General features: G+C 55.3%; 52 protein-coding genes and 1 tRNA gene (2 of these 53 only partly in view). 24 read left to right on the forward strand and 29 right to left on the reverse strand.

Features of this window, described 5'->3' with window-relative positions:
• Nucleotides 1–1,288, reverse strand: partial view of a GMC family oxidoreductase gene (locus H7F20_RS03545; RefSeq protein WP_185784751.1) — the 5' portion only. The gene continues 419 nt to the left of window position 1, outside the view; the window shows 1,288 of its 1,707 coding nt (coding positions 1–1,288); the start codon lies at nt 1,286–1,288; the stop codon falls past the left edge of the window.
• 219 nt (nt 1,289–1,507) lie between these two features.
• Between H7F20_RS03545 and H7F20_RS03550 the strand changes: the two genes are divergently transcribed.
• From H7F20_RS03550 to nadD, 6 genes are read left to right on the forward strand one after another with little or no spacing between them, the layout of a single operon-like run.
• Nucleotides 1,508–2,560 (forward strand): sugar phosphate isomerase/epimerase, encoded by a 1,053-nt coding sequence (locus H7F20_RS03550; protein WP_185784752.1) that lies wholly within the window; start codon nt 1,508–1,510, stop codon nt 2,558–2,560.
• A gap of 25 nt (nt 2,561–2,585) precedes the next feature.
• Nucleotides 2,586–3,341, forward strand: a complete 756-nt coding sequence (locus tag H7F20_RS03555) for a DUF1080 domain-containing protein (protein WP_185784753.1) — start codon at nt 2,586–2,588, stop codon at nt 3,339–3,341.
• A 1-nt stretch (nt 3,342) separates the two neighbouring features.
• Complete coding sequence (locus H7F20_RS03560; RefSeq protein WP_185784754.1) at nt 3,343–4,158, forward strand: DUF1080 domain-containing protein; 816 nt, start codon at nt 3,343–3,345, stop codon at nt 4,156–4,158.
• 34 nt (nt 4,159–4,192) lie between these two features.
• Complete coding sequence (locus tag H7F20_RS03565) at nt 4,193–5,050, forward strand: YicC/YloC family endoribonuclease (protein WP_185784755.1); 858 nt, start codon at nt 4,193–4,195, stop codon at nt 5,048–5,050.
• Nucleotides 5,050–5,655 carry a guanylate kinase gene (gmk, locus tag H7F20_RS03570; RefSeq protein WP_185784756.1) on the forward strand — a complete coding sequence of 202 codons (606 nt, stop codon included), beginning with the start codon at nt 5,050–5,052 and terminating at the stop codon, nt 5,653–5,655. The genes H7F20_RS03565 and gmk overlap by 1 nt, the downstream gene beginning before the upstream one ends.
• A gap of 19 nt (nt 5,656–5,674) precedes the next feature.
• On the forward strand, nt 5,675–6,259 hold the full coding sequence (nadD, locus tag H7F20_RS03575; RefSeq protein ID WP_185784757.1) for a nicotinate (nicotinamide) nucleotide adenylyltransferase: 585 nt from the start codon (nt 5,675–5,677) through the stop codon (nt 6,257–6,259).
• Here nadD and H7F20_RS03580 read toward each other — a convergent pair.
• The 4 genes from H7F20_RS03580 to H7F20_RS03595 form a co-directional block, all read right to left on the reverse strand.
• On the reverse strand, nt 6,250–6,675 hold the full coding sequence (locus H7F20_RS03580; RefSeq protein ID WP_185784758.1) for a hypothetical protein: 426 nt from the start codon (nt 6,673–6,675) through the stop codon (nt 6,250–6,252). The genes nadD and H7F20_RS03580 overlap by 10 nt on opposite strands.
• Before the next feature lie 83 nt (nt 6,676–6,758).
• The gene (locus tag H7F20_RS03585) at nt 6,759–7,490 is read right to left on the reverse strand and encodes a DUF6503 family protein (protein WP_185784759.1); all 732 of its coding nucleotides are present in this window, start codon (nt 7,488–7,490) and stop codon (nt 6,759–6,761) included.
• Nucleotides 7,491–7,549: 59 nt separating this feature from the next.
• Nucleotides 7,550–9,853, reverse strand: a complete 2,304-nt coding sequence (locus H7F20_RS03590) for an inorganic phosphate transporter (protein WP_185784760.1) — start codon at nt 9,851–9,853, stop codon at nt 7,550–7,552.
• A gap of 73 nt (nt 9,854–9,926) precedes the next feature.
• Nucleotides 9,927–11,135 (reverse strand): porin, encoded by a 1,209-nt coding sequence (locus tag H7F20_RS03595; RefSeq protein ID WP_370588469.1) that lies wholly within the window; start codon nt 11,133–11,135, stop codon nt 9,927–9,929.
• 364 nt (nt 11,136–11,499) lie between these two features.
• Between H7F20_RS03595 and H7F20_RS03600 the strand changes: the two genes are divergently transcribed.
• Entirely contained in the window at nt 11,500–11,853 is a 354-nt protein-coding gene (locus H7F20_RS03600) for a toxin-antitoxin system YwqK family antitoxin (protein ID WP_185784761.1), read from the forward strand.
• A gap of 97 nt (nt 11,854–11,950) precedes the next feature.
• On the opposite strand, the gene H7F20_RS03605 is transcribed toward H7F20_RS03600, so the two are convergent.
• Both H7F20_RS03605 and H7F20_RS03610 read right to left on the reverse strand, forming a co-directional pair.
• The gene (locus H7F20_RS03605; protein ID WP_185784762.1) at nt 11,951–13,159 is read right to left on the reverse strand and encodes a multidrug transporter; all 1,209 of its coding nucleotides are present in this window, start codon (nt 13,157–13,159) and stop codon (nt 11,951–11,953) included.
• 22 nt (nt 13,160–13,181) lie between these two features.
• Entirely contained in the window at nt 13,182–16,007 is a 2,826-nt protein-coding gene (locus H7F20_RS03610; RefSeq protein ID WP_255443970.1) for a TonB-dependent receptor, read from the reverse strand.
• A gap of 187 nt (nt 16,008–16,194) precedes the next feature.
• Between H7F20_RS03610 and dgt the strand changes: the two genes are divergently transcribed.
• Nucleotides 16,195–17,541: a dGTP triphosphohydrolase gene (gene dgt / locus H7F20_RS03615; protein ID WP_185785818.1), complete on the forward strand. Its 1,347-nt coding sequence runs from the start codon at nt 16,195–16,197 to the stop codon at nt 17,539–17,541.
• An 81-nt stretch (nt 17,542–17,622) separates the two neighbouring features.
• Here the strand turns inward: dgt and H7F20_RS03620 are convergent, their stop codons facing one another.
• Nucleotides 17,623–18,720 carry a DUF3078 domain-containing protein gene (locus H7F20_RS03620; protein WP_185784764.1) on the reverse strand — a complete coding sequence of 366 codons (1,098 nt, stop codon included), beginning with the start codon at nt 18,718–18,720 and terminating at the stop codon, nt 17,623–17,625.
• A complete protein-coding gene (locus tag H7F20_RS03625) occupies nt 18,713–20,485 on the reverse strand; it encodes a 1-deoxy-D-xylulose-5-phosphate synthase (RefSeq protein ID WP_185785819.1) in 1,773 nt (590 codons plus the stop codon). Before H7F20_RS03625 ends, H7F20_RS03620 begins: the two co-directional genes overlap by 8 nt.
• A 76-nt stretch (nt 20,486–20,561) precedes the next feature.
• On the opposite strand from H7F20_RS03625, the gene H7F20_RS03630 reads away from it, so the two are divergent.
• The gene (locus tag H7F20_RS03630; protein WP_185784765.1) at nt 20,562–21,011 is read left to right on the forward strand and encodes a nucleoside deaminase; all 450 of its coding nucleotides are present in this window, start codon (nt 20,562–20,564) and stop codon (nt 21,009–21,011) included.
• A gap of 74 nt (nt 21,012–21,085) precedes the next feature.
• On the opposite strand, the gene H7F20_RS03635 is transcribed toward H7F20_RS03630, so the two are convergent.
• The 11 genes from H7F20_RS03635 to H7F20_RS03685 form a co-directional block, all read right to left on the reverse strand.
• Nucleotides 21,086–21,280, reverse strand: coding sequence for a cold-shock protein (locus H7F20_RS03635; RefSeq protein ID WP_015753109.1), 195 nt, complete (start codon nt 21,278–21,280; stop codon nt 21,086–21,088).
• Nucleotides 21,281–21,370: 90 nt separating this feature from the next.
• Complete coding sequence (locus H7F20_RS03640) at nt 21,371–21,634, reverse strand: hypothetical protein (protein ID WP_185784766.1); 264 nt, start codon at nt 21,632–21,634, stop codon at nt 21,371–21,373.
• Entirely contained in the window at nt 21,634–23,418 is a 1,785-nt protein-coding gene (locus tag H7F20_RS03645) for a chloride channel protein (RefSeq protein WP_185784767.1), read from the reverse strand. Before H7F20_RS03645 ends, H7F20_RS03640 begins: the two co-directional genes overlap by 1 nt.
• A gap of 60 nt (nt 23,419–23,478) precedes the next feature.
• Nucleotides 23,479–25,230, reverse strand: a complete 1,752-nt coding sequence (gene aspS / locus H7F20_RS03650) for an aspartate--tRNA ligase (protein WP_185784768.1) — start codon at nt 25,228–25,230, stop codon at nt 23,479–23,481.
• A 99-nt stretch (nt 25,231–25,329) separates the two neighbouring features.
• Nucleotides 25,330–28,836: an efflux RND transporter permease subunit gene (locus H7F20_RS03655; protein WP_185784769.1), complete on the reverse strand. Its 3,507-nt coding sequence runs from the start codon at nt 28,834–28,836 to the stop codon at nt 25,330–25,332.
• Nucleotides 28,833–30,008, reverse strand: coding sequence for an efflux RND transporter periplasmic adaptor subunit (locus tag H7F20_RS03660; protein ID WP_185784770.1), 1,176 nt, complete (start codon nt 30,006–30,008; stop codon nt 28,833–28,835). The genes H7F20_RS03655 and H7F20_RS03660 overlap by 4 nt, the downstream gene beginning before the upstream one ends.
• Nucleotides 30,009–30,052: 44 nt before the next feature.
• Nucleotides 30,053–31,393, reverse strand: a complete 1,341-nt coding sequence (locus tag H7F20_RS03665; protein ID WP_185784771.1) for a TolC family protein — start codon at nt 31,391–31,393, stop codon at nt 30,053–30,055.
• A complete protein-coding gene (locus tag H7F20_RS03670) occupies nt 31,394–31,999 on the reverse strand; it encodes a TetR/AcrR family transcriptional regulator (RefSeq protein ID WP_185784772.1) in 606 nt (201 codons plus the stop codon).
• Nucleotides 32,000–32,157: 158 nt separating this feature from the next.
• Nucleotides 32,158–32,334 (reverse strand): hypothetical protein, encoded by a 177-nt coding sequence (locus H7F20_RS03675; protein WP_185784773.1) that lies wholly within the window; start codon nt 32,332–32,334, stop codon nt 32,158–32,160.
• On the reverse strand, nt 32,297–32,734 hold the full coding sequence (locus H7F20_RS03680; RefSeq protein WP_185784774.1) for a hypothetical protein: 438 nt from the start codon (nt 32,732–32,734) through the stop codon (nt 32,297–32,299). The genes H7F20_RS03675 and H7F20_RS03680 overlap by 38 nt, the downstream gene beginning before the upstream one ends.
• 11 nt (nt 32,735–32,745) lie before the next feature.
• Nucleotides 32,746–33,282 (reverse strand): RNA polymerase sigma factor, encoded by a 537-nt coding sequence (locus tag H7F20_RS03685; RefSeq protein ID WP_185784775.1) that lies wholly within the window; start codon nt 33,280–33,282, stop codon nt 32,746–32,748.
• A gap of 145 nt (nt 33,283–33,427) precedes the next feature.
• On the opposite strand from H7F20_RS03685, the gene H7F20_RS03690 reads away from it, so the two are divergent.
• Entirely contained in the window at nt 33,428–34,405 is a 978-nt protein-coding gene (locus tag H7F20_RS03690) for a polyprenyl synthetase family protein (protein WP_185784776.1), read from the forward strand.
• On the opposite strand, the gene H7F20_RS03695 is transcribed toward H7F20_RS03690, so the two are convergent.
• Entirely contained in the window at nt 34,402–35,559 is a 1,158-nt protein-coding gene (locus H7F20_RS03695; protein WP_185784777.1) for a lycopene cyclase family protein, read from the reverse strand. The genes H7F20_RS03690 and H7F20_RS03695 overlap by 4 nt on opposite strands.
• A 54-nt stretch (nt 35,560–35,613) precedes the next feature.
• Nucleotides 35,614–37,896 (reverse strand): TonB-dependent receptor, encoded by a 2,283-nt coding sequence (locus H7F20_RS03700; RefSeq protein ID WP_185784778.1) that lies wholly within the window; start codon nt 37,894–37,896, stop codon nt 35,614–35,616.
• Between the two features lie 105 nt (nt 37,897–38,001).
• Here H7F20_RS03700 and H7F20_RS03705 point away from each other — a divergent pair, with 105 nt between their 5' ends.
• Both H7F20_RS03705 and H7F20_RS03710 read left to right on the forward strand, forming a co-directional pair.
• Nucleotides 38,002–38,664: a metal-dependent transcriptional regulator gene (locus H7F20_RS03705; protein WP_185784779.1), complete on the forward strand. Its 663-nt coding sequence runs from the start codon at nt 38,002–38,004 to the stop codon at nt 38,662–38,664.
• A complete protein-coding gene (locus H7F20_RS03710; RefSeq protein ID WP_185784780.1) occupies nt 38,661–39,482 on the forward strand; it encodes a ZIP family metal transporter in 822 nt (273 codons plus the stop codon). The genes H7F20_RS03705 and H7F20_RS03710 overlap by 4 nt, the downstream gene beginning before the upstream one ends.
• A 44-nt stretch (nt 39,483–39,526) precedes the next feature.
• Here H7F20_RS03710 and H7F20_RS03715 read toward each other — a convergent pair whose 3' ends face one another.
• Nucleotides 39,527–40,039, reverse strand: a complete 513-nt coding sequence (locus H7F20_RS03715) for a DinB family protein (RefSeq protein ID WP_185784781.1) — start codon at nt 40,037–40,039, stop codon at nt 39,527–39,529.
• Nucleotides 40,040–40,258: 219 nt separating this feature from the next.
• Here H7F20_RS03715 and H7F20_RS03720 point away from each other — a divergent pair, with 219 nt between their 5' ends.
• Together H7F20_RS03720 and H7F20_RS03725 are read left to right on the forward strand one after the other, a co-directional pair.
• Nucleotides 40,259–40,696, forward strand: coding sequence for a hypothetical protein (locus tag H7F20_RS03720; RefSeq protein WP_185784782.1), 438 nt, complete (start codon nt 40,259–40,261; stop codon nt 40,694–40,696).
• A gap of 41 nt (nt 40,697–40,737) precedes the next feature.
• On the forward strand, nt 40,738–41,151 hold the full coding sequence (locus H7F20_RS03725; RefSeq protein WP_185784783.1) for a DUF2141 domain-containing protein: 414 nt from the start codon (nt 40,738–40,740) through the stop codon (nt 41,149–41,151).
• A gap of 25 nt (nt 41,152–41,176) precedes the next feature.
• On the opposite strand, the gene H7F20_RS03730 is transcribed toward H7F20_RS03725, so the two are convergent.
• The 5 genes from H7F20_RS03730 to H7F20_RS03750 all read right to left on the reverse strand — a co-directional run bounded on the left by H7F20_RS03730 (nt 41,177) and on the right by H7F20_RS03750 (nt 44,970).
• Nucleotides 41,177–41,590, reverse strand: coding sequence for a TonB-dependent receptor plug domain-containing protein (locus H7F20_RS03730; protein ID WP_185784784.1), 414 nt, complete (start codon nt 41,588–41,590; stop codon nt 41,177–41,179).
• A 10-nt stretch (nt 41,591–41,600) separates the two neighbouring features.
• Nucleotides 41,601–41,738, reverse strand: coding sequence for a FeoB-associated Cys-rich membrane protein (locus H7F20_RS03735; protein WP_255443971.1), 138 nt, complete (start codon nt 41,736–41,738; stop codon nt 41,601–41,603).
• Entirely contained in the window at nt 41,735–43,972 is a 2,238-nt protein-coding gene (gene feoB / locus H7F20_RS03740) for a ferrous iron transport protein B (RefSeq protein ID WP_185784785.1), read from the reverse strand. Before feoB ends, H7F20_RS03735 begins: the two co-directional genes overlap by 4 nt.
• Entirely contained in the window at nt 43,965–44,204 is a 240-nt protein-coding gene (locus H7F20_RS03745; protein ID WP_185784786.1) for a FeoA family protein, read from the reverse strand. The genes feoB and H7F20_RS03745 overlap by 8 nt, the downstream gene beginning before the upstream one ends.
• A gap of 85 nt (nt 44,205–44,289) precedes the next feature.
• Nucleotides 44,290–44,970, reverse strand: a complete 681-nt coding sequence (locus tag H7F20_RS03750) for an SCO family protein (protein WP_185784787.1) — start codon at nt 44,968–44,970, stop codon at nt 44,290–44,292.
• A gap of 164 nt (nt 44,971–45,134) precedes the next feature.
• Between H7F20_RS03750 and rseP the strand changes: the two genes are divergently transcribed.
• The 5 genes from rseP to H7F20_RS03775 all read left to right on the forward strand — a co-directional run bounded on the left by rseP (nt 45,135) and on the right by H7F20_RS03775 (nt 51,083).
• Complete coding sequence (rseP, locus tag H7F20_RS03755; RefSeq protein ID WP_185784788.1) at nt 45,135–46,478, forward strand: RIP metalloprotease RseP; 1,344 nt, start codon at nt 45,135–45,137, stop codon at nt 46,476–46,478.
• Nucleotides 46,479–46,717: 239 nt separating this feature from the next.
• Nucleotides 46,718–47,566, forward strand: coding sequence for a DUF4382 domain-containing protein (locus H7F20_RS03760; RefSeq protein ID WP_185784789.1), 849 nt, complete (start codon nt 46,718–46,720; stop codon nt 47,564–47,566).
• A gap of 72 nt (nt 47,567–47,638) precedes the next feature.
• Nucleotides 47,639–47,712, forward strand: a tRNA-Asn gene (locus tag H7F20_RS03765).
• Between the two features lie 481 nt (nt 47,713–48,193).
• Complete coding sequence (locus tag H7F20_RS03770; RefSeq protein ID WP_185784790.1) at nt 48,194–48,919, forward strand: hypothetical protein; 726 nt, start codon at nt 48,194–48,196, stop codon at nt 48,917–48,919.
• Between the two features lie 205 nt (nt 48,920–49,124).
• Entirely contained in the window at nt 49,125–51,083 is a 1,959-nt protein-coding gene (locus tag H7F20_RS03775) for a pyrroloquinoline quinone-dependent dehydrogenase (protein ID WP_185784791.1), read from the forward strand.
• Between the two features lie 97 nt (nt 51,084–51,180).
• Here the strand turns inward: H7F20_RS03775 and H7F20_RS03780 are convergent, their stop codons facing one another.
• Nucleotides 51,181–52,749 (reverse strand): L-serine ammonia-lyase, iron-sulfur-dependent, subunit alpha, encoded by a 1,569-nt coding sequence (locus tag H7F20_RS03780; protein ID WP_185784792.1) that lies wholly within the window; start codon nt 52,747–52,749, stop codon nt 51,181–51,183.
• Between the two features lie 230 nt (nt 52,750–52,979).
• Here H7F20_RS03780 and H7F20_RS03785 point away from each other — a divergent pair, with 230 nt between their 5' ends.
• The 5 genes from H7F20_RS03785 to H7F20_RS03805 form a co-directional block, all read left to right on the forward strand.
• Nucleotides 52,980–53,336: a hypothetical protein gene (locus H7F20_RS03785; RefSeq protein ID WP_185784793.1), complete on the forward strand. Its 357-nt coding sequence runs from the start codon at nt 52,980–52,982 to the stop codon at nt 53,334–53,336.
• 149 nt (nt 53,337–53,485) lie between these two features.
• Entirely contained in the window at nt 53,486–54,982 is a 1,497-nt protein-coding gene (locus H7F20_RS03790) for an APC family permease (protein ID WP_185784794.1), read from the forward strand.
• 3 nt (nt 54,983–54,985) lie between these two features.
• On the forward strand, nt 54,986–56,437 hold the full coding sequence (locus tag H7F20_RS03795) for an aldo/keto reductase (protein WP_185784795.1): 1,452 nt from the start codon (nt 54,986–54,988) through the stop codon (nt 56,435–56,437).
• Between the two features lie 209 nt (nt 56,438–56,646).
• Nucleotides 56,647–57,024: a PAS domain-containing protein gene (locus H7F20_RS03800; protein ID WP_255443975.1), complete on the forward strand. Its 378-nt coding sequence runs from the start codon at nt 56,647–56,649 to the stop codon at nt 57,022–57,024.
• Nucleotides 57,021–57,259: the 5' portion of an MBL fold metallo-hydrolase gene (locus H7F20_RS03805; protein ID WP_185784797.1), read on the forward strand. Its footprint extends 595 nt past the window's final position; 239 of the gene's 834 nt are visible here — the first part of the coding sequence; it begins with the start codon at nt 57,021–57,023; its stop codon lies off the right edge, out of view. The genes H7F20_RS03800 and H7F20_RS03805 overlap by 4 nt, the downstream gene beginning before the upstream one ends.

Consider the following 57,259-nt stretch of genomic DNA (forward strand, 5'->3'; position numbering starts at 1 on the left):
GCATTTCCCCAAATCCGGTAGCACCGATGGTCCATGTCCCCGGCTTCCCAATCACCTCTTTCAAACCGGCCCCGTAGCCCATCTCGGCCACGGATTCCGTCCAGTCACCCCGGCTGGCCGACCCCTGGTAACCAAAGCCCCGGATATAGGCTTTCTTTTCCGAATCCCTGCCCATGTTCACAAAGCGCGGGATATAGAAACCATTGGGGCGCCGGCCCTTGTAATACTTGTCCAGGTGCCCCTCCACTTTGGCATTGGCCCCCAACTGGTAGTGGTGGTCCATGATATTCCGGCCAAGCTGGTCGTAATTGTTGCCAATCCCTTCCGGGAAGCGTGCGCTTTTGGATTGGAGCAGGATGCCCACCGATGCCATGGCCGAGGCACAGAGGAAGATGACTTTAGCGTTGAAGGTGAGTTTTTCGTGTGTTTCCGCATCGATGACCCGGACGCCGGTGGCCCGGCCTGTGGCTTCATCCACGATGATTTCATGGACGATGGCCAGGGGCATCAGGGTCATGTTCCCGGTGCGTTCCGCTGCGGGAAGCGTGCTGGAATTGCTGCTGAAATAGCCCCCGAACGGACACCCCCTCCAGCAGCGGTTCCGGTACTGGCAGGCGTTGCGGCCTTCAGGGACATTATTGGGGTCCGTGACGTGGGCGGCCCGCCCCACGGTGAGCAGGCGGCCGTCCGTGAAGGACCCGGCAATTGCCTTCTTGAGGTCTTCTTCCGGGCAGTTCAGCCCCATGGGCGGCTGGAAGACGCCGTCCGGCAGGTGGGGCAGGCCCAGGGCCTCTCCGCTGACACCGATATAGGACTCCACCTTGTCGTACCAGGGGGCAATGTCCTTATAGCGAACCGGCCAGTCTACCGCAATCCCGTCCCTTTTGTTGGCCTCAAAATCCAGGTCGCTCCAGCGGTAACTCTGCCGGCCCCAGGTGAGCGACCGGCCCCCCACCTGGTAGCCGCGGATCCAGTCGAACCGTTTGGTTTCCTGGTAGGGGTGCTCCAGGTCGTTGACAAAGAAATGCGCCACATCGGGCCGTGGTGCCCATCCCACCCGGAGTTGTTTGTGGTACTGCCGTTGCCGTTCCCGGTCCATCTCGTTGCGGTAGGGCAGGTCCCAGTCGTCCAGGTTGGCAGTGGGGTAGTCCTCGATGTGTTTTACCATTTTGCCGCGCTCCAGCACCAGGGTCCTGAGCCCCTTTTCGCAAAGTTCCTTGGCAGCCCATCCACCGGTGATACCGGTGCCTACGACAATTGCATCGTATTCTCCTGAGGGTTTGATCACGATTCCACGGTTTATTCTCGGGTATTTTCTATATTTATGTCGGCCGCATGGCGACCACCCGAATTACAATTCATTAAATATAGGGTATAATTCACAAACTGCTGCGGGAATACGGCGCCGGGAGGACCGGTGGCAGGGCCCCTGTCCAGGTGCTTTTCCGTGCAGTTATCCCCCCGTAGTTCGGGACCGATTTTAAACTACCATAAAAACCAGACAGAGATGAAAACAATTAAAGGGCCGGCCGTTTTTCTGGCTCAGTTCGTGGACAACAAAGCACCTTTTAACAGCCTGGACGGAATGTGCAAATGGGCCTCCGACCTCGGGTACAAGGGAATACAGATACCGACCTGGGAGCACTTCCTGATCGACCTCGACAAGGCCGCGGAAAGCCAGGATTACTGCGATGAACTCAAGGGAAAGGTGCAATCCTACGGCCTGGAGATTACCGAACTGTCCACCCACCTGCAGGGACAGCTCGTTGCCGTACACCCCGCTTATGACCTGATGTTCGACAATTTTGCGCCGGACAAGGTAAAGAACAACCCAAAGGCGCGCACGGAGTGGGCCGTCGACGTGGTGAAGAAGGCCGCGACAGCGAGCCGGCGGCTGGGGATCAAGGCACATGCGACTTTTTCAGGCGCCCTGTTGTGGCATACCTTCCACCCCTGGCCCCAGCGCCCCCCGGGACTGGTGGAAATGGGGTTTGAAGAACTGGCCAAACGCTGGAAGCCGATCCTGGACCACTTTGACAAGGAAGGCGTGGACGTCTGCTATGAGATCCACCCCGGTGAAGACCTCCACGACGGGGACACCTTTGAGCGCTTCCTGGAAGCGACCGGGAACCACCCCCGGGTCAACATCCTCTACGACCCCAGCCATTTTGTGCTGCAGCAACTGGATTACATCGAATACATCGACCATTACCACGAGTTCATCAAGTCCTTCCACGTCAAGGATTCCGAATTCAACCCCACCGGCAAGAAAGGGGCCTTCGGGGGCTACAACGACTGGGGCAACCGTGCGGGCCGCTACCGATCCCTGGGCGACGGGCAGATAGACTTCAAGACCATCTTTTCCAAACTGACCCAGTACGGTTGCGACGTTTGGGCAGTCATGGAATGGGAATGCTGCATCAAGAGCCCGGAACAGGGTGCCCGGGAGGGGGCCGAATTCATCCGGGACCACATCATTGAGGCCACCGAAAAGACCTTTGATGATTTTGCCGGCGGGGATATCGACAAGGACATGCTCCGGAAAATTTTGGGATTATAACGAATCAGACAACTTTAAAACAACCATGAAAAAAATAACGATGTTAGCCTGTGCCTGCCTGGTGATCCTGGGCTGCAAGGAAAAAAAGGAAACCGAAACGGAGGCCGCGGCGGAAGCCATGGAAACCGCCGAAATGGGCGAAACCGCCGAAGCGGAATGGATTGTGCTCTTTGACGGCACCTCCTTCGACGGCTGGAAGGGCTACAACCAGCAAGGGGTACCCGACGCCTGGACCATCGAGGATGGCGCCATGGTGCTGACCCCGCCCGAGCAACGCCCCGAGGGGGCCAATTACAACCTGGTCACCGAATCCGCCTATAAGAATTTTGTGCTTTCCCTGGAATGGCAGATCAGCGAGGGGGGCAACAGCGGTGTCTTCTGGGGCGTCGAGGAGCTGGACCGGTTTGGCCAGCCTTACGAAACGGGGCCGGAGATCCAGGTGCTGGACAACGAGAAACACCCGGATGCGAAGGCCGGGACAACCCACCAGGCAGGAGCCCTCTATGACATGATCGCCCCTGCCAGGGACGTCACAAACCCCGTAGGCGAGTGGAACACCATGGAAATCACGGTAGACTATGAAGGCCAGTCCGGGAAGGTCGTGCTCAACGGCACGGAACTGCTCACCTTCCCCCTGGGGAATGAAGCCTGGGACGCCATGGTGGCCGATTCCAAATTCGACGGCTGGGAAGGCTTCGGGAAATTCCCGGAAGGCAAGATCGGCCTGCAGGATCACGGGGACAAAGTAGCCTTCAGGAATATCAAACTTAAACCGCTGTAAGATGAAAAAATACCTAACCGGGCTGCTGGCCCTGGCCTTGCTGGCTTCCTGCCAGGAAAAAGTGGAAGTCATGGAACCTGAACCGGTGAGCGGCGAGCCGCAGCCAATCGTCCATGAGGAATACCAGGGGGAGGAACCCACCACCCCCGAGGAGACGGAATTCTATGAACCGGTACCACCCACGGTACAGCCCTATGCCCAGGGCGGGGCGCCGAGCGATGCCGTCGTCCTCTTTGACGGCAGCGGCTTTGAGAACTGGCAGATGGTGAACGACAGCTCCGATGTGAAATGGCACCTGAATGACGACGGCAGCATGACCGTGGCCGATAAAACCGGCGACATCCAGACCAAACAGGAGTTCGGCGACATACAGCTCCACCTGGAGTGGCGCTCCCCGGCAGAGATCGGGGGGGATGGCCAGCACCGCGCCAACAGCGGGGTTTTCCTGTGCGGCATCTACGAGGTCCAGGTGCTGGACAACAACGACAACGACACCTATGTGAACGGGCAGGTCGCCTCGATTTACAAGCAGCATGTTCCCCTGGCAAAGGCTTCGGTCCCCACCGGCGAATGGAATACCTACGACATCATTTTCCACATGCCCGAGTTCAACGAGGCAGGGGAGAAGATCAAGTCGGGGACGCTGACCGTTATCCACAACGGCGTCCTGGTTCAGGACCATGTGGAGCTCAAGGGCACCACGCCCTATATAGGCTGGCCGGACAACCCGCCCCACGGCAAGGGGCCGCTCAGGCTGCAGGACCACGGGGATAACAGCCGGGTGAGTTACCGGAATATCTGGGTTCGCGAACTCTGATTTTACTACCTTTGGCAAAACAGCCCACACAGGTATGATCCATTCCATGACCGGGTTCGGGAAACACGTCATCCAGCTTCCCGGCAAGAAAATAACGGTAGAACTTAAATCCCTCAACAGCAAGAGCCTGGACATCAATGCCCGGGTGCCCCAGGCATACCGGGAAAAGGAGTTGGTTTTCAGGAACCGAATCGCCCAGGAACTGGAGCGGGGGAAGGTGGACATGAGCCTCTATGTGGAGCTAACGGGCGACCAGCCTTCGGCGGAGATCAACGCGGCTGTGGTCCGCAAATACATGGATCAGCTCCGGGAGCTGGCAGACGGGGAGCCCCAGGGTTTCCTGGAAATGGCGCTCCGCCTGCCCGATTCCCTGCGGACCGAGCGGGAGGAAATCGACCCGGAGGAATACGCTGCCATCGAAGCGGCCCTGCTGGAGGCCATCGGGGAGCTGCAACAATTCCGCCGGGACGAGGGCAAGGCGCTGGAGGCCGACTTCCGCCAGAGGATAGCTGCGATTTCGGCCCACCTGAAAGAGGTGGAAAGCCGGGACGGGGAACGCCTGGCCGCCGTGAGGGAACGCCTGCAGAAAGCGGTAGCGGAAATCCGGGAATCGGTCGATGAGAACCGGTTTGAACAGGAGCTCATCTTCTACCTGGAAAAATATGACATCACCGAGGAAAAAGTCAGGCTCTCCAAGCACCTGGAATATTTTGGGCAAAGCCTGGAAAGCGCCGATTCCAACGGTAAGAAACTCGGATTTATCTGCCAGGAAATCGGCCGGGAGATCAATACCATCGGCTCCAAGGCAAACGATGCGCCCATGCAGCGGATCGTGGTACAGATGAAGGACGAACTGGAGAAAGTAAAAGAACAAATCCTCAACGTACTCTGATGGCAGGGGGGAAGCTCATCGTGTTTTCGGCCCCTTCGGGCAGCGGCAAGACCACCATTGTGAGGCACCTGCTGGAACAGCCCGAACTAAACCTGGCGTTTTCCGTCTCGGCCACCTCCCGTCCCCGGCGCCCCAAGGAAAAGCACGGGGAGCACTACTACTTCATGACCGTTTCCGAATTCAAAAAGCACATAAAAAACGGGGACTTCCTGGAATGGGAAGAGGTCTACCGGGATAACTTCTACGGGACCCTGAAGAGCGAAGTGGAGCGCTTGTGGTCCGAGGGCAAGAATGTCATCTTCGACATCGATGTGGCCGGGGGGTTGCGCATCAAGAAAAAATTCCCGGACCGTACCCTGGCTGTTTTCGTCAAGCCCCCGAGCGTGGACGAGCTGAAAATCCGGCTGAAAAAGCGCAGTACGGAGAGTGACGACAAGATCAACATGCGCATCGCCAAGGCTTCGGTGGAACTTGCAACGGCCCCCCAGTTTGACCGGATCATTAAAAATTACGACCTCGATACGGCCCTCAGGGAAGCCCGGGAGCTGGTGGCCGGCTATATCGCTTCCCCTGCCCCGGACAGCACCCCCGGGAAAAAGGAATAACCGCAACTTTCCCGCCCCCATGAAGAAAACTGGCCTGTTTTTCGGCACTTTCAACCCGATCCACATCGGCCACCTGATCATTGCCAACCACCTGGCCGAATTCTCCGACCTGGATGAGGTGTGGTTCGTGGTTACCCCGAGGAGTCCGTTCAAGGCCAAGGAAAGCCTGCTGGACGACCACCACCGCTTCCAGATGGTCTATGAAGCCGTAAAGGAATATCCCCGGTTGCTGGCCAGCGATGCGGAATTTAAAATGGACCAGCCGAATTACACCATCGATACGCTGACCCGATTGCGGGAGCAGTACGGGACGGACCGCGTCTTTTCACTCATCCTTGGGGAGGACAACCTGAAGGGGTTCCACAAATGGAAGAACTACGAGGCGATCCTGGCCTATTATTCCCTGTATGTATACCCCAGGATCAGCGGGGGCAAAATCCCCGGGGAATTCGAAAGCCATCCGTCCATAACGCGGGTGGACGCCCCGATCATGGAATTGTCGGCCACCTTTATCCGGACCCAGCACAAGGCGGGTAAGAACATCCGCCCGATGCTTCCCGAGGCGGTTTGGAAATACATGGACGAGATGAATTTTTACCGGTGAGGCCGGGAATGGGCGTGCCCTTCAATTAGTTTTTGGGCCCAGGCAAGCCCTTCCTCCATGGAGGTGAAAATCCCGCTGGGACAGGGTAAAAAGCGCTGTTCCAGCCTGGCGATGCGCAAATTGAGCTCATTGTACACTACAGCTCCGTACCCCAGCAGAAAGGGGAACAATTTGTGGGCTTCCAGGTGCAGGGTGGGGTCCAGGGAATAGGAAAACTCCCGGTCGGACAGGTATACGGCCGGTTGCTGGGCGTTGTAGAATTCAATGCCAATTGCGATGACCGGCAAGACATCATCCAGGGAAATCGCCTGCCCTTCATGGACTTTTCCGATAACCAGGTTCTTATAAAACCGGAAGGTGCCGATTTCGAGCTGGTACTCGGTGATAAAGGTAGTTTCGAGTTCTGTTCCGGTCATTGCCCATGGATCTCCTGCAAAAGTTATAAATTATCTGATCCGGATTTTGGGAAGAGCCGGATAATCGACCAACGACCAAATTATCAGTGCAAATGCACCTGCCTGCCCGCCTCAAGCAGGTCGGCACCGAGAAATTCCCCGGTGTCATTCCGGTACCATTTGCGCAGTTTGGGGAGGCGCATGCCGCCGAGTCGGGCTTCGCCCTCGAGCAGGATGTACTCCCCGTCATTTTTGGACCGGTCGTGGTAGAACCGGTAGGCGCCCAGAGCATAGGTCTGCGGGTCAAAATAAAAGATCCAGGTATCCAAACCGGTTTCCGGATCGTAGGTGGCTTCCAGGGCGAGGTAGGCCTTTCCGTGGAAGCGTACCCGTTCCACCCCGGGTTGGAGTTGGGTTCCCGGGTCGCGGAGTTTCATGGGGAGGCCGTAGAGGTAGCTGTAATAATCGCGCAGCATCCGGGCGCGATCGCAGGTGAGGTTTTCCGAAGCGGCAATGGATTCCGAAAAGCTGGTTTCGCCCATATACCGGAGCTCGCAGTGGTCGCCGGCCAGCGCGTATTTCTTGGTCACCCCATCCTGTTCCACGCAAATCCGGAACAGGGAGCGATCCTGTTCCATGTGGATATAGCTCATCCGGTCCGCACCCCCGGGCCGGGTGGCCAGGATTTCAAGGTCTGCCTCCAGGCTCCCCCAGTGGCCCTCCGGGTCGTGGTAGGCGATGCTCTTGTCCAGGAGTTCAGAGGCAGTAATAGCCTGGGAAAGGCCAGTGACAGATACTTGTAATAGCAGGAGCCATATCAGGAAGGGGCGTTTCATATTGCGGTCTTTCTTTATGGCTAAAAGGAAATTCTATAGCCCGCTCTTACTCCGATTTCTTAAAGTAGGGGCGCTTTTTCAATAACCGAAGGATTTCGGGATGCTTCATAGGCCGAACGGTATTGTTCCAGCAGGTTTATTGTAGCAGTCACAAAATCCTTGGTCTCAAGCAAAAGCGAAAAATAAAGCGTGGTATTTTTAGGGCTGGACTCTTCGCTCCTGGTCCTTGCCACCTGCTTTTCGATTTTCTGGGAAACCATATCGAACAGTTCCTGCTTGCGGTCGACAATCATGGCAATATCCTCCAGCGCATTCTTGTCAAATGCCTCTTTGGTAAAATTGAGGATTTCCTCCAATTTGAGGTCGATCTCCTTCAGTTCCTTGATCTGGTTGTACTTGAGCTTTTTGTGATTGTTGTGGACGTGTTTGTGGCTAACCTTACCGATGTATTCGAGGGACTGTGCCATATCCTGCAGATCCCCGAGTATATTGATATAAAAATTACTCGCCCCTACGTGGCCTTCATCCAGATTCTTGATAAAGTAGAATATGCTGTCCCGAAGGTCGTCGATCTCAGCCAGGAGCTTGGTCCCCTGTTTCTTGTTTTTCTTCAACAAATCAAGGTCCATCTTCGATAGCCCGTTAATGGAGTTGGTGTAGATCTTGTTGCTGCGCTTCAACACATTGGAAATATTGCTGGCACTCTCTGAAATCACCCCCTGCAGTGAACTGCTTTCTGCCCTGTTGAGGGTGTCCTCCGCCTTCAGTTCGCGGCTCATCTTGCGATGGGAAATATAGTTGCGCGCCAGCAGCAGAATAGCCACAAATAGCAATATACCGATAGCCGTGCCTTTCCCAAAGCTGATAACCGTCAGAATGGCTCCTGATGCAATAAAGGCGATGATGGCGGTCATGAACCACCCGCCGATTACGTTCAGGACGCCAGCAACCCGGTAAACGGCACTTTCGCTACCCCAAGCACGATCGGCCAGGGAGGTTCCCATGGCTACCATGAAGGTCACATAGGTGGTGGAAAGGGGTAATTTGTAGGAGGTCGCTACGGAAATCAGGATACCCGCAACCATCAGGTTAACCGCGGCCCGAACCATGTCAAAGGCCGGGAGTTCGTGTACTCTTCCCTTGCTAAGTTTTATGACAGGCTTTTCGAAACGCTTGTCGATCCGCTGTTGCAGGCTATTCGGGATAACCGTACGGGTATAGGTTCCGATCATTAACGAAAAGCGGACCAGGGTGCGGGAAAGGAAATTGGGTTCAAAACGTTCCCTTGCCTCGCCTTCCCGTGCCAGGTTGATCTCGGTATCCGCCACATAGCGTGCTTTTTTGGAGAGCCACAGGGTTACGACCATTACGAGGCCCGAAATAAAGAGCAGTATGGTAGGGGTGGGGACCTTATTGGCCAGCACACTCATGCTGAAAGAACCGGCTTCAACCCCTGACGCGGACCATGCTTCATAGGACTGGTATGCGGCGATGGGCACACCTATAAAATTGACCAGGTCATTTCCGGCAAATGCCAGGGCAAGGGCAAATGTGCCGACCCCGATGATTACCTTGTAGATGTTGGTTTTGGCCAATCGTATCAGGGCAATGGAAAGCAGCGACCAGAATACGATGCTGATAAGAATTATCGGGACTACCCGGGCTTCCAGAAACTCAGAAATTTTTACTCCGCCAATGGCATCGTAGGTTACATCGGCAAATGGTGTGCCTTTGATCCCTTTCATAAAGATGAAATAGGTGATCGCCGACAGAGCAACCCCGCCGAAAACTGCACCTACCCAGTCCTTCTTTTTCTGGAAATTATAGGAGAGCATGAGCCTGGACAACCATTGTACGCAAGCCCCGATCGAAAATGCCACGACGACCGACAAAAGGATCCCCATGATAATCTCGGTCGCTTTGCTCGTATTTATGTAATTAATAACATCCGTAAAGCTTCCCCCATCGGCGGCTATTTTGATCATGGACATGGCCACTGCGGCACCCAAAAGCTCAAAGACAATGGATACCGTCGTTGAGGTGGGCATCCCGAGGGTATTGAAAAAGTCAAGGAGCAGGATATCCGTGATCATCACTGCCATAAAAATGAACATGATCTCGTCAAAATAGAATTCTCCCGGGTTGAAGATGCCCTTTCGGGCAACTTCCATCATGCCGCTGGAGAAGATGGCCCCAAAGGCAATGCCGAGGCTTGCCACGATCATGATTGTCCGGAAGGAAATCGCCTTGGACCCGATGGCGGAATTCAGGAAATTCACTGCATCATTGCTCACTCCCACAACGAGATCCGCTACAGCCAGGGCGGCCAGAGCAATGATCATTAACAGGTAAATATTATCCATAGTAATTTGCTAAAACAATTTACAAATATCTCTTCTAAAAGCCCGGCAGGTGTTACCTAAAAGTTATTTTATTTTAGAAATGGAGGTCCAGCTGAAGCCTGTACATGAGTTCGTCCGAACCGGCTACCGCGTCGAGGTAGCTGATATCCGTTTGTACCTTAAGCTTATGCCCTGAAAAGTACCTGGAGAGCCCCAAGGTGTACTGCGAAAGGGGTGCCGCACCAGTAACGGTTTCGTCGAGTTCAATATGCGTATACCGGCCGGCAACTTCCCAGTTTTTGGCCGTCAGATACCCGGCCTGGAGATTGAGCCCATTACCCACTGCCACCACATCCCCTGTCGGGCTGCCATCACTGTTCAGTGCGATCGGGTCATCTGCTTTACGGTCGGCGTATTCCCCCATGAATGAGAACCCCCGGTATTTGAATACCGCATCCACGAACAGTGTTTTTATCGGGGTCTGGAACAGGCCGGTATCTGTGAACATATAGGATCCCAGGTTGCTCCGGGTCCGGACGGCATCGTCATTGTAGTCGTACGACGATGCCAGCATGAGTTTCGGAGCGGGTTCCCGAACCAGATCCGCCCCGCTGTATTCGCTGTCTTTTGTGAATGCGCCAAAAGGGAGTAGTTCCAACCTCGCTGTATACTTATGGCCACCCTGGTTCCCCTGGGTTACGTTCCGGCCCTCACCCTGCGAAAAGGCCAGGATTTCCCGGATCAGGAAGCTATTGGTCAGCATGGTGTGGTGCCGCAGTTGAAAGCCGATGTCCCGGTCGATATTGAAGGTGCTGTTTAACAGGGAACGATCCACCAGTTGCAGGTCGCCGGAGGAGATTACCCGCTCCACGTTTCCGGGAAGCTTTGTCTGGCCGGCCCAAAGCACGAAATTCTCGTAGAAATTCCATTTAACCACTGCGTCCATTACAAACCTCGGACTGTTCCGGGTAAATTCCGAGGCACCCGACATATCGCGGTTGGACAATCCCAACTCGATTTTGTATTCCAGCTTGGGCGAGAATGCGTAACCGTCAAATTTCAGGCGGGAACGCCGTATCAGGAAATTGGTGGAAGGGTCTGCCAGGGAACCTGCGGCATTTTCGGTCCAGTCGAGTGTCGTGAGAAACTGAAAGCGAAGACCCACCTTCATAGTCCAGGAACTGTCCTGTCCTACCAGGTTAAACAGGCCTTTGCCAAATGCCGGAGCATTTGCTTCTTGAGCGGAAAGGGTGGCGGCAAGGAAAAATGCCATAAGGGCCGCCTGGAATCGGATTACTTTCAAAGTTTAGTTTTTTGTCACTGCAAAGAACCGAAAGGCTTATTAAGCCAAGGTTAACTAAACTTTAATTGATACACATAAAAAAACTGCCTTGGCCAGAGGCAGTTAGCGTATCCATACAAATACAGTCGACAAAAACTAAACTTTATATGTAATACAGCATGTGACTAATCACCTTACAAAACTCTGATACAAAATTTAGTTTAGGGTAACCGGAATATTAAGGAATTATGAATGTTCCTGGTTTTGGCGGCCTCCGGGTACACTAAGAATCAAATAATTACGTTTTAATGTAAAATTAATGTTACGTAAAAGTTGATTAAAGGTTAAAATTAATTATCTTTAAACCTACAGAAAGATTTTTGTTATGAAGCGTCTGATACTGATACTGTTGATTGTTCCCGGGCTCATGCTGGCACAGCAAAAGCGGGATGCGAAATTACTTGAAGATGAAAACCTGATTCAGGCGGTTTATTATCATCCCAACGGCGAGATCAGTCAGGTGGGCACATTTAACCTGCAGGGACAGCTTCACGGGGACTGGATAAGTTATTCCGAAAACGGAGAAAAGTTGTCCATGGGTTCCTACCTCAATGGTGAAAAGGATGGCAAATGGTTCTTCTGGGACAAGGGAATCCTCCGTGAGGTGGATTACGAAAAGAATTTGATTGCTTCCGTCCAGGAATGGAAGGAAGGCACCCGGTTGGCCGTCAACAGGTAAAACTACCCGGGTCCATAATATTAAAGCCGCGCGTGATTCACGCGCGGCTTTTGTTTTTTATGACTTTTCTACCCCCTGGCTTCGGGGTGTGGCCTGTTTAGTTGATGCCAACCGTCCAGCCGGATCCCCAGCTGCTTACGTCGGTACCTGTCCCGTTGCCGACCCCGGAAAGGAAATCCGCGTCGGTGAAGGTAAAGCCGGTATCGTTCTTTACCTGGGTGGTCACCCCGTTAAAGGCCACGTCGATTACCTGCAGCAGGTCATCGAGCACGCCCTGTCCGGTGGGGTTGTCGCCGGTATCCCCGTCCAGGTCAAAGGCCTCTTCGAAATTCGTTACCACCACGTTGGTGAAGATCCCCTGGGTCCCGGCGCGCAGGCGGATCGCCTCATTCCCGGCAAGCCCGGTACCGACGACCGTCACGTTGGTGACATTGGGGGCAGAAAAATACCCGCCTTCATTGCTGAAATCGGTATTGTATCCATCGCACTCAAACGCCTTGTCGTGGGAAGTGCCGTGTTGTACGTACACATCGGTGATGGAACCGATATAGCCTTCGGTCCAGTCGATGGAGTCATCTTCGCAGTTTACCACCGCCACATTGCTGACGTTTACGGTGCCCCCGAAAAATTCCACCCCGTCGTCGGAGCCTTCGAAGATCTCAATGTAGCTGATGGAGGTACCGTTGCCAACCCCGTAGAGGGACAGGCCGTTCAACTCCGCATTCCCGTCGATGGCCCCTCCGGCATATTCGATACGGACATATTGCAGGGTCCCGGAATTATCCCCGGGGGTGTTGCCTCCGTAGGAAAGGCCACCCACTTCTGAAGTGGCGGTATCCTCCGAGCCATCGGCGGTCGAGTTGATCGGTGCCCGGCCACAGATAACGAGTCCGCCCCAGTCCCCGGAGCCCGGGCTGCTGGCGTTGGATGTCATTACGATCGGGGCGGAAGCACTTCCAACCGCATTGATCTGAGCGCCCTGCTGGATGGCGATATAGGCATTGACCCCTACCGGCTGCACCTTGATGGTGAGGCCTGCGGGGATGCTCAGGGTCGTACCGCTGGCCATCAATACCGGTCCGGTTACCACGTATTCCGTGTTGGCGTCGAGGGTCAGGTCCTGGGTGTAAACCCCGCTGAGGTTTACGGTGGTGTCTCCGGGATCTTCACCCCCGCCTCCGGTATTGTTGTTGGTGGTGTTGTTGGTCACGCTGTTATCGTTGATCACGATATCGGACGTATCGTCGCTCTCGCAGGAGGCCAGCAGGGCAGCGGCAATACCAAGGGTTAAAATGGTTTTCTTCATTGTTTTGAGTTTAATTGTAGTATTAGAATTTATAGGCGAGGGTAAGACCCAGGTTTACCCCCCAGTTGTATTGGCGTATGATTACATCACCGATTCCGATGTTTTCTCTCACAAAGGAGATATCCGGGTTCAAAAGGTTTTTGGCGCTCAGGTTGACCTCCAGGTGCTCCCCGATCTCGTTCTGCCAGACAAAGTCCAGCGTGGGTACGGCCTTTTCCACGATATTTCCGAGGCTACCGGCCCCGAGAGAAAAGATCCGGTCCGAGAAGTAGGAGAATACCAGGGTTGCCTTGGGGCGGTAATTCCCGAATACCGGGCTGAAGTTCAGGTCCGAGTTGATCACAAAGGGGGAGGCCCCTTCCAGTTCGTCCGAATCCCGGTCAAAAGAGGTGCCGAAGGTATTCCGTTCCCCGGCAGGGATATCCTGCAGGTCCTGGCTGGTATAGTTGTACGCGGCATTCACCCCGGCGGACAGCACGCTGTTCTCCTCGGCATCCGACAGGATCGTCTTGCGGAATTCCACCTCAAAGCCCAGGATGTCTGCCTTGTCGCCGGTGCGGAAGTACCGCTGGGTCCCTGTGGCATCGGCTGCAACAACCCGGTTGATGGGATCCTTGATGGTCTTTGCAAAGGCGGTCAGGGATAAGATCTCTCCTCGGGAGATAAACCATTCGTATTTCAGGTCAAAGTTGTAGACATCCGAATAGGTGGCTCCAGAGCCGTCCAGCCCCCCCAGGAGGTCTGGGTTCCCACCGATCCGCTGGGTGACGGATTCATACACAAACGGGGCAACCTCCTTGAATTCGGGGAAGGAAGCGGTTTTACTGAAGGAGAATCGCAGGTTGGCATCCTCGCTCAGCGCGTAGCGCACGTTCAGGGAAGGCACAAATATGTTCTCGTAGGCTTCCCGGAAGCCCGGGTCATCCGGCCGGATGTTGATCACGTCGTAGCTGACCTGCTGGGAGAAGGATTCCAGGCGGATTCCGGGGACCACCAGCCATTTTTCGCTCGGGGTCCATTGCAGGTTCACAAAACCGGCGTGGATGTTCAGGTTCCCCTTGTAGGTGTTTTCCGGGAGTCCCGGCCGGTTGCGGTTGCCGATGTCGTTGTTGATCGGATTCAGCACCAGCAGGTCCCAGAGGCCGCTGCCTTCGGGGATGTTGATGTTCGTAACGTTAAAAATACTGTTCAGGTTGTTCACATCGGTTACAGGGGTGCCCGCCCGGTCCTGGATTTCATACCCGTACCGGATACTGTTGAAGCGACGTTCCTTCCGCCGGCCGTTATACCCGAATCCAATGGCTACCTTTTCGGAAGCCTTGTACCCCAGGTTGAGGTAGCTGTTCAGCTCGTCATCCTCGATGCTCTGGAAAAACCGCTGGTTGTCGAAGGGGATGTTGGTGTAGAAAACCGGGTTGGTGGCCGGGTCGTTGTCCAGGGCCAGCTGGTAATTCTCCAGGGTAATCCGCTTCCGGTCCGGTTCGTCGGAGAACACCTTGTTGAAACCGGTCCCCCAGTCCAGGGTCCATTTGTCGTTAAAACTGTGTTGCCCGTTCAGCTGGTTTACAAAGATCATGTCCTGGTTGAACTGTACGTTCATCACGTAAAAGCCCTGGTCGGTATCGATGATGGCGTCCCGGTTGGTCCCCTGCCCGTTGACCCCGTAGTAGCCGACGGCGTCGGTGGCGCTGTTTATGAACAGGCTGGTGAAATTCACCTTGTGGTAGGGGTTGATCCGGTAGGTGAGGTTGCCGAGCAGGGTGGTGTTGGTGGAGTAGCTGTATTCATTCACCGTGGGGAAATCCACCTTCAGCACGTTCGTAAAGTCCCTGGCAGGGCCTTCCAGGAAAGAATAGCCGCTGTCAAAGCTTCCTGAAACAAAGGTGCTCAGGCGGGATTCCTCCCCTACATTCCAGGAGTAGCCGGCTTCCAGGGAGCCGTTCAGGTTAACCGGGTCCCAGGCGGGTTGCGGGTCCACGCCGTGGGAAAGCACCACGGCAAACGGGTCGTTGTCGTACCGGTTGTAGAACCCATAGGCGCTTGGGCCTTCCGACCGGACAAAATCCAGCCCGGCGGCATTGGTGTTGAGGCCGGTTCCCGTGGAAATTTTCAGGTAGCCGTCCCCGTTGTATTCTTTGGAACTCACATTGACGTTACCTGCGGCAAAATCCGAGTAAAAGGCTGCCGAGTAGGCTTTACTGACCGCCACGTTCTCGATGATACCCGAAGTAAAGAGGTTCAGGTCGATGTTCTTTTTGTTCACATCGTTGGAGGGCAGGGACAGCCCGTTCATGGTTGTATTCTGGTAGCGGTCGCCCAGGCCCCGGACATATACCTCGTCCGATCCCTGTTGTTTGGAGATCCCGGCGATCTGTGAGACCGCGGCAGCTGCGTCGTCAATACCCTTCCGGGCAAGGGCTTCGGCACTGATGGCCTCCTCGATGACAACCGCTTTTTTCTGCTGAAGCAAAAGGGCGATTTCAGAATCCCGGGAGGCCGACGTAGTCACCACGACTTCATCCAGGGCAACCCCTTGGTTGGCAGCCATCGGGACATTTACCTCGGTTACCTTGCCGGCTTCAACTGACACATCGGGGATCTCAACCGTTTCGTATCCGAGGAAACTAAAGACCAGGGTATAGCTGCCGGGCTCCAGGTTGGTGATTTCGTAGAGGCCATCAAAATCGGACGTGGTCCCCTTGGTGGTCCCTTTAACCAGGATATTGGCAAACGGCAGAGGTTCATCGTTCATCTCGCGGTCGGTCAGCAAACCCACAACGGTTCCCGTATTTTGGGCTACTGCACTGAATCCGGCCAGGAAGATGAGTGCGATCAGGAATTTTTTCATTTTCTGCATTGAATTTCGGTGGCAAAGAACGCTATGGGTTGTAAGGTTCGGGTTAGCTGGGGATTAAACCTTTATTGCCTTACTGTTAGCGGAACGTTACCGTATTAAGCCAGTGTTAACGGCAGGAAAAGTCCGTATCGGGCGCCTGAAAAAAGTTTTATCTTGCAGCCTTACGAAAACCGTTATGATGCAGTGGGAGCGGCTGTTGTCGCTAAAAAGGCAGGGGGATACCCATAAGCGCCTGAGGAAGGAACAGGACGAGACCCGCCTGGGGTTCGAGGTGGACTACGACCGGATCATTTTCTCCCCCTATTTCCGGAGCCTGCAGGACAAAACACAGGTAATCCCCCTTTCCAAGACCGATTTTGTGCACACCCGGCTGACCCACAGCCTGGAGGTTTCCGTGGTCGGTCGTAGCCTGGGCCGCCTGGCGGGCTCCCAGGTGCTGGGAAACCATCCCTACCTCTCGGAGGTCCACGGGTACCGCTTCAACGATTTTGGTGCGATCGTCGCCGCCGCGGCCCTGGCCCACGACATCGGCAACCCACCCTTTGGCCATAGCGGGGAGCAGGCCATCGGCGCCTTCTTCAGCCACGGCCCGGGAAGGAAGTACCAGGACGCCCTGACGGAAAAGGAATATGAGGACCTGCTCCGGTTTGAAGGGAATGCCCATGGGTTCCGCCTGCTGACTGCCTCCCGGGAGGGGATCCCCGGCGGGCTCCGCCTTAGCTATGCCACCCTGGGGGCCTTTATGAAATACCCCAAGGAATCCCTGCCCAGGCGGCCCATCCGGCATATCGCCGCCAAGAAATACGGGTTTTTCCAGTCGGATACCGGAAGTTTCGAGGAGGTGGCCGGGGAGCTGGGCCTGCTTGAACTCGGCAAGGGCCCGGACCGGTTTTTCTGCCGGCACCCCCTGACCTACCTGGTGGAGGCGGCGGACGATATCTGCTACACCATCATCGATTTCGAGGACGGGATCAACCTGGGGCTCATCCCCGAGGACTTTGCCCTGGAATACCTGATCAAACTGGTCAGCGAAGGGATCAACACCGAAAAATACCGTGCGATCCCCTCCATGCAGGACCGCCTGGGCTATTTGCGCGCCATCGCCATCAATTCCCTGGTCCGGGACGCCGTGCGGGTATTCATGGAAAACGAGGAGGCTATCCTCAAGGGGGAATTCCCAATGGCCCTGCTGGATCAGAGCCGTTACAAAGCCCAGATTTCCGACATCATCGATCTCAGCGTGGAACGGATTTACAAATCCCCGGAAGTGGTGGAGAAGGAGGTTGCCGGATACGCCATCCTGTCGGATATCCTGGAAGTGGTTACCGGGGCCCTGGTCCGCCAGCTGGAAGGCGGCGGTTCCGCCTACGACGGGCTGATCCTGCAATTACTGCCGGAAACCATCCGCCTTGGGGAGGCCCGAACGGTTTATGACAAGCTCCTGCAGGCGTGTTCCTATGTCGCCTCCCTTTCGGACGGGGCGGCCGTCCACCTGCACAACAAGATCACAGGCAAACAGCTTTGAGGCACTTTTTTAAGGCACTTTGGTTTTTCCGACAGGCCCGCAGCCCACTAGACGGATTATTTTCCCCCCTTAGAACTTGTATTAGAACTTGTAATTGATCCCGATGCCCAGTTGCTGTCGGAACTGGGTTCGGGGGGAGCCCGCGTCGATCACCGTCCCGTCCGGGGCTTCCACCCGGTCAAAGAGGATGTCGTCATCGTAGATCAGGTGGGTCAGGATGCTTGCGTTGATGAATTCGTTCACCTTGAAATCGAATTTGAGCTGCCAGTCTACATCCACATTGCCAAAGACCCGGAGGTAATCCGTATAGAGCGACAGGTTGTGGTTCAGGATGATGTTTTCCGAAACCGGGAACTCCCATTTATGGGTGACCAGGAAACCGAGCTCCGCAAAGAGGTTGGACCCTTCTTGCAGCACATTGCCCTGGGCATCCAGTATGGCTTTCCGGACCCCGAAGGCCCCGTTGTTGGCCAGCGTCTGGTCCAGGACAAAGGTCCCCTTGAAGGTCAGGGGCGAAATATACAGGTTGAATTCCTGCCACTCGGGGATATACGAGGTACCTGCCCCCAGGAAGAGGTAGCCCGGGGCCATGAAGCGCGAGATAGGCTGGGAGCGGTCGGGGTATTTGAAACCGTCGGCGAACTGGGTGTTGAAATTTACCTTTACCGAATAGTACCAGCTGCTGATGGTATCCCGCCGGTAACCGACAGTGCTGCTGAAACGGATGGCATCGTCCGTTTTCCGCCATTTTCGCCCTTCCTGGGCGTTCCAGCCAAAGCGGAGCTCCAGGTCGTTGTCCCACTGGAAATAGCGGAATTTGTAGTTCCGTTCAAAGTAGAGTTTCCCGAGGGCGGAAACTGCGTTGTCACCCCCGGCATTCCAGTTGACGAAGGCCACTTCGCTTAGCTGCAATCCGAATTCGTTTTTCGATTCCCAGAAGGAAGGCACCCGGAAGCGCTTTTTCCGCTTCAGCAGGGGTTTGGTATCCTTGAAGGAGATGATCGGGTTGGTCAGGTTCACGCCCCGGGGGATGATCCGGATGGGATACTGGTTGGTCCGGATCACCAGGGTGTCGGTCGGGATGTCGGCTGGGGGGATACTGTCCTGCCCGAAGGATAGGCCCGTGAACAGGAGGCATGCGATGCCCACCAGCAGTTTTTGAGCACTGCTCTCAGTCATGCGTCAGGTTGTTTAAAGTCCGGAGCAGGGATGTGCTGTCCAGCCCCAGCTCCGCATAGAGTTCTTCAATGGTCGCGTGCTCCGGGAAACGGTCTGGAATCCCGAGCCGGTGCACCCGGCCGGAATATTCCATCCCGGACAACACCTCCAGTACCGCACTGCCGAAGCCGCCTTCCAGGCAGCCGTCCTCCAGGGTAACCACCTGCCGGTAGCCTCCGGCAATCTCCTGCAGGGCTTCCCGGTCCAGGGGTTTGGCAAACCGGAAGTCGTAATGCCCGAAGGCCCCGGGGGTTTCCACCTTTTCCAAAACCTCGCTGACCGTCTGGCCGATGGGCCCCAGGGACAGCACTGCGATCGCGGAACCTTCCTGCAATTTCCGTGCCTTTCCTACTGCCACTTCCCGGAAGGGGCCCTGCCAGTCGGGATGCCTGCTGTAACCCCGGGGATACCGGATGGCGATGGGGCCCCCGGGGTTGAGTTGGGCGGTATAGAGCATGTCCCGCAGCTCCCGGTTGTCCATGGGGGCCATCAGGATCATCCCCGGGATACACCGGAGGAAGGCGATGTCGTAGATCCCATGGTGGGTGGGGCCGTCCTGCCCCACAAGCCCGGCCCGGTCCAGGCAAAAGACCACGGGGAGGCCCTGCAGGGCCACATCGTGGATCACCTGGTCGTAGGCCCGCTGGAGGAAGGTCGAGTAGATGGCGCAGAATGGGATGAGGCCGTCGGCGGCCATCCCCGCCGAGAGGGTAACGGCATGTTGTTCCGCAATGCCCACGTCAAAGGCCCGGTCGGGGAATTCCTCCATCAGGTATTTCAGGGAGCTGCCCGTGGGCATGGCCGGGGTGATCCCGACGATCCGGGGGTTCATCTTTGCGAGTTCCACCAGGGTATGGCCAAAGACATCCTGGTATTTGGGGCCGCGGCCAGGGTCGTTTTCACGGCGGACCAGGTCCCCGGTATACTTGTCAAAGCGGCCCGGGGCATGGTAGGTCACCTGGTTTTCCTCCGCCTGGCGGAGGCCCTTTCCTTTTGTGGTTACCAGATGCAGCAGCTTGGGACCCGGCTGGGATTTAAGGGCCTGCAGCTGCCCGACCAGGCCGGGCAGGTCATGGCCGTCCACCGGCCCGGTATACTGGAAGTTGAGGCTTTCGAACAGGTTTTCGGTTGCCGAGCGGCCGGCCTTGACCTGGGTAAGGTACTCCTTGAGTGCGCCCACGCTGGGGTCGATGCCTATGGCGTTGTCGTTCAGTACGATCAACAGGTCCGTGCCCGAAACCCCGATATGGTTCAGGGCCTCAAAAGCCATCCCCCCGGCAATGGAAGCATCCCCGATCACTGCGATATGTTTCCGGGCGGTATCCCCGCGCAACTTTGCGGAAAGGGCCATCCCGAGCAGTGCCGACAGGGAGGTGGAGGCGTGCCCGGTCCCGAAGGCATCATACGGGCTTTCGTCCCTTTTGGGGAACCCGCTGATACCCCCCTTCTGGCGGTTGGTATGGAACTCCCCCCGCCTCCCGGTCAGGATCTTGTGGCCGTAGGCCTGGTGGCCCACATCCCAGATGAGCCGGTCTTCCGGGGTATTGAAAACGTAGTGCAGGGCCAGGGTGAGCTCCACCACTCCCAGGCTGGCGCCCAGGTGCCCTTCCTTGACGGACAGCACATCGATGATAAAGGCCCGGAGTTCGGCCGCAAGTTCGGTAAGCCGGTCTTGGGGAAGCTTTCTGAGGTCGGTCGGGTCTGTTATTTGGTCCAGCAGGTTCATCTGTGCAGGCAAAGGTACTGCAATTTGAAAATTGGAGCTGCAGGGGAATGCGTGCATAAATTGTATTTTTGGCCGTATGGAATTGATACTTGACGATGCCTTCTTTATGCGCAAGGCCATCCAGGAGGCCGAACTGGCTTTTGAACTGGGGGAGGTGCCCGTAGGCGCGGTCATTGCCGTAAGGGACCGGGTCATTGCCAGGGCCCATAACCTCACCGAAAAGCTCAACGACGTGACGGCCCACGCCGAGATGCAGGCGATTACCGCTGCGGCTAATTTCCTGGGAGGGAAATATTTAAATGAATGCACCCTGTATGTCACCCTGGAGCCCTGCCAGATGTGTGCCGGCGCCCTTTACTGGAGCCAGGTGTCCCGGGTGGTTTACGCTGCATCTGACCCGCAACGGGGGTTTACGGCCATGGGGGGGAAGCTGCACCCGAAAACCCAGCTTTCCGGGGGTATCCTGGAAGCGGAAGCTGCCGCTTTGCTCAAGCGGTTCTTTATCGAAAGGCGGAATTTGAACTGACTGCCTGGATTCCGGGCAAAAAAAAACACCGCGCCAGGGGCGCGGTGTGAGCTCGTCTTCAAAATAAAATATAGCTAGCCGATTACATGCACGTCGGCCGCAACCATTCCTTTGCGTCCTTCCGTTTCCTGATATTCTACTTTGTCTCCCTGATTCAGCACCAGGCCGTCAAGGGCGGTGGCGTGAACAAAGATGTCCCTTCCGGTGTCATCGTTGGTGATGAATCCATAACCTTTGGATTCATTGAAAAATTTAACAGTTCCAGTCATTTAAAAAAAAATTAATAGTAATAAAAGTAGTACGAAGGTAAAAGAAAATCCAATATCCGCCTTAAAGGCAGAATGAGAAATTTTCAAAAATTACTGGTTTTCAGTCGTTTTCTTCCGGTTTTCACGCATTTCGCGGATTTTTTGGTCCGTAAGCATGTAATCCTTCAAATTCTTGCCCCGGGATTCCGAGACCAGGAATAGGGGCATGGCCAGGAGGAAAAGGCCTACCACCCCGAAGCCGATCAGCTTGTTGGCGGTAACGGGGGCTTCCTCCATCAGGGTGAAACCGTAGATGATGCCGGCCGCAGAGGCCAGGACAATCAACAGGACCAGGTAGCGCATCAGTTTTCGCATCACCTGGCAAAGGTAATCAACTTGCGGCGGTAGGCCGTAAGCAGCTTGGACTTGGAGACGAATCCGGCGTATTTCCCGTCCTTGATCACCGGCAGGTTCCAGGCCCCGCTGTCCTGGAACTTCTTCATCACCTGCTTCATGCTGTCCGATTCGTAGAAGATCTTCTCGGGGGGGTTCTGCATAAAGGAAGCCACGGTGATTTTTTCGTACATGGCCGTGTCGAACATGAATTCCCGGATGTCGTCGAGCAACACGATGCCCTCCAGCCTGCCCCCGGCATCCACCACGGGGAAGATGTTCCGGGCCGATTTGGCCACGGACTGCAGCAGCATTTCGCCCAGGGTCATCTCCTTGCGCACCTCCCGGAACCCGGTTTCAATCACGTCGTCCAGTTCCATCAGCGTCAGGACCGTCTGGTCCTTGTTGTGGGTGATCAGCGCCCCGATCTTTGCCAGTTCCCGGGTGTAGATGGTGTGGTCCATGATATTGCGGGTGATCAGGAAGGACATGGCGGCAGTGATCATCAGGGGGACAAATAAATCGTAGCCCCCGGTGATCTCCGCAATCAGGAAGATGGCCGTGAGCGGGGCGTGTATCACCCCCGCAATCAGGCCGGCCATCCCGATCAGGGTAAAGTTGGACTCGCTCACCGACAGGCCCAGGCCCATGTTGTTGATCACCTTGGCCAGCATGTTCCCGAGGGCGCCCCCCATCACCATGGTCGGGATAAATATCCCCCCGGCGCCGCCAGCCGCAAATGTGGTGGTCATGGCGATTGCCTTGAACAGGGTGATGCCGAACAACAGGGCGATGACCACCCAGATATTCCCGGTATAGGCGTCGAAGGGGGTGGTGCCCAGTGCGGCCAGGTGGTCACCGTCCAGCAGGCTGTTGATAAAACCGAAGCCCTCCCCGTAGAGGGGCGGGATAAAGTAGAGCATGGTACCGATGGCCAGCCCCCCGACAAGCAACCGATACTTGGGGCTCTTGAGGGGTTTGAAGAGTTTCATGATCCCGAAGTACATCCGGGTAAAGTAGACCGAGGCCAGGGCCGTGACCATACCCAGCAGGATGTAGTACAGGCTGTCGCGGACGGTGAAGGAATCCTGGAGGTCAAAGGTGAACAGGTTTTCATCGCCCAGGAAGAAATAGGAGGTCAGCACCCCGGAGATGGAGGCGAGCAACAGGGGCAGCATGGAGAGCATGGTGAGGTCCAGGCTGAAGACCTCCACGGCAAAGATGATGGCGGCGATGGGCGCCTGGAAGACCGAGGCGATGGCCCCGGCCGAGGCGCAGGCGATCAGCAGGGTGCGCTCCCGGGCGCCGATGTGCAGCAGGCGGGAAATATTCGAGCTGATGGCGGCACCGCTGGCAACAGCCGGACCCAGCAACCCCACGGAGCCCCCGAAGCCGACGGTGAGCGGGGCGGTGACCAGGGGGGTGATGATCTTCCGGGCCCTGATGAGCCCCTTTTTCCGCGATAGTGCAAACAGGATGGAGGAGATGGCGTGTTCCAGGCGTTCCCGGTGTACGTATTTCACGTAGAGGTACACCAGCGTGAGGCCCACGATGGGCAGGATGAAATAGACCTCCTCGCTCAGGAAGAGCACGCCCCGGTCCAGGGCCGATTCGATAAAATAGGTGGAGTTCTTCAGGGTGACGGCCGCCAGCCCTGCGAGGAAACCAATGACCACGCTCATCAGGTGGGTGAAGGTCTTATGGGAAATATGCTTGTATCGCCACTTAAGGAACCTGGTCAGCAAGCTATGTGGTTGGTTGCCCATATCCCGATCGATCGACCTAAAAGTACAAAAATACCCGTGCCCCGGCGGGCGGGCATCGCCTCAATCTTTCAGCAGGCCCAGGTGGAGTTCCTGCAGCTGCCCGGCATCCAGGGGTGCAGGGGCATCGATCATCACATCCCGGCCGCTGTTGTTCTTGGGAAAGGCGATGAAATCCCGGATGGATTCCTGCCCGCCCAGGATGGCAACCAGCCGGTCCAGGCCAAAGGCAATACCGCCATGGGGGGGTGCCCCGTATTGGAAGGCATCCATCAGGAAGCCGAATTGCTGACGGGCCTCTTCCTCCGAAAAGCCCAGGTGCCTGAACATCACTGCCTGCATTTTTTTGTCGTGTATCCGGATGGACCCGCCCCCGATTTCGTTTCCGTTCAGCACCAGGTCGTAGGCATTGGCGCGGACCGCTGCGGGGTCGGTGTCCAACAGCTTCAGCTGCCCCGGTTTGGGGGCGGTGAAGGGGTGGTGCATAGCGTGGTAGCGGCCGGATTCCTCGTCGAATTCCAGCAGGGGGAAGTCCACGACCCACAGGGGGGCAAATTCCCCCGGCCTGCGCAGGCCCAGGCGGGTAGCCATTTCCATCCGGAGCGCGCTCAACTGGGTGCGGGTGGTGGCGGCCTCCCCGCTCAGCACGCAGATGAGGTCGCCGGGACGGGCCCCCGTAGCCTCTGCCCACCGGGCCAGGTCCTCGGGTTCGTAAAATTTGTCGACGGACGATTTGTAGCTGCCGTCTTCGTTGCATTTGACATAGACCATGCCCCCGGCGCCTATCTGGGGCCGCTTTACCCAGTCCACCAGGGCGTCGATCTCCTTGCGAGTGTAATCAGCTGCCCCGGGAACGGCGATCCCCACTACCAGTTCGGCCTGGTTGAAGACGTTGAAGTCCCGGTGCCGGGCCACCTCGTTCAATTCCCCGAATTCCATCCCGAAGCGGATATCCGGCTTGTCCGACCCGTAACGGCGCATCGCCTCATCATAGGTCATCCTCGGGAATTCGCCCACTTCCACCCCGTTGATGGTTTTCAATATATGCCGCGTGAGGCCCTCGAAGGCATTCAGGATATCCTCCTGTTCCACAAACGCCATCTCGCAGTCTATCTGGGTGAATTCCGGCTGGCGGTCTGCCCGCAGGTCTTCATCGCGGAAACACTTGACTATCTGGAAATACCGGTCCATGCCGCCCACCATCAGCAATTGCTTGAAGGTCTGGGGCGACTGGGGAAGGGCGTAGAATTCCCCCGCATTCATCCGGCTGGGGACCACGAAGTCCCGGGCGCCTTCCGGCGTGGATTTGATCAGGTAGGGGGTTTCCACCTCGATAAACCCCTGGCCGGACAGGTATTTGCGGACTTCCATGGTTACCTGGTGGCGGAAGATGAGCTTGTTTTTTACCGGGTTTCTCCGGATGTCCAGGTAGCGGTATTTCATGCGGAGCTCGTCCCCCCCGTCTGTCTGGTCCTCAATGGTAAATGGCGGGGTTTCGGCCGGGTTGAGGACGGTCATTTCGGTAACCAGTACCTCGATCCCGCCCGTGGGCAGCTTCGGGTTTTTGGAAGCCCGCTCGATCACCGAACCCTTCACCTGCAGCACAAATTCGCGACCCGTTTCCCGGGCCCGTTCCAGCAACCCTTCCGGGGTGCGGTCCTGGTCAAATACCAGCTGGGTAATGCCGTAGCGGTCGCGCAGGTCGATCCAGACGACAAAGCCCTTGTCCCGGACCTTGCCCGCCCAGCCCGCCAGGGTCACCTCCTGGTCAATATGCGATTCCCTCAGTTCACCACAGGTATGTGATCGGTACATAATCTCCTTATTTATGCTGGCAAAGGTACTGCAGAAAGGGGGAAGCTCGCAACCCTAATGCGAACTTCCCCCTTTGGATATATTGCCTGCAGGTACGGCTCAGGCAGCCTGCTGCAACCGCTGTGCCTCTTCCTCGGAATTCGGCCGCCTCTTGCGGATGGCCAGTTTGATCCGGTAGGTGATGTTGAACAACACCGGCACGATGATCAGCGTGAGGAAGGTGGCCACGATGAGGCCGAAGATCACCGTCCAGGCCAGCGGCCCCCAGAAGATCACGTTGTCCCCGCCCATATAGATGTCGGGCTGGAAACTGCTGAAAAGGCCGAAGAAATTGATGTTGAGCCCGATTGCCAGCGGGATCAGGCCGAGGACCGTGGTAATAGCCGTCAGCAATACGGGCCGCAGACGCGCCTTCCCGCCCTTGACAATGGCGTCCGTAACCTGGGGCAGGGTCAGCAGGTCCCGGTCGTCCAGGCCGAGCTTTACCTTTTTCCGGTCGATCAGGATCTGTGTATAGTCCAGCAGGACCACCCCATTGTTGACCACGATACCCGCCAGGGCGATGATCCCCATCATGGTCATCATGATCACGAAGGACCAGCCGGTGATGATCAGACCGCCAAAGACCCCGATAAAGCTCAGGAAGATGGCCGTCATGATGATGGTGGGTTTGGAGATGCCCCCGAACTGGAATACCAGCAGCAACATGATCAGGCCCAGGCCTGAAAAGAATGCCCCGACCAGGAACTGCATCTGTTTGTTCTGTTCCTCCAGCTGCCCGGTATAGTCGATGCTGACCCCCTGGGGGAGCCCCTCGAATTCCTCCATGGCGTCCTGGATCTGGGATACGATGGCGCCGGCATCCGTGAACCCGGGGGTCAGCCCGGAGTAGATGGTCACCACCCGTTTTGCATCGATATGCTTGATCGCGCTGTACCCGGAGGTGTTCCGGTGTTTGGCGATGGCCGAAATCGGGATTTCCTTGATCTGCCCCGTGGCCGGGTCCCGGAAGATGATGTCCTGGTTGAACAGGGCGCTGGTGTTGTAGCGCAGGTCCTCGTTGAACCGGACGTTGATGTCGTAGTCCTCCCCGTCTTGTTTGTAGATGCCGGCCTTGTCACCAAAGATGGAGCGCCTCAGCTGGTTCCCGACCTGGCCCACGGCCACACCCAGTTCCCCGGCTTTCTCCCGGTCCACGACCACCTCCATGGAGGGCTTGCTCTTGTTGACGTCGATCTTCAGTTCCTCGATGCCCTCGATGCCCTTCCCGTTGATAAAGGTGCGCATCCGCTCGGCCAGGTTGATCAGCGTATCGTAGTTCTGGCCTTCCAGCTCCACGTTGATCGGGTAGCCTGCGGGCGGGCCCACGGCATCCTTCTCCACGGAGATCTCCACCCCGGGGAAGATGCCTTCCAGGGCCTGCTGTATCTTCAGGCGCAATTCCTCCGTATCCTTGCCTTCCCGGTATTTGTATTCCCGCATGGAGAGCGTGATTTTTCCGCGGTGCGGCATTTCGGCCGCCGTTCCCCCTTCGGTAAATGGGTTCTCCGCCCCCCTTCCGACCTGGGAAACCGTGGACTCCAGCAGCACGTTCCGCTCGCCCTTCATGTAGGCATCGCTGTCGACCAGGGAATAGACCCGCTGCTCAATCGCCTGGGTCATCTCGTTGGTCTTCTCGATGGAAGTCCCCTGGGGGTATTCGATATAGACATAGATTTCATTCGGGGTGTTGTCCGGGAAGAACTCCACCTTGGTCCGCTGGGTGGCCAGGGAGGCGCCGAAAGCGACAAATGCCGCCAGGAGCAACAGGAACATCGTACCGGAATACCAGTAGACATTTTTCCCCCGGAGTGCGTGCTTGAGGCGCGCCTCGTAGAAGTTTTCAAGCCGCCTCAGGGTGTGTTTCTGGAAGCGTATGGCCCGTTTCTTGATCACGTAGCGATAGAGCCAGAACATACCGGCCGTTACGATCAGCAGCGAGCCCAACCCCCGGACGGAGCCACCGACAAACAGGATAAGGAGGCCCAGGGGTACCAGCACCAGCGTCAGGCGGATAAGCTGTTTCGGGGAAAGCTCCTTTTCGCCGGTTTCCATGAAATTGGACACCAGCATGGAGTTCATGAAAATCGCCACAAAGAGGGAGGATCCCAGCACCACGGAAAGCGTGATCGGGAAAAAGATCATGAACTCCCCCATGATGCCCGGCCAAAGGCCGAGGGGCACGAAAGCCGCTACCGTGGTGGCGGTGGAGATGATGATGGGCACGGCGATTTCCCCGATCCCCTTTTTGGCGGCTTCCAGCCGGGACATCCCCTCCTCGTCCATCAGGCGGTAGACGTTTTCAACCACCACCACCCCGTTGTCCACCAGCATCCCGAGGCCCATGATAAGGCCGAACAGGATCATGGTGTTCAGGGAATAGCCGAGCCAGGAGAGGATCATGAACGACATGAACATGGACATGGGGATGGCGAAACCGACGAAGAGCGCATTGCGGAACCCGAGGAAGAACATCAGGACCGTCACCACGAGCAGGATCCCGAAAATAATGTTGTTGACCAGGTCATCCACCTGGTTCAGGGTCCGGCTGGACGAATCGTTGGCAATGCTCACATTCAGGTCGCGGGGGTAGTAGTTCTCCCGGGCCTCCTGCACGAGCTCCCGGATGTTGTTGGCGGCCTCGATGGTGTTTTTCCCGGAGCGCTTCTTGATGTCCAGCATCACCACGCTCTGGCCCTTCTCCCTGGCATAGGTAGTCTTGTCTTCCTCGTGGAAGGTAACCGTGGCCACATCTTTGATGTAGACGGCGTTCCCGTTTTCGGATTTGACCACGAAATTCAGGAGTTCCCTGGGGTCTTCGACTTCCCCGAGGATGCGGACGGTCCGGCGCTGTCCGCTCGTCTGCAGGTTGCCGGCCGACATGGTCATGTTTCCGTTGCGGATGGCATTCAGCACGTCGTCGAAACTCACCTGGGCAGCCATCATTTTGTAGATATCCACGGCAACCTCCACTTCCTTGTCCTGGGCCCCCCGGATATCCACCTCTTTGATCTCGTCCAGGTCTTCAATCTTGTCCTCCAGGTACTCCGCGAATTCCTTGAGTTGTTCCACCGGGTAATCCCCCGTCAGGTTCACGTTCATGATCGGGAAGGATTCGGCAAGGTTCAGGTCGAACACATTGGGTTCCACCTTGGCCCCGTTGAAAATAGGCCAGTCTTCCCCCGCCTTTTCGGCATCCACCTCATCCTCCACCTTGAGTTTGGCTTCCTGAACCGTGATATTCTCGTCGAACTCCACCACGATCATGGAATAATCTTCCTGGGAGGTCGAGGTGAGCTCCACCAGGTTGCTCACGTTCTTGAGCCGGTCTTCCAGGGGGTCGGTGATCAATCGCTCGATGTCCTCTGCGGTGTTTCCGGGATAGGGGGTGCTGATATACACCTTGGTTTCCTCCACCTCCGGGAAATCCTCCCGCGGCATGCTCTGGTAGGAGCCAATCCCGATCACCAGGAAGATGCCGATCATCACATAGATTACCGACGGGTTGTCGATGGCCCAGGAGGACAGCCAGAATTCCTTGTCTGCGTTCTTCTTCTGCTTGCTCATGCTTTGTTCAGTATTTGGATTTCCTGCCCTTCGCGGACACGCCGCGCACCTTCGGTAATGATACGGTCACCCGCCTGTATCCCGCTGAGGATCTCCACCTGGTCGCCCTGGGACAAACCGGTGGTCACCAGGCGTTTTACGGCCGTGCCCACCCCGTTTTCGTCAATATCCTCGGCGAGGTAGACGTATTGTTGCCCGTCTGCGTTCTCCGAGATCACTGACGGGGGCACCAGCAGCGCATCCTCCGAGGAATAGTCGTTGATGCTCACCCGGGCGGTCAGGTTGGGCTTGATGGTTCCGCTGGCGTTGGGGACCGGGATCTCCACGCTGAAAGACCGGTTGGTGGGGTTGATGTAATTCCCCGTCTGGCGAACCTGGGTCGTGATGCTGTCGCCGAGGACCGGGAGGTAGATCTTAACTTCCTTGCCCGGACGGACGCTGGGGAGGTAGCTCTCGGGGACATCCACTTCCACGTACATGTCGGACAGGTTGACCAGCCGGATGACCGGCATGCCGGCCGCGGGGTTCACCGTGCTCCCCTGTTCCTGCATTACATTGTCCACAATGCCGCTGAAGGGGGCCCGGATGACCGATTTGGCCAGCTGGGCCTCGGCCTGCCGGATCTGATTGGTCAGGGACTCGTATTGGGCCTTTGCCTGCAAATACTGGATTTCAGAGCCGATATTCTGCTCCCAAAGCCGCCTCTGGCGCTCAAAGGTGGTCTCCGCCAGGGCTGCCTGGGTCCGCAGCTGCTCCAGGCCGCTGGCCATCCCGCCATCGTCTATGCGTGCCAGCGCCTGCCCTTTGCGGACCTGGTCCCCGTCCTTTACGTACACCTGTTCCAGGGTCCCGGCCATCTCCGGGTACAGCAGGATGTTCTGCTTGGTCTGTACATCCCCCTGCAATTCCAGGAAGTGGTCGAAGCGGGCAGGCTGCAGTTCCAGGGTGGATACCAGCGGCATGTTGGAATTGCCTTCGCGGGAAGCGATGACCGAGTCGATCCGCCTCAGGGAAATCTTCAGGTCTTTTTCCTGTTGGGACAATTCCTGCCGGCGGGCTTTGATCGCCTCCAGGTCCCCCCCGGAAAGGAGGGCGTCGACCGAAGTCTCGGAGTTGTTGCCGCATCCGGTGAGGAGGAGCAAGCCAAGGGATATGAGGAGCGTATTTTTCATGGTCTGTGTATTGATAGTTATGGGCATGGTTTTATGGAATGGCATCAGGGGTTCAGGATGTTTTCGAGGGCCGTCTTGCGGTTGATCACGTCCACCATCGACTGCAGGTATTCCCTTTGGGCCGTGTAGAGCTGGGTTTGGGCCTGGCGCAAATCAAAACTCGAGGCAATCCCTTCCGAATACTTGATGGTGTTCTTGCGTTCGATCCGCTCCGCCAGGGCCAGGTTGGCCTTGCTGGTCTCGTAGGTTTCGATGGCCAGGGTGTACGCATTGCGCGCCTGATCCAGCTGCAGTTCGAGTTTTTGCTCGGTCTCCTTCAGCTCGGTTTTGGCCTTTTCCAGCGCAATCTTTGCGCGTTGGGTGGAAGCGCTCCGGCCCAGGGAGCTGAAGATCGGGATGGACAGGTCAAAACCGAGGATGGACGACTCAAAGCTCTGGGTACCGCTTTCGAAATAGGAAAAGGGGTCGCTGAATCCGGTGCGCCCGTAATTGATGAAGGCGTTCAGGGTGGGCAATGCCCGGCTCCTGGCGAGTTTCAGTTCGTAGAACCGCTGTTCGTTCAGGTTTTGCACCAGCTTGTAATCCACATTGTTCTCCATCACAAATTCGGAATCCAGCAACTCGGGCCGGGTCTCCTGTGCCACGAGCTCGTCCAGGTTCTGGGTTAGCTCGGTGGGATGGTCCAGGGGCAGTCCCATGGTGATATTCAGCATTTGCAGGGTGATTTCCTGAAGCCTGCGGTTGCTGCTCAGGCTGTTGTGTAGGTTGGCCGAGGTAATTTGCAACTGCTCCACTTCCTCCTCTTCCGCCAGGCCGTTTTCGTACAGTTTTTCCGTTTCGTACAGGTTTTTGTCCACGGCTTCGATATCCTTTTCCAGCAGGTCCACGCTTTGGCGGGCGAGGAGCGTATTGCCGTAGGATTCCACCACGGCGCGGCGCACTTCCTGTTCCGTTTTTTCCTGGTTGTTCCGACTGTAGCTCAGGAAGGCCTTGGTTGCCTGGATCCCCACGATATAGGAACCGTCAAAGATCTGTTGCTTCAGGGTGGCCGTCGCACTGGTGGTGCGGGGCGGGCCAAAAACCACGGGCTCAAAGTCACCGGGTTGCCCCCCGAAAAATTCGGCCGGCACCAGGGATACAGGTTGTTTGATCTGGTCCTGGTAGCTTACCGCACCGCTGATCTGGGGCAGGCCGCTGGCGATGGTTTCCCATTTCTGCTTTTCTGCATCCACCAGGTCACGATCCGCATTGATGGCGCTGTAATTGTGTTCCAGGGCATATGCCACGGCTTCTTCCAGGCTGAAGGCCACCGGGGTCTCGGTTTGTTGGGAGTATCCCTGCTGCACAAGGAACAGGGTAAGGATTCCGATACGAATGAATCGCATTTATTCTTGGTTTGAATTGATGATTGTGTTGAGTATGTTCCTTCCCTTGGGGGTGACAATGCCGCGCAGGTGGTATTCCAAATATTGGTCCATGAGCTGGGGCATCGGGAATCCGGCCTTGGGGAACAAATCGTCGTCGTTCAGGCTCGTAACCCCCGAAAAATAGATCCGGGCCACAAAATGGGCGTCCAGGTTTTCCCGGTAGATCCCCATTTCCATCCCCCGCTTGATGTTGGTGAGCACACAATCCTTCATCATGTTGTACTTTTTGGCATTGAGGGATTTGTAGATCTGGGGGTAGTATTTTTTAAGCTGGTACTGAGGGGAGGATTTTTCGTTTTTGAGGTGCATCATGGCGAATTTCTTGATCTCGTAGAGTTCTTCAATCGGGTTTAACCCCTGGTCGCTGATGCAGTCGATGCCCGCTGAGATTTTATCAAAAATGCTGCAGGCGCACGCATCGATGAGGTCGGTCTTGTTCCTGAAATGGGCGTAGATGGTTTTCTTGCTGATTCCCATCTGCTCGGCCAGGTCATCCATGGTGACGCTCTTGAAGCCCAGTTGCAGGAACAATTCCGAGGCGGTATCGACGAGTTTATCTTTCATAAGGAGGGCAAATGTAGATTGGAAACTTTAAAAACAAAAAAAGTTTCCAAGGTTTATCGATTTTTTAACATTCGCTTAATCCTTTGTTCACCAGCCGTCCTTTTGCCTGGGGTCGGCCCCTCTCAATCGGCCGGCCATTTGCCCGGAGCCACCCCTTTTCAGTCGGCCGGCCATTTGCCTGCAGGCGCCCATTGGCCACCACCCCGGCAACCGGCTCCTTCGGGCAGCACTTCGCCAGCCTTACCCGAGGGAGCGGGAAGGGGCATCAGTGCCAGCCCGAAGGCCTTATCGATCCGTTCACGGATGCGTCTCTTGCGCAGTGTCTGATCCTTCATTCCTGATTCGTTCGATATAGTTGTTAAAGGCGGCCTCCCCCTCTTCGTTCCAGAACCGGTCGTAATAGGACCATTTGTCCTTTAAGTGTGAAGTCCGGTTCCGGCAATGGGCCCGATCCTGGTTTTTGCCTGGTTTTCCCTTGCCCCCGCCCGAACCGCCTGTCCCGAAGCCAAACAGCAGCTTGGCCAGCAACAGGATGCCAAAGGCCTGCCAGTAGGTCACCGCGGGAAGCCCGAACAGTTCCGGCATGAGCCAGTTCCACAGGTACATGAGCAGGTAGCCCACCAGAAAGAAGACCCCGATTCCGAACAGGACCAAAAAAAAGATCTTGAACCCCTTGGTTACCCCGCGTTTCACGCGTGCCTCCATGCGCTTTTCAATGTGTTTGCCGTAGTCCATTGTTTGTGATTTTAATTTGTGTTATACCCTTTTAGTTTTTTCTGTAAAATCGACAGGGCCCGGTGCCGCCGGGACATGAGCGTCCCCGGCGAAATCCCGGTCATCCCGGCATACTCCCTGTAGGTGTATCCCTCGAAATCGATCACCAGGATCACCTCCCGGTAATCGGGTTTCAGCCCCTCAATCCCTGCCTTGAGCTGCCGCATAAGCACCTCCGGATAGACGTCCCCGGAATTTTCGTAAAAAAGCTCCGCAAATTCCGTCCAACGGGCTTCCAGTTGGCTTTGGTCCGCCTGCCTTCCCTTCCGCGTCCGCATGACATCGATGATCCTGTTCCGGATTGCGCGGTAGACGAACCCGGCGATATTGTTGATCTGGGAGAGGTCATCCGTCCTTGAAAACAACCGGAGCGCCACATCCTGTATGATGTCCTCGGCATCCCGTTCTCCGGTATCCTCGATACGGGAACGGACATAGCCGTTGAGGGACTGGTACTCGTCCCGGAAAAAGTTGGTCAGGTTATTGTAATTTTCCTCTCCGGAGGCCATTCGCTTACTTTTATGGGCGGCTTGCATCTTTATAGACGAAGACTTTCGGTTCTATTGCATTTTTTTGCAGAAATCTTTTTTCCCGCAGGCTTTTCTGCCGGAGGGGATGTGTCTCAATTATCCAAATCGGCGTATTTTTAGCCCCATGATTGAATCTGTTGACCTTTACCGCCAGGCATTTGACGATTATCTGGGCAGAATATTACATACCCCCCAACCGGCTGGCCTGTATGCCCCCATTGATTATATCATGGGACTCGGCGGGAAACGCATGCGGCCCGTCCTGGTCCTGCTGAGCGGCGAACTCTTCGGGGCCCCCCTGGAGAAGTCGCTGCCGGCGGCCGCTGCGGTGGAAATCTTCCACAATTTTTCCCTGGTCCACGACGATATCATGGATGCAGCTCCCTTGCGGCGGGGACAGCAGACCGTCCACCGAAAGTGGGACGCCAATACCGCCATCCTCTCAGGGGATGCCATGCTCATCAAGGCCTACCAGCAACTGGACGGTTATGAGCCGGACCTGTTCAAGCCGCTTACCCGCCTCTTCTCCCGCACGGCCCTGGAGGTGTGCGAAGGGCAGCAGTACGACATGGATTTTGAATCGCGGGACGACGTCACCATAGCGGAATACCTCCGGATGATTGAATTCAAGACAGCGGTACTCCTGGGATGCGCCCTGCAAATGGGGGCCCTTATAGGGGGGGCCAAAAAGGCCGAACAGGAGGCGCTTTACGCCTTTGGCATCCAGCTGGGCCTGGCCTTCCAGCTGCAGGACGATTACCTGGACGTTTTCGGGGACCCGGAGACCTTCGGCAAACAAGTGGGCGGTGATATTATCGAAAACAAGAAAACCTACCTCTACCTGCGGGCACTTGAACTGGCTGGCCCTGGTGACGCCCAGGAGCTCCGGGACCTGTATTCGGTTCGCCCCATCGACCCGCAGCCCAAGGTTAACCGGGTACGGAAGCTGTTTGAGGAATGCGGGGCAGATACCCGGACCAGGGAGCAAATTGAAAGCTATACGGCACAGGCCTTTGACCATTTGGAAGTACTCTCGGGCAAGGGGAAAGCCCAGGAGGTGCTGCGCGCCTTTGGCGAATGGCTGCTCCGGAGGGATTTTTAGGCTATTCCAAGGCTTTTTATCAGGGACCGCCAAAGCCCCAGCAGAAAAAGGCGTTTCGGGCAGGCGGCAATAATCCGCAGGTCTTCTCCCAGGGAGGTTTGCTGGTGAAGGAACCGCAGGATCCTGTTGGCCGGCATGCTCCGGAACAGGGCAGCAAACACCTCCGCTCCCCGGGCGTTGTCCGCGGCAAGGACTTCCAGCAATACCAGGTCGTAAAACCAGAAGCGGTCCCTGTGGGCCATCCGCAACTTCCCGCCATTTTTCAGGGCTTCTATCAGTTGGGGCACCAGGCGCGAACTGTTCCAGAACGTGTACCCGGTACTGGGACGCGCCCAGCCCCCGGCAATCCCGATGTGGGTGATGCGCGGCGTATCGGCTCGGGTAAAATCGTTGCACGTCATGGGGATACTGCCCCGCTCTTCTTCGATCACCTCATACCCGGTGCCCCCGAATTCTTCCTGCAGGTATTGCCGGATGGCTGTTTCGTATTCCTCCTGTTCCAGCAGGTCTTCCGAGAACAGGGTATACTCCACCAGGGCCTCTGTCCGGGATTCCGGCAGCACGTACATAAAACGTGTATTTCCCCGCTGGGGGATGCCAAAATCCATGAAAGTGGGGGTGTCCGGGTCAAATACCGGTTGGGAGGTCCGCACCTTCCAGCCGATGAAATGCTGCTGGATCACGGGGTAGGGTTTATGGGGTATGGGGGGGTCGGTAAAGGAAACGCTGCTGAAGGCATGCCCAGCAAAATAAGTGCCTGAATGGGTCCGGACCCGGACGGCATCGCCGGTGTCCTCCACGGAGAGGACCTGTTCCCGGTGTACCGAGATATTCGGGTATGCTTCCAGCTTCCGGTAGTAGGCGCTGTAAAAAGAAGCACCCTGCAGCATCTTGTATTGAAGGGGCAATATGGAAACCTGCTGGTCCAACCCGGGACCCCGGAAGCGGATGGTATCCCACCGGGAAGCGATCAGCTCGTCAAAGCGGCCCGGCCCGCTCTCCCAGAAACACCAGGTGCGGTCGTTGCCCTTTTGCCGTTCCTTCTCAAAAAGCACAATGCGCCTGCCCGAAAACCACGGGTCCCGCCCCATGGCATCTGCCAGTAGCAACCCGGAAGCACCCCCCCCGATAATGATAAAGTCGAAGTTTCCCATAACGGCTTGTAGGCCTGGTCCCAAAAGTACGAATTCAACCGGTAAGAGCGGCCCTCAGTCCAGGCGATACCGCAAACCCGCGAAACCGCGTATCCCCTGGTTGGGCCCGTACACATAAGCCGGGTCAAAGGTAAGCCCGTAGGGATTCCCGGGGGAGGGCACCGGGTCCCCGGAAGCGTTGTACACTACCTCTTTGTCGAACGGGTCCCCGGCCCGGGCAATCAGGAAAGGTGCATTCCTGCCCGGGGTCCAGTCCAGTAGGTTTTTTATGCCGGCATAGATCTCGATATGGTTCAGCCCCTTATAGGTGAACTGGATGTTCTGTATGCTCCAGGCGGGGGAATACTCGGGCCTGGGATCCAGTTCGCCCGCCAGCGGGAGGCGCATGGGCCCGTAGAGGTTCCCGGTGTAATCGACCGTGAGCCCCAGGGGGCGGATCGGGAAGGAAACGCTCCAGGTGGCGGAATACCGCTCGGTGAGCACCGGCCGGCTGTTGGCGATATCCGAGAAGACGCGGACATCCTGCAGGGTGGTGCCGGCATCCAGGCGCAGGCCCCCTGCAAAGGCAAAGTTCACATTGGCACTGATCCCCCGGGAAACGGAGCGGCCATCCAGGTTCCGGTAGATGATCTGGTTGGGGTCCGTATCGTAATCCGGCAGGATCTGATTGGAGAAATCCGTGTAGAAGACGGAAGCGTCCAACCCGAGAAAATGCCCTTCGGGGGTATAGATTTTTCGCAGGTAATTCAGGTTCAGGTTCCAGGAGCGTTCCGGCAGCAGGTCTTCTTCAATTACCACGTCCCGGGCACCCGTCAGAGCGGCGTGGTCCTCCGTGAACAGGTTGACCACCCGGAACCCGGTCCCGAAATTGACCCGAAGGAGTTCATGCTCGGCCAGCTGGAATTTGATTGCTCCCCTGGGCGTCCAGATCCCCCCGTGGCGGGGGTCCTGGTCGTAGCGCAGGCCGGCTAGCAGGGTGTGCCGGTCCATCAGGCGGATTTCATCCTGTACAAACAGGCTCGGGATCCACACCCGGTCCGGGGCGTTCCCGCTGGCAGAGCCGGTGGCAGGGGTATTGTCGTCGTAGTAATTGTAGCGGATGGCAGCCCCCACCAGTAGGTCGTGCCTCCCGGCAGGCTTGTCCCAGGTCAGTTGGCCAAAGCCGATGCGCTGGTCGGCAAAATAGGGGAGGTCCCCGTAATAGGAATCCTGGCGGTGGTCGTTATAGGAAACGGCAAGCAGCAGTTTTTCCGGAACGGGCAGCTGGTAGCGCCCCAGAAATTCCCATCGCCGGGTGTAGATGCTTTCCCCGTAGATGGAATCCGTCCCCCGGAATTCCGGGGTCCACTGCATCTCGCCCCCCCACCGGTCCTCGTAGAAAAACCGGCCGGCCAGGGTAAGCTCCCGGGAGGCATCCCGAAGGAAATTCCATTTCTGGAATACCGAAATGCGGTCCTGCAGGGTGACATCCGTAAAATTGTCGCCGTTGTGGTCTACAGGCACATCGTAATTGAAGTAATTGATGCCGGTGAGTACCCGGGCCTTTTCGCCCAGCCGGAATTTCCCCCCTGCATCCAGGTTGTACTCCCCCCATCCCGTGGCAAACCCATCGGTAAAAAACTCCGGGGCGCTCAGGGTGTTTTTGGTGATGATGTTGATCAGCCCCCCAACGGCTTCACTCCCGTAGAGGGAGGAGGCCGGGCCCTTGACGATTTCGATCTGTTCGATCAGCGCATTGGGGATGCCCGACAGGCCATAGACGGTCCCAAGGCCACTGACAATGGGCATGCCGTCGATCAGGACCAGCGTGTAGGGGCCCTCCAGCCCATTGATATGGATATCCCCGGTGTTGCAGACATTGCAGTTGATCTGGGGGCGCACCCCGTTGACCGCCTGCAGTGCCTCAAAGACGTTTGCCGTGGGGTTCTTGCGGATGAAGGCCGGGCTGTAGACCTCTACCGGGACGGGGCTTTCGAACCGTCGCACCGCCTTCAGGGTTCCGGTGACCACCGTCTCGTCCAGCTGTTCGGTCCCCGGGTGGAGCAGGATTTCCAAAGGGTCCCCAGGACCGTTCCCCACCTCCACCTTCCTCCGATGGGTACCATAGCCAACGGCCGAAACCACCAGGGTGTATTCCCCCTGCGGCAGCCCTTCCAGGCGGAACCGACCGTCGAAATCCGTCGCAGTTCCGGAGGCTGTCTCGCTGATGAAAACATTTGCCAGCGGGACGGGTCCGTCTGCGTCCCGTACCCTGCCGCTTAGCGCATATTCCGGGGATGGCTGGGGTTCCCTGTCCTGGGGGAAGAGGGAAGCCAGCCCCAGGAAGAGGCACATCATAAGCAGGCAGGTTGGACGATTCACTAATTCTAAAATTAAATTTAGACAAATCTAAAAATTTGTTTTTATAAATAAAAATGTAATTTTGTTTCAGAGTAAAAACGGATGACGCATTCAGAAGAGAATTACCTCAAGGGGATCTACCACCTCAGCAAGGGCGGGTCCGTGGCCGTGGCCACCAATGCCATCGCCTCCCAGATGGATACCAAGCCTTCCTCGGTCACCGACATGGTCAAGCGGTTATCCGAAAAGGGCCTGGTGGACTACCGGAAATACCAGGGAGTTTCCCTGACGGAATCAGGCAGCCGGCAGGCATTGAAGATCGTGCGCAAGCACCGCCTCTGGGAGCTGTTCCTGGTGGAGAAACTGGATTTCAAATGGGACCAGGTACACGAGATAGCCGAGCAGCTGGAACATATCGAGAGCGAGGTGCTGATTGACCGGCTGGATGCCCTGCTCAACTACCCGGATTTTGATCCGCACGGGGACCCGATCCCGGACAAGAACGGGGTATTCAAAACGCGGGAGAAGAAATTGTTGTCGGCCATGCCGGTCCCCTCCGAGGGCCTGTTTGTGGGGGTAAAGGATTCCTCCGCCACCTTCCTCAGGTTCCTCGATAAACACCGGATTGCCCTGGGAAAGAAGGTAAGCATACTCGAAAAGGAGGAGTTTGACCACAGCATGCGCATCCGCCTGGATGGGGAGGCGTTCCGGATATCCCACCAGATTGCCTCCAACCTTTATATCAAACCCAATGCAGTTCCATGAAACCAGTAATTGATTACATGCAGGGGATCGACCCGGTCCTGGCCGCCTTTTACGCCACCTTGTTTACCTGGGGGCTGACGGCCCTGGGTGCGGCCCTGGTATTCTTTTTTAAAACGATGAACCGGGCGGTGCTGGATGGGATGCTCGGCTTTACGGGAGGGGTGATGGTTGCCGCCAGTTTCTGGAGCCTGCTGGCCCCGGGGATCGAGATGAGCCCCGGCGACGGGTTCGTCAAGGTGTTGCCCGCAGCTGTGGGCTTTCTGTTGGGGGCATTCTTTATTTTTGGCCTGGACAAAGTCCTGCCCCACCTCCACATCAATTTCAAGGAAAGCCAGGCAGAAGGCATCGATACCGGATGGCGCCGCACCACCCTCCTCACCCTGGCGATCACCCTGCACAACATCCCGGAAGGGCTGGCTGTGGGGGTCCTGTTCGGAGGGGTGGCTGCCGGGTTTGAGGGAGCCTCAATAGGCGGGGCCGTCGCCCTGGCCCTGGGGATTGGCCTGCAGAATTTCCCAGAGGGCTTTGCCGTTGCCATGCCGTTGCGCCGCTACGGGCTGAGCAGGAAAAAGAGCTTCTTCTACGGACAGGCCTCTGCCGTGGTAGAGCCCATTGCAGCTGTCCTCGGGGCCTGGGCGGTACTCACGTTCCAGCCTATCCTTCCCTATGCCCTGTCTTTTGCGGCCGGGGCCATGATCTTTGTGGTGGTGGAGGAGGTGATCCCGGAAACCCAGCAGGATAAGTATACCGATATCGCCACCATGGGCTTCATCGGCGGGTTCGTGATCATGATGGCCCTTGACGTGGGGCTTGGATAAAAAAAACCGGCCAGAGGCCGGTTGATGACAGGTCCGGTTATTCCCTATTGGCTCCAGGGGGGCGTTACCCCGTTGGACCGTGCATAGGCAATCAATTGTCCCTTGTGTTCCCCGTTGTGTTCCAGGACCACCAGCAAACCGGAAAGGCGGTTCATTTTGGCAAACCCGAAATCGACCTCTTCGCCAAAGCTGCCGGGCTCGACCATTTTCAGTTTTTCCTGGATAAAATCCGAGGATTTCCTGAAGGCATCCAGGATATTCTGCTTGCCCGTAATGGATTCCATATTCATCACATCCACGTCCTCAGGGGTTGCAAACCCCATGCGCATGGCGATATAATAATTGGATGCCGCCGTATGCAGGATGGTTTCGCCGGTAGACCGGACCCCTTCCGAAGGGCGCCAGGACATTTGTTCTTCGGAAAAAGCCCCGGCCAGGTCCATGATCTGGCCCTGTACGCGCTCGAGCATGCCGGAGATGCCGGGCACCACCACATCTTCCTGGGCAAATCCGCCTAAGCAAACAAGCCCCATGAGTAAAACAAGTAATTTTTTCATTTTCAACAGGTTTATTTTAGTTAGAGAAAGCCGCAACCCTTCAGGGCGCAAGCAAATAAAGATACTAAAATATCCGGTTGGTGGTGGGGGGCCGTGCGGGGCGGACCCTTCAAAAATAGGGATATTGGGAAATTTCCAGCGGTGATATCGCGTTATGGATAAAGAGGTACCTTTGAAGGTGCAAGGCCGGGGATACATCCCCCCGGAAAACAATTTCAGATGACCCGAAAAAAACGCCATTGGTTCTGGAACGCGCTGCTGATCGTTTGCCTGGTAGTCTGCGGCCTAGCCTTTACGGCCCATTACAGGAACTGGGCGCGCCTGGAGGCCGATCGGATGCAATTGTTGTCCGGGATCTATTACGTGGACCTTCCCTATGCGGATATTGACAACCTGGTCTGGGTGGAAAAAATCCCGAAGATGGAACGCCAGAGCGGGTTTTCGGCCTGGGCGCTCGAGAAAGGGGTTTTCACGGATTCCCTGAACCCCGGGCAGCGGGTATACGTCCTGGTGGACGACCTGCGCCAGCAGAAGATCCGCGTCCGGTATCGCGACAGCCTCACGCTTTTCCTCAATTTTGCCGACTCTGCGGAAACCCGTTCCGTCTATGCGCTCCTTGAGGCCAAGCAAAAAGAATATAAACCAGTGGCCCGATAAGCGCTGACTTGTTTATTTTTGCGGGTCAGAATCCCGATGGAATGAAAGAAAAAATCTGGTTACTCGCCTGCCTGTTCCCGCTGTCGCTTTTGGGGCAAAACCGCCTGCAGATCGACGTGGAGGGAGTAGAAGCCTCCGAAGGGGAAATCCAGGTAGCGGTCTACAACCAGGCGGAAAATTTCCTGACCATCGAAGGGGTATACCGGTCCGACAGCACCAAAGCCAGCAAAGGGACCACCCGCGTATTCCTGGAAGACCTCCCCTCCGGGCGGTATGCGCTGGCCATCTTCCACGACCGGAACAGCAACCGGGAGCTCGACACCAACTGGATCGGCATCCCCAAGGAACCCATGGGGTTCTCCAATTCCCGTATGAAGACGTTTGGCCCGCCCAGCTTCCGGGATTGCGAGCTGTTCCTCGAATCGGACAGCCATATAGTCATCCGCCTCGAATAGGTATTCCGGCCTCCTTGTTGAAGGGTTACCCCCCGGATTTGGTGGTAATGATGATTACGCCATTGGCGCCCCGCGACCCGTAGAAGGAAGCGTCCGCCCCCTTCAGGACTTTAATGGATTTTACGTCCACTGGCTGGACCACACTCTCGACCTGGCGGAAAGAATTCCCCATGGCCAGGCCATCCAGGACATAAAGCGGTTCCAGCCGGGAACTCGCCCCAAAGGAATTATTCGCTTTTACCAGGACCGGGACCCCACCCTGGACCGTCATCCCCGGCAATTTGCGAATGCGGGTGATCAACGGGATGACTGCACTGTTGCGGTCGTCCATTTCCGCTTCCAATCCACCCTGGTCGGAACTTTCGGTCCCGGAAGCGGTGCTGCCGCAGCCTCCCAGCATCAGGCCGGCAAGCAGCAGTATCAGTGTCGTTTTTTTCATAGTGTACGAATTAGTGGCAACCGCAATCCCCATCCCCGCAATCCCCCTGTTTTTTGGTATTGGGCCAGAGGAATTTCCACACCAGCCAGCCGATGGCAAACGCTACGGTAAGGTAGACGAGGATGTATTGCAGGTTGAATTCCATCATGCGAGTATTTGATAGGCGCCCAAAGCTATAAGATAAGCAAAAGAACTCATAATTACCAGCTGCAGCACCGGCCATTTCCAGCTGTTGGTTTCCCGTTTGACGATGGCCAGCGTGCTCATGCACTGCATGGCGAATGCGTAGAAAAGCAACAGGGAGATCCCGGAGGCCAGGTTGAAAAGGGGTTCCCCCGTATCCTCGCGCACTTCGGCCGCCATCCGGTTCTTAATGGTTTCCTCTTCATCGCTGCCCACGCTGTAAATGGTGGCCAGTGTCCCCACAAAAACCTCCCGGGCGGCAAAGGACGTCAGGACGGCAATCCCGATTTTCCAGTCGTAGCCCAGGGGTTGTACGGCCGGCTCGATGAATTTGCCCATCCGCCCGATAAGCGAGTGCTCCAGCTTGTAGCCGGCAACCTCCTGGTTCAGGGCCCGTACCTGTAGCAGGGACTGGTAGGACAGGAGGGAATCCTGCAGGCTGCCCACGGGGACCCTGCCGGAGCCCGGGGTGATCCCGGCCCGAAGGCCCGTGCGGTATTCCTGCATTTTCTGGGCCATGTACGCCTTGCTGTATTCGCTGTACCCATCTGTTTGGACGCGATTGGTGACGATTTCCTCCGCATTGCGGAAATCCTCGGAGAACCCTGTGGAACCCAGGAACCAGAGCACGATGGAAATGGCCAGGATGATTTTTCCCGCTCCATAGACAAAGCTCTTGGTTTTTTCCACCACGGTATAGAAGACGTTTTTCCAGAGCGGCCACTTGTAGTTGGGCATCTCGACGACAAAAAAACTGCGGCTGGGGATCTTCAGGATGCGGTTGAGCCCCATTGCCGAAAGGATGGCTGCCAGGAAACCTACCAGGTAGAGCAGCATCAGGGTCAGCGCCTGATAGCTCAACCCGATAAACCGGCCTTCGGGGATTACCAGGGCGATGATAATAAGGTAGACCGGTAGGCGGGCGGAACAGGTCATGAAGGGCGTTACCAGGATGGTGATCAGCCGTTCCTTCCAGCTGTCGATGTTGCGGGTGGCCATCACCGCCGGGATGGCGCAGGCGGTCCCGGACATCAGCGGCACGACGCTTTTTCCGCTCAGGCCAAAGGGGCGCATGACGCGGTCCATGAGGAAGACCACGCGGCTCATATAACCCGATTCCTCCAGCAGGGCGATAAAGAAGAACAAAAAGGCAATCTGCGGGATAAAAATCACGATCCCGCCGATACCGGCTACCACCCCCTCGGCAATCAGGTCGGTAAATACCCCGGGCGGGAGCGTGTTCTTGATCCATTCGCTCGCAGAGGCGAAACCTGCGTCTATAAAGTCCATGGGGACTTCACTCCAGTCGTAAATGGCCTGGAAAATGGTCAGCAGGATGACAAAAAAGATGAGGTACCCGAAAACCTTGTGGGTGAGTATCTTGTCGAAAGTGGCGCGCATGCCTTTGGCAGCTGCCCAGTCCACCTTATAGGTTTCCTTGAGGATGCCGTTGATGTACTGGTAACGGAGGATGGTCTCCTTGTGCTGCAGCCTTTTGAGCTCGCTGCTCGATTTGACTTCGTACGTGGGCTTCCCGATCCTGAGGTTCTTCTGGAGGGGGGTGAAGTTCACATCCTGGGTAATGACCACCCAGAGCTTGTACAATTCCTCCCCCGGAAAGGTTTTTTTCAGGCGGGCGAAATATTCCGGGGCAATCACCGATACATCCACGCAGGGTTCCGCAGGGATGTCCCGGTACTGTTCAATGAGTTTTTTCAGGGTGTCGATACCCGTATTTTTGCGGGTGCTTACCAGTGCAATCCGGGTTTTAAGCCGGGATTCCATCGCCTTAAGGTCCAGGCTGATGCCTTTTCGCTCCATCCGGTCTGCCATATTGATCACCAGGATGGCGGGGATGCGCAGATCGCGGATCTGGGTAAATAGCAACAGGTTGCGCTTGAGGTTTTCCACATCGCTGATCACCACGGCGACGTCCGGGAAATCCGGCGCATTGCGGTTGAGCAGTAATTCCACCACCACGCTTTCATCCAGGGAGGTGGTATTCAGGCTGTAGGTTCCCGGCAGATCCAGTATATGCGCCTTGATCCCCCGGGAAAGCTTGCAGATCCCCTGTTTTTTCTCAACGGTGATCCCCGGGTAGTTGCCCACCTTCTGGTTGAGACCTGTCAGGCGGTTGAAGACTGAGGTCTTCCCGGTATTTGGGTTGCCGATAAGCGCTACCTTGATATCCTTACTCATCGGGGGAAAAGGGTTCCAACGCAATCTGACGGGCCACCTCGCGCCGGATGGCAATATGGGAACCGTTGACGTTGATATAGATTGGGTCACGCAGGGGGGCTACCTGGACGAGCTCGACGATATTCCCGGGCAGACAACCCAGTTCCAGTAGCTTGATGGGCAGTACATCCTCGGTGAATTCCTTGATGATCCCTTTTTCGCCCCGTCTTAAATCGGCTACGTTCAAACCCAATTTTTATTTAGATTGATTATAAGCAAGAACAAAAATACGGGAAAAACAGGACATCGCCGAGTGCGCAGCCAAAAAGATTTAAGGGTTATCCGGACCGGGCGTAGGAATCCTGCAGGATCCGCAACTCCTCCAGAAGACGGGCCATATCCTCGCGTTTGGTGCCGTCATAGGTGCCCCGTATGCGCCCCTCCTTATCCACCAGGATGAAATTCTCCGTATGGATCATGTCGAAGGGGCCACCGTCCCCAACCGTTTTGACGGCCATATAGGATTTCCGTGCCAGCTCGTAGATCTGTTTCTTGTCGCCGGTAACCAGGTTCCATTTTTCGTCCATCACCCCCTTCTCCAGGGCGTATTCCTTTAAGCGGGGCACCGAATCGATTTCCGGGGTCACCGAGTGGGACAACAGCAGGATGTCCGGCTGGTCCCTGAGTTCCTCCTGCAGATAGGCCATATTCTCGGTCATGATCGGGCAAATGGTCGGGCAGGTGGTAAAAAAGAAATCCGCTATGTAGATGTGCCCCTCGTAATCCTTGCGGGTGATGGTATCGCCGTTCTGGTTCACCAGGCTGAAATCGGCTACCCGGTGGTATTTTTTGATGTGGCTGATGTCCGGGTCCACAAGTTCCGGGTTAAAGTCTGCCGGCTGGTAGACCGGCAATACCTCCCGGGGGTCCAGGGCGTCGTAGATCAGGTACAGGATTACCGCGGAGACCCCGGTAAGGGTTAGCAGGAAATACTTGTACCGGCCAAAGAAGGAGCGCATTAGCTGACTTTTGTGCAAAGGTACGCAACCGCGTAATCCCTGTCAAAGCCAGGGGCGTGCGCGGCCTGCTAATTCTTTCTTAAAGATGCCGGCATCCGGGACTTTTCTTTTTTTAAGCGCTTGTAAAAGTGTACTTTTGTGCGTTTTAAAAGCGCCAGAAGCCTATGTCTCCCATCCTGATCCAAGCCCTGCAGTTCCTGCTCAGCCTGTCCCTCCTGATCGTGCTGCACGAAATGGGGCACTTCCTTCCTGCCAAGGCATTCAAGACCCGGGTCGAGAAATTCTACCTCTTTTTCGATATCAAGTTTTCCCTGTTCAAGAAAAAGATCGGCGAAACCGTCTATGGCATTGGTTGGCTCCCGCTCGGGGGCTATGTGAAGATCGCGGGGATGATCGATGAGAGCATGGATACCGAGCAGCTGTCCGAGCCCCCCAAACCCTGGGAATTCCGGTCCAAGCCGGCATGGCAGCGACTGATCATCATGCTTGGAGGGGTGACGGTGAATTTCCTGGTGGCCCTGGTGATCTATATCCTTACCTCCTTTGTCTACGGGGATGCCTACATCTCCACGGACAGCATACAGGACGGCTATTACATTACCAACCCGGTCCTGAAAGAACTCGGCGTGGAAACCGGGGACGAGCTCGTGGCCATCGACGGGCAACGCTACGACAACTACGATGACCTGAGGCGCAACCTGATCACCGCGGAGCGGATCACCGTGGCGCGGGACGGGCAGGAGCGCGAAATCGAACTGCCGGAGGATTTCCTCGGGCAGCTATCCACCGGGGAAGACCTGAGCATGTTCCGACTCCGTTTCCCCTTTATGGTAGGGGAGGTATCTGATAGTTCCCTCAATAAGAACGCCGGCCTCCAACCCGGCGACCTGATCCTCTCCATTGCGGGCGAGCCCATCAAATATTACGACCAGGTGGCACCCATCATGGATACCCTGAAGAACCGTACCATCCCGGTGCGTTTTGAACGGGATGGGCAAACCCGGACCCTGGAGCTGCAGACAGATGCAGACGGGAAGATGGGGATCTGGCCCGGGGGCAGCATGAAGCGGTTTTCCGAACTCGGTTATTTTGATACGGTGATCAAGGATTACAGCCTGGGCGAGAGCATCGCCGTGGGCGGTCAGAAATTCGTCAACCAGATCGGCGGCTACTGGCTCCAACTCAAGAAGATCTTTACCCCCAGTACCGGTGCGTACAAGGGTGTCGGGGGCTTCAAGGCCATCTTCGACATCTTCCCGGATTTCTGGAGCTGGCAGGGCTTCTGGGAGATTACCGCCTTTTTGTCGATCATGCTGGCCGTACTGAACCTGTTGCCCATCCCCGCCCTGGACGGGGGCCATGTGATGTTCCTGCTCTACGAGATGGTGTCCGGCCGCAAGCCCAGCGACAAATTCATGGAGTACGCCCAGATGGTGGGCTTTTTCCTGCTGATCGCCCTGATCCTGTTCGCGAACGGGAACGACGTGTACAAGTGGCTTTTCAAGTAATTCCTGCCGGCCCGGCAGCTGGCACTGTTCCGGCACCGGGTATTGGCGTGGAATCCTAAGGGTTACGGCCTGTCCGCTGACACGCCCCACCTGTTCATAATCAGGCACTTGTGAAAAAGCCTTTTGGGTTGTTTTGCGCTTTTCCGTGCAATTGATCGAATTTTTGAGCCCGGAACAGGCTTTCTTCTTAATTTTAAGGTAAGTGCAGTCCCCAAACTGCCTTTTCTAAAACCCTGCTTATGAAAACCTATGCGTTTCCGGCCCTGCTTTTGGGTGCCATTGCCCTCCTGATCACCTCCTGCTCCCGATACGGCAACGAACTCCAGTATGTGGAATTCGGCCGCGTGGAAGTTAAGGTGACCGATGCGCCATTCCCATCCCATTTGGTTTCCGCTACCTATGTAACCATCGACCGGATCGAGGCCCGGGCCAAGGACGAATCTTCCGACGATGCCTTTGTGCTGCTCTTCGAGGGGTCCGAAAAAATCAACATCATGGAACTCACCAACGGGATGGTTGCCACCCTTGGGACCTCCGAGATCCCAGTGGGCACCTACGACCTGGTGCGCCTGGTCATCAGCGGGGCCTATGTGGTCCTGGAGGACGGCACGGAAGTGGATGTGAAAGTGCCCAGCGGGGCCCAGTCCGGCCTGAAGGTATTTATCAAACCGGGCCTGGAAGTGGCCGGGGAGCTCACCTCCGAGCTGCTCCTGGACATGGACCTGTCAAAATCCTTTGTCTTCAGGGAGAATCCCATCGACCCGGATAAAATTGAAAGCATCATCTTCAATCCGGTCATCCGCGCAGTAAACGAGAGCCTGACCGGCAGCCTGGCCGGCACGGTCCTGGCTGTGGACCCGGAGCAAACGCCGCTTGCCGGGGCCCAGGTCAGCCTGTATGACGGGGAAGCCCTCTATACCACCACCCTGACCAATGCAGACGGGGCCTATATGCTCATGGGGGTCGAAGGCGGCACCTACCAGGTGCAGGCCGAATTGGCGGGTTACCTGTCCGCTGATCCAGTGGAGGTAAACATTGTGCCCGGGAACCTGATCCAGCAGTCTTTTGACCTCGAACCGGAGGAATAATCTCCCTTGTTTTTGATTGGCAATAATCAAAAATATTTTATATTTGCACCCGCTTTAGTAGCGAAAGATCATTCCTCCTTAGCTCAGTTGGTTAGAGCATCTGACTGTTAATCAGAGGGTCCTTGGTTCGAGCCCAAGAGGGGGAGCATAGTACAGGCCGGTTTTAACCGGCCTTTTTTATTTTCAAGAGGCTCGAGCCAGCGCACCACCTCGCTCCTCACTGCAAAAGGTCCACCGGACCTTTTGCGGGCGTTCGGCCGGGTTCGAGCCCAAGAGGGGGAGCCCCGAGAAACAAAGGCCTCAGAGCACATCGCTGTTCTGGGGCCTTTTCCATTTGCAAAAAGTCTGAAAACACCCCAAAATTTAACATTTTTTACCTCCTTTTGCCACACTTTGGAGGCGATTCCGATGCTTCAAGAATTGGGTATTCCTTCAACTTTCATCTGAGAAGTATTGCTACTTGAAATTAGAATCCCATTCATCAGATTTACCGGGAGATGCAAAAAATTTCAACAGTCATGTTCTCCTAACATCTATATTGCTATATAAGTTGGATAAAGTGCATAGTGCATTTTACACATACGTTGTGCGTCGGCTAAAAAAACATCTGGTAAAAATCTAGAATAAATGAAACAGATAATTAAACCATATGATTTTACAACCAAAGCTTTTTTTATAGCTATGGTTATCTTATTTCTCTTATTGCAAGTAGCCTTCCACCCTACCTATTTGCAATATTTCCCTCAATTTCAAGGCTTTAGTTGGATGCATCATGTACATGGAGCTCTAATGGTTTCATGGGTGATGATGTTAATTCTTCAACCCTATCTTATCATCAAAAACAAATACAAGACCCATAGACTTATTGGTAAAATCTCATATATCACAGCACCATTAGTGTTTATTTCTATGATATTGATAACAAGGCTAAGTTATCTCAAGATGGTCGGTGAAATGCCGTTTAATGAAGTCGCCGCTTTTCAATCATTAAACTTTATTGGTCCATTCAATTTTTTGCTTATCTACTCACTTGCTATTATTCACAGAAAAGATGTCTTTAAACACAAGCGATTCATGATTGGCACGTTATTCACCGTTTCTGGAGCTGTTTTTTCCAGAATATTGATTCATATTGTTGGATTGTCCGGTGAACTTGATGCCTTTTTTTTCACTGAATATTTTAGTGTCAGCCTTGTAATACTCCTTATATTAAATGATGTAAGAAATAAAGTAAACCCTATCCCATACACTATTGTAGCAATCGCAATTTTTATAGGTATTTTTAATATGCATGCTCGTTATACAGAAGTATGGCAATCCGTAGTACGATTTATAGGAGACAGATTTTTTTGAAAGACATAAAATGTCTAATCAATTCTACTACCAGCAACAACAAGCCGAGCGCACAACATTATATAAGCGTAATGCAGGCTAAAGTGATAAATTCAAACTAATTGAATAGTAGCAGGCATATAGTTAAACTGAAAGTGAAGTGCTTCTAATCCAACACTACGCTTATACTTGACCGTTTTATACCCTAACCTAAAAAATATCATATATGAAGTTTAATTATGCAATAGTAGGATTACTACTGGTATCACTATTCTTATCTGGTTGTTCGGATCAATCCTCGAATCAAAGTGGCAATTGGACTTCATACGCTTCAGACAAATTCAGTTCCAAATACTCATCCTTAGATCAGATCAATAAGGAAAACGTAGAAAACATTGAAGTGAAATGGACTTGGGAATCACCAGATAATGCTCTTAAAGAGCAGTTTAAATTTCCCGTTTCAATTTATCAGGCCACCCCTTTAGCAATCAACGGGATATTATACGTAAGTTCCTCAACGGCAATTGTATCAGCAATAAATGGAGTAACTGGGCAAACTATTTGGACCTTTGATCCGGAGACGTATAAATCGAATGCTCCCGCGCACGGGGCATATATTCACCGGGGTGTTTCCTATTGGGATGATGGGGCTGGAGGGCGAATTATCTTTGGAACCCCTGATGCTCGATTGATAGCGTTAGATGCCAGGAATGGGAGTTTGGTGGAATCATTTGGTAAAGGTGGAATAGTAGACCTGACCCAGGGATTAAGCCGTGAGTTCGACGCATCTCATTACGGGATTTCCACTCCGCCAATTATCGCTAATGATGTAATTGTAATTGGATCTTCGATCACCGATGCAAGCCCACAGAGCATGAGGCCTCCTGGGGATGTGAGAGGATTTGATGTAAAAACAGGTGAACAATTATGGGTATTTCATACCATACCACAAGCGTCCGAATATGGAAATGATACCTGGGAAAATGAATCGTGGAAAGTCACCGGTAACACCAATGTTTGGACAAGAATGAGTGCTGATGAAGAGTTGGGATACGTTTATTTGCCAATAAGCACACCAACAAACGATTGGTATGGCGGAAACAGATTGGGAGACAATTTGTTTGCAGAAAGTTTAGTGTGTTTGAATACGCGAACAGGAGAACGAATCTGGCATTTTCAAATGGTCCATCATGGCGTATGGGATTACGATTTACCAGCAGCACCTAATCTTTTAAACATTAATAGAGATGGTAAATCTGTGAAAGCTGTTGCGCAAGTAAGTAAGCAGGGATTTACATATGTATTTAATCGTGAAACAGGTGAACCCATATGGCCTATTGAAGAAAAACCTGTGCCACAATCTACTGTGCCAGGTGAACGAACCTCTCCCACACAACCATTTCCCACAAAACCAGCTCCTTTTGAAAGACAAGGTGTTACCAAAGAGGATATCATAGATTTTACTCCTGAATTGTTTGATGAAGTTTGGGCAAGTTTAAGTGAAATAGATAAGGGTGAATTGTTTACTCCTCCTACCAATAACGGACTGGTTTATCTTCCCGGGGCACTGGGTGGTGCAAACTGGCATGGGGCAGCGGTGGACCCTGAGAATGGAGTACTTTATGTGCCATCGATGACCTTTCCCAGTTTTTTCAAAATAGTTAAATCTGATACGACAAAAACGGACGCCAATTACGAGTGGCAGCGATTCTGGGTCTCAGGTCCTCAGGGACTTCCTCTGTTTAAGCCACCTTATGGCAGAATTACGGCGATAGATATGAATACCGGAGATCACAAATGGCAGTCCGCCATGGGAGACGGTCCTAGGGAACATCCCTTACTCAGGGGTTTGAATTTACCCAGATTAGGATGGAATTTACGCGGGTCTATTTTACTGACCAAGTCATTGCTGTTTATCGGGCAAGAAGGAAAATATTGGGAGTATGTTCCTGCGCTGGTTGGAGGAGCAAAACTAAGCGAAGTACAAACTCAGGAAATAATCAATTTCGAACCAAAAATTCAGGTGTTTGATAAGACCAACGGAGAGCTTGTCCATGAAGTAGAACTTCCTCTGAATGTTACCGGTGCTCCAATGACTTATATGGTTGACGGGAAACAATATATTGCATTTGCGGTGGGCGGATCAATAGGGCCGGCAAAAATTATAGCAATGGGCTTAAAATGAATCTGGTTCAATTACACAGAGGGATATAACCCGTGGTAAATTCTCCTGTGTTCCGGATTGAAGCGGACGTTCGTACAGGTCAAATAGCCATTTTCCGTTAACAGCTCTTGAAGAATTGCTTTTGCGACAGTCGCTGCTCGATTTCTTTGGCTGTTTTGGTAATGGAAAGCCCGCCAAGATTGGTACACCGCAGGGTGTTCGGGATGCTTTTGCCCACTTCGTACATCGTTTCGATCACCTCGTCCAGGGGGATCAGGTGGTCGTAATCAGCCAGGGCCATATTGGCACACGAAAGCGCATTGGAGGCAGCCATCACATTTCGGTTCAGGCAAGGCGCTTCCACCCGGTTTCCGATCGGGTCACAGATGAGCCCCAGGGAACTTTGCAGGGCCATGGAAGCTGCTGAGAGGCTTTGCGGCAACGTACCCCCGCCCAAATAAACCAGAGATGCGGCCGCCATGGTTGCCCCGGCCCCGCACTCCGCCTGGCACCCCCCGACTTCGGCTGCAAAGGTGGAGTGGGCGCTGATAAACACGCCGATCAGGCCGGCGATCAGTAAGGCTTTTACCGTTTCCTCCTCCGAAAAGCCAAGGGCATCGGCCACGCCCAGAACGGCCCCGGGCATCGCCCCGCAGGACCCCGCTGTCGGGGCCGCTACAATCACGCCCATGGAACTTTTGACTTCCATGATGGCTGAAACGTACATGATGATCCTGTTGAGCACTTCCCCATCCACCAGCTTCTTATCCTCCATCATGGCCTTGAACTTCACAGATTGGGGGCCCAGGATCCGGTCTTCGAACTCGGTGCCTTTGAGGCCGGTTTCGACCGCATCCCTCATGATGATCCGAATCTCGTTCATTTTGGAGAAGACCTCTTCCTCGGAGATGTTTCCCCTCATGCTCTCATACCGGGCTGCCAGTTGCCAAAGGGACAGGTTTTTTCCCTTGTTGTAGGCCAGCATTTCTTCGGTGGTGATAAAGGGCACCCGGATATCTTTTGCCGCGAGGATGGGCAGGACCGGGTTGATCTGTTTGATGGATGTGACGCCTTCCAACAGGCCCAGTTCCTGTATAACGGAATCATCCATGGGAACCCGGGTGGCCACCAGCACAAAACAGGCTGCCCCGTTATGGATCTGAAAACCATCCACGTTTGTCGACCGCTTCAGGTATTGGGATACTTTGTCGGGTTTCCCCGTGTAAATCAATGTAACAAAGCTATCGCCGTACAGGGAAACCTCCGTTTTGTCAATTTCGATTACCTCGACCATGCCGCCCCCCGTGGAGAGGGCAACCACCTGGTGCGTTTCCCAGGGGTTTTTCAGGGTAATCCGATAGGTGTTCGGATGCTCGGCCTGGAAATCGATAATGTTGATACTGACTGCAATCCGGGCTGCCCTGAGGTGCCTTTCCGAGTCGACCAGGCGCTCGTCATGGGCTTCCCAGCCCAGGAACCCGCCAAAAAGACCCATATCGGACCCCTGGTCTTTATGGGTTGTGGCAAGGGACCCATGGGTATCAAAATCAATTTCGATCTCCGAGATCTTCCCGCCCATGAGATCATGGCAAATCCTGCCGATCCTGAGCGAAGCCGCACAGTGTGAGCTGGACGGGCCACGCATCACCGGCCCGACCACGTCATTAAAAATACTGGGATATGTCATGGACTGGGCTTTGAATTTGAATCCCTTGAAAATACGAAAAATACACCAGCATCATTCCCGATCTAACCCGGAAGGTGTTTTAGCGTCTCTCTTTTTCAGTCAACCTTAAATAGTCGGCCCAAAGAATAGCCTTTTTATGAGCGGAAAATTTGCAGAAAAAATCCCTTCTTTCATGGGTAAACCATAAATTCTGTAATTTCCACTCACGGAGCCCAAATATCCTTAGGATCATGAGAAGATTATTTTTGGTTATAGTTGCTGTTTATTGTTGTCAGTATCAAATGCAGGCCCAGACAGTCTTTGAACTTGATGGCAATCAAAGCATGCTGATGATTGGTAAGGGCCCGGGACAGGATGCTACCATAAACCCTTTTCAGGGAGAAGATTGCTTTGCTGTAATAGAAAACCTGGGCGATGAATTGTTCTCTGTCCGTATTCAACAGGAAGGAGAAATAGTAGCAATTGTGCCTGTGCAACCCCAACAAACCGAAAAGATCAAACTTTTGGTAGGGCAGGAATTGTATCTGGATCCCGAGACTAAAAACAAGGCCAGGGCAAGTGTGGATTATGAAAAAATAGGTAATTAGTAGACTTACGTATGCTGCAACTTTGAATGATAGGGGGGAGCATCAGGTGCCGGCAATACGCCGGCATTTCTTTTACCACCCTTATTTCGTTTGCCCAATAGCGATCGGATTCGCACCTTTAGAGCGAGCAACGTGATAACGCCAGTTTTATGCCCGGAACACCTTCCGAAAGCAAGCCGACCCTGGTCCGGCAAATGGGGCTTTTTGCTGTCATCGCCACGGGGGTTTCCTCCATGGTAGGGGCTTCGATCAATGTCGTGCCGGTGATGATCCACCGTAGCGTGCCCGGGATCGGGTCGCACGTGGTGCTGGCCTTTTTGTTTGCCGCGGTACCTGCAGTGCTCGCGGGACTGGCCTATGCGATACTGGGGTCCGCCATGCCCCGGGCCGGCGGCAGTTACCTCTACGCCAGCCGGGGGCTGAACCCCTATCTGGGTTTTGCCGCCAGCTTTTCCCAATGGTTTGGCCTGTCCATTGTGATCGGGGTCATCGCTTATATCTCGGTCCCGTTCCTCAGGGATATTGCGCTGAGTGCCGGGCTGCCCGAAACGGCCCGGTACCTCGACCTGGCGATAGTCCGGGTTACCCTGGCCCTGGGCCTTATCTGGGGGTTTGTCTATGTGAATGTCCGGGGGGTAAAGTCGTATGCCCGATGGCTGCTGCCCATGGTCATCGTCATCTTTGCCACCGGGGGCATCGTGATTCTCTCGGGGCTCTTTTACGATTCCGGCGATTTTCTGGAGGCCCTCCGGCTGAAGGAGGACATTGTTTTCACCCCTGCGGCATCCCCCGGTCTGGAATGGCCGGTTTTCCTGTCGGCTGCGGCCGTCCTGTTTTCGAGTTTTATCGGGTTTGATGCCATTGCCCAAACCGGGAGCGAGGCGGTCAATCCAAAAAGAAACCTGCCACTGGCCACGTTGATCGCCATCCTCGGCGTAGGGGGCTTCTACCTGCTTTTCACCCTTTCTGTATATCATATCGTACCCTGGAGTTTTGTTGCGGAAAGGGCGCAATCTGAGGACATAACGGCCCCGGGGCTGCTCTCCCGCGTGCTTCCCAAGGGGGTAGACCTGGTCATATTGCTGGGCGCCGCAATCGCCCTTATCAACGACCTTCCCGCCATGCTCCTCTCCGTATCCCGACTCATGTTCGCCTGGGCCCGAGATGGTATTTTCCCGGAGCGCATCACACGGATTCACCCGAAATACCACAGCCCGCATATCGCCTTGTTCTGTGCGGGGGTGTTTGCATCCATCGGGGTTCTCGGGTCGCATTTTGCGGGGGATTTCTTCCTGGGGATCGATATCATGGTTACTTCGATGCTGGTCAATTTTCTGCTGATGTGCCTGACGGTTATTGCCTTTCCGAAGGTCAATGGGGTATTGTACCGGCAGATTGCCATTTTCAGAAACAGAACGGCCCAACTCCTGATCGGATGGGCCGGGGTTTTATTTATCAGCCTGTTTTTGGCGATCCATATTTATAAGGACCTGAATCAGCCAAGGGATGGCTGGTATTTCCATTCCACCTATGTCTGGCTGATCGTCATGGGATTGGCAAGTGCCGTTTTTATCTTAAAATGGATAAGCCTCCGAAGGGATTATCCGGATCTTTCCGCCCGTTTCAAAAAGCTTCCAAACTCGTAATCTATGGAAAAACAAGTTCGGTTATCAGAATCGCTCACCATTCCGCGCCTGGTTATCGGGCTATGGCAAATTGCCGACATGGAGCGAAAGAAGGGCCCCCTGGACCCAGTTGATACGGCCCGTTATATGGAACCTTATGCCCGGGCCGGGCTTACCGCTTTTGATATGGCAGACCATTACGGATCGAGCGAAATCATCGCGGGCACTTTCAAGAACAGCCTGGCCGATCCGGCTTCCGTCAGCCTGTTTACCAAATGGGTTCCGGAGCCGGGTAAAATTTCGAAGAAGGATGTTCGCAAGGCGGTCGAAAAGGCGCTCACTCGCATGCAGCAACCCGTTATTGACCTCATGCAGTTCCACGCCTGGCACTACCCGGACCCCAGCTGGCTGGATGCACTGATGTACCTCAATGAGTTGCGGGAAGAGGGGTTGTTCCGGAACATAGGGGTCACCAATTTTGATGCGGCCCATCTGCGGGTGGCGCTTTCCAGCGGCATCCCGCTGGTGACCAACCAGGTCTCGCATTCGGTTCTCGATAGGCGGGCCCAGGGGCCCATGCGGGAGCTATGCGCAACCCATAACGTAAAATTACTGGCCTATGGCACCCTGGCGGGCGGCTTTCTGACCGATAAATGGTTAGGGGTGCCCGAACCCCGTCCCGAGCAACTCACGACCTGGTCGGAGATGAAGTACAAACGGTTTATCGATGCGGCCGGGGGTTGGGCCCTTTTTCAAGAGCTGCTTCGGGCACTCCGGGAGGTCGCCGACAAACACCAATCGAGCATTGCGGCTATCGCCAGCCGGTATGTGCTGGAAACCCCCAGCGTCGCGGCTGTGATCATCGGGGCCCGCCTCGGGGAAAGCGCGCATATCGATGCGCACAGTGAGCTGCTTGAAATTGATCTGGATGCTGCGGACCTGGCCCGTATCGCATCCGCACAGGAGCAACTCAAACCCATTCCCGGGGATTGCGGGGACGAATACCGGAAGCCACCCTTCCTGACGGCATCCGGGGACCTCAGCCATCATCTTAAGCGTATTCCGCGGGCTTTCAGCCCTGTCCAGGGCCCTGCCGAAAGTTCCAGGGTGTTCAGCGGCACCCCGTGGGAAGCCTTTGCCGGCTACGCCAGGGCCGTCCGCAAAGGAAATGCCATTCTGGTTTCCGGGACCACGGCCACACACGGGGAATTGCTTGTCGGGGGCAGTGACCCGGCGGCCCAGACACATTTTGTGATTGATAAGATTGAGGCCGCTGTCGAGGCACTTGGGGGAACTCTGGAAGACGTGGTCCGCACCCGGGTTTACGTAAATCACCTGGACGACTGGGAGGCGGTCGCAAAGGCCCACGGGGAGCGTTTCCGGGGAATTGATCCGGCAAACACCCTGGTAGAGGCACGGCTGGTAGGGGATGGGTACCTGGTAGAAATTGAAGCCGAAGCCCTCTTAACCAGCTAGAACAATAGTTGACTGACTTTCAATCTCATAAACCCTGATTGCAGGTATCCGGGGAATGCACGGTTCGAATATTCAGGACCCCAGGATTTGCAAAGCACTTCATAATATACATTTAACCTCAAAATGTAGGACGCTTTCGCTTTTATTGATATATTTAAATCTAACCAACTACCTGAGCGCGTTCACCGATGCCTTCCAATGCCATTCAGATGATTCTGAGTCGCCAATTGGCTGACTCTCTCTCCGTACCTGTTTTCCTGGTGGATCCGGAAGGCAACCTGCTGTTTTACAATGTACCGGCCGAGGCGATACTCGGCCAAAAATTTGAAGATACCGGCCCGATGCCGGTAGGGGACTGGGGAACCAACTTTTTTCCATTCGATGAAGATGGGACCCCCATACCCCCCGAGGGACTTCCCCTGGTTCAGACGATCCATACGCAGGTACCTGCGCACCGGACTTTCTGGATCAAAAGCCTGAGCGGGGATTCCATCAACATATCGGTTTCCTCCATACCCCTTATCGGGCGGGATGGGGATTTCTGCGGTGCCATGGCCATTTTCTGGAATAACAAGAGGAACTTATGAAAGTGAAACTGCATGGCACCAGGGGGTCTTATCCGGTATCCACTGCCCAGAACCAGAAATACGGGGGAAACACCCCCTGTGTGGAGGTCACAGAGGGCAGGCAGCGCATCATCATGGATGCCGGCACCGGTATCCTGGGGATAGACTTCGGCGCCTACCAGGATTCCGACCGCATCGATATCTTCCTGACCCACCTCCATATGGATCACATTCAGGGGCTCGCCTTTTGCAAACC

Origin of the sequence: Robiginitalea sp. SC105 (genome assembly GCF_014243345.1) — a bacterium.
Lineage (GTDB): Bacteria > Bacteroidota > Bacteroidia > Flavobacteriales > Flavobacteriaceae > Robiginitalea.

Excerpts from the sequence above, each read along its gene's own strand:
- H7F20_RS03560 (WP_185784754.1), top strand. The coding sequence starts at position 3,343 with ATGAAAAAATACCTAACCGGGCTGCTGGCCCTGGCCTTGCTGGCTTCC.
- H7F20_RS03630 (WP_185784765.1), top strand. The coding sequence starts at position 20,562 with ATGGAATTGATACTTGACGATGCCTTCTTTATGCGCAAGGCCATCCAG.
- H7F20_RS03760 (WP_185784789.1), top strand. The coding sequence starts at position 46,718 with ATGAAAACCTATGCGTTTCCGGCCCTGCTTTTGGGTGCCATTGCCCTC.
- H7F20_RS03610 (WP_255443970.1), bottom strand. The coding sequence starts at position 16,007 with ATGAAAAAATTCCTGATCGCACTCATCTTCCTGGCCGGATTCAGTGCA.
- H7F20_RS03800 (WP_255443975.1), top strand. The coding sequence starts at position 56,647 with ATGATTCTGAGTCGCCAATTGGCTGACTCTCTCTCCGTACCTGTTTTC.
- H7F20_RS03690 (WP_185784776.1), top strand. The coding sequence starts at position 33,428 with ATGATTGAATCTGTTGACCTTTACCGCCAGGCATTTGACGATTATCTG.
- H7F20_RS03750 (WP_185784787.1), bottom strand. The coding sequence starts at position 44,970 with ATGCGCTCCTTCTTTGGCCGGTACAAGTATTTCCTGCTAACCCTTACC.
- H7F20_RS03795 (WP_185784795.1), top strand. The coding sequence starts at position 54,986 with ATGGAAAAACAAGTTCGGTTATCAGAATCGCTCACCATTCCGCGCCTG.
- aspS (WP_185784768.1), bottom strand. The coding sequence starts at position 25,230 with ATGTACCGATCACATACCTGTGGTGAACTGAGGGAATCGCATATTGAC.
- H7F20_RS03640 (WP_185784766.1), bottom strand. The coding sequence starts at position 21,634 with ATGCGAAAACTGATGCGCTACCTGGTCCTGTTGATTGTCCTGGCCTCT.
- nadD (WP_185784757.1), top strand. The coding sequence starts at position 5,675 with ATGAAGAAAACTGGCCTGTTTTTCGGCACTTTCAACCCGATCCACATC.
- H7F20_RS03695 (WP_185784777.1), bottom strand. The coding sequence starts at position 35,559 with ATGGGAAACTTCGACTTTATCATTATCGGGGGGGGTGCTTCCGGGTTG.
- gmk (WP_185784756.1), top strand. The coding sequence starts at position 5,050 with ATGGCAGGGGGGAAGCTCATCGTGTTTTCGGCCCCTTCGGGCAGCGGC.
- H7F20_RS03645 (WP_185784767.1), bottom strand. The coding sequence starts at position 23,418 with ATGGGCAACCAACCACATAGCTTGCTGACCAGGTTCCTTAAGTGGCGA.
- H7F20_RS03715 (WP_185784781.1), bottom strand. The coding sequence starts at position 40,039 with ATGAAAAAATTACTTGTTTTACTCATGGGGCTTGTTTGCTTAGGCGGA.
- H7F20_RS03735 (WP_255443971.1), bottom strand. The coding sequence starts at position 41,738 with ATGATGGAATTCAACCTGCAATACATCCTCGTCTACCTTACCGTAGCG.
- H7F20_RS03665 (WP_185784771.1), bottom strand. The coding sequence starts at position 31,393 with ATGCGATTCATTCGTATCGGAATCCTTACCCTGTTCCTTGTGCAGCAG.
- H7F20_RS03675 (WP_185784773.1), bottom strand. The coding sequence starts at position 32,334 with ATGAAGGATCAGACACTGCGCAAGAGACGCATCCGTGAACGGATCGAT.
- H7F20_RS03775 (WP_185784791.1), top strand. The coding sequence starts at position 49,125 with ATGAAGTTTAATTATGCAATAGTAGGATTACTACTGGTATCACTATTC.
- H7F20_RS03590 (WP_185784760.1), bottom strand. The coding sequence starts at position 9,853 with ATGGATAATATTTACCTGTTAATGATCATTGCTCTGGCCGCCCTGGCT.
- H7F20_RS03655 (WP_185784769.1), bottom strand. The coding sequence starts at position 28,836 with ATGAGCAAGCAGAAGAAGAACGCAGACAAGGAATTCTGGCTGTCCTCC.
- H7F20_RS03670 (WP_185784772.1), bottom strand. The coding sequence starts at position 31,999 with ATGAAAGATAAACTCGTCGATACCGCCTCGGAATTGTTCCTGCAACTG.
- H7F20_RS03550 (WP_185784752.1), top strand. The coding sequence starts at position 1,508 with ATGAAAACAATTAAAGGGCCGGCCGTTTTTCTGGCTCAGTTCGTGGAC.
- H7F20_RS03605 (WP_185784762.1), bottom strand. The coding sequence starts at position 13,159 with ATGAAGAAAACCATTTTAACCCTTGGTATTGCCGCTGCCCTGCTGGCC.
- H7F20_RS03635 (WP_015753109.1), bottom strand. The coding sequence starts at position 21,280 with ATGACTGGAACTGTTAAATTTTTCAATGAATCCAAAGGTTATGGATTC.
- H7F20_RS03685 (WP_185784775.1), bottom strand. The coding sequence starts at position 33,282 with ATGGCCTCCGGAGAGGAAAATTACAATAACCTGACCAACTTTTTCCGG.
- H7F20_RS03785 (WP_185784793.1), top strand. The coding sequence starts at position 52,980 with ATGAGAAGATTATTTTTGGTTATAGTTGCTGTTTATTGTTGTCAGTAT.
- H7F20_RS03565 (WP_185784755.1), top strand. The coding sequence starts at position 4,193 with ATGATCCATTCCATGACCGGGTTCGGGAAACACGTCATCCAGCTTCCC.
- H7F20_RS03790 (WP_185784794.1), top strand. The coding sequence starts at position 53,486 with ATGCCCGGAACACCTTCCGAAAGCAAGCCGACCCTGGTCCGGCAAATG.
- H7F20_RS03770 (WP_185784790.1), top strand. The coding sequence starts at position 48,194 with ATGAAACAGATAATTAAACCATATGATTTTACAACCAAAGCTTTTTTT.
- dgt (WP_185785818.1), top strand. The coding sequence starts at position 16,195 with ATGCAGTGGGAGCGGCTGTTGTCGCTAAAAAGGCAGGGGGATACCCAT.
- H7F20_RS03700 (WP_185784778.1), bottom strand. The coding sequence starts at position 37,896 with ATGATGTGCCTCTTCCTGGGGCTGGCTTCCCTCTTCCCCCAGGACAGG.
- H7F20_RS03680 (WP_185784774.1), bottom strand. The coding sequence starts at position 32,734 with ATGGACTACGGCAAACACATTGAAAAGCGCATGGAGGCACGCGTGAAA.
- rseP (WP_185784788.1), top strand. The coding sequence starts at position 45,135 with ATGTCTCCCATCCTGATCCAAGCCCTGCAGTTCCTGCTCAGCCTGTCC.
- H7F20_RS03720 (WP_185784782.1), top strand. The coding sequence starts at position 40,259 with ATGACCCGAAAAAAACGCCATTGGTTCTGGAACGCGCTGCTGATCGTT.
- H7F20_RS03600 (WP_185784761.1), top strand. The coding sequence starts at position 11,500 with ATGAAGCGTCTGATACTGATACTGTTGATTGTTCCCGGGCTCATGCTG.
- feoB (WP_185784785.1), bottom strand. The coding sequence starts at position 43,972 with ATGAGTAAGGATATCAAGGTAGCGCTTATCGGCAACCCAAATACCGGG.
- H7F20_RS03780 (WP_185784792.1), bottom strand. The coding sequence starts at position 52,749 with ATGACATATCCCAGTATTTTTAATGACGTGGTCGGGCCGGTGATGCGT.
- H7F20_RS03725 (WP_185784783.1), top strand. The coding sequence starts at position 40,738 with ATGAAAGAAAAAATCTGGTTACTCGCCTGCCTGTTCCCGCTGTCGCTT.
- H7F20_RS03580 (WP_185784758.1), bottom strand. The coding sequence starts at position 6,675 with ATGACCGGAACAGAACTCGAAACTACCTTTATCACCGAGTACCAGCTC.
- H7F20_RS03705 (WP_185784779.1), top strand. The coding sequence starts at position 38,002 with ATGACGCATTCAGAAGAGAATTACCTCAAGGGGATCTACCACCTCAGC.
- H7F20_RS03625 (WP_185785819.1), bottom strand. The coding sequence starts at position 20,485 with ATGAACCTGCTGGACCAAATAACAGACCCGACCGACCTCAGAAAGCTT.
- H7F20_RS03585 (WP_185784759.1), bottom strand. The coding sequence starts at position 7,490 with ATGAAACGCCCCTTCCTGATATGGCTCCTGCTATTACAAGTATCTGTC.
- H7F20_RS03730 (WP_185784784.1), bottom strand. The coding sequence starts at position 41,590 with ATGAAAAAAACGACACTGATACTGCTGCTTGCCGGCCTGATGCTGGGA.
- H7F20_RS03710 (WP_185784780.1), top strand. The coding sequence starts at position 38,661 with ATGAAACCAGTAATTGATTACATGCAGGGGATCGACCCGGTCCTGGCC.
- H7F20_RS03620 (WP_185784764.1), bottom strand. The coding sequence starts at position 18,720 with ATGACTGAGAGCAGTGCTCAAAAACTGCTGGTGGGCATCGCATGCCTC.
- H7F20_RS03555 (WP_185784753.1), top strand. The coding sequence starts at position 2,586 with ATGAAAAAAATAACGATGTTAGCCTGTGCCTGCCTGGTGATCCTGGGC.
- H7F20_RS03660 (WP_185784770.1), bottom strand. The coding sequence starts at position 30,008 with ATGAAAAATACGCTCCTCATATCCCTTGGCTTGCTCCTCCTCACCGGA.